This is a genomic window from Bacteroidales bacterium (genome assembly GCA_014860575.1).
Lineage (GTDB): Bacteria > Bacteroidota > Bacteroidia > Bacteroidales > JAAYJT01 > JAAYJT01.
In genome coordinates, this window is the sequence record JACZJK010000005.1 from 1 (window position 1) to 57,671 (window position 57,671).

The 57,671-nt window shown below is 43.4% G+C and carries 49 protein-coding genes and 5 tRNA genes (1 of these 54 running past the window's edge); 24 read left to right on the plus strand and 30 right to left on the minus strand.

Annotated features, from left to right (window positions below; all coding sequences use genetic code 11):
* Positions 1 to 525 precede the first annotated feature (525 nt).
* The 4 genes from IH597_00405 to IH597_00420 all read left to right on the plus strand — a co-directional run bounded on the left by IH597_00405 (position 526) and on the right by IH597_00420 (position 5,145).
* On the plus strand, positions 526 to 1,698 hold the full coding sequence (locus IH597_00405) for a hypothetical protein (protein ID MBE0660904.1): 1,173 nt from the start codon (positions 526 to 528) through the stop codon (positions 1,696 to 1,698).
* Positions 1,699 to 2,220: 522 nt separating this feature from the next.
* A complete protein-coding gene (locus IH597_00410) occupies positions 2,221 to 2,421 on the plus strand; it encodes a hypothetical protein (GenBank protein MBE0660905.1) in 201 nt (66 codons plus the stop codon).
* Between the two features lie 184 nt (positions 2,422 to 2,605).
* Positions 2,606 to 2,827, plus strand: coding sequence for a hypothetical protein (locus IH597_00415; protein ID MBE0660906.1), 222 nt, complete (start codon positions 2,606 to 2,608; stop codon positions 2,825 to 2,827).
* 305 nt (positions 2,828 to 3,132) lie between these two features.
* Positions 3,133 to 5,145: a gliding motility-associated C-terminal domain-containing protein gene (locus tag IH597_00420; GenBank protein ID MBE0660907.1), complete on the plus strand. Its 2,013-nt coding sequence runs from the start codon at positions 3,133 to 3,135 to the stop codon at positions 5,143 to 5,145.
* Positions 5,146 to 5,473: 328 nt separating this feature from the next.
* On the opposite strand, the gene IH597_00425 is transcribed toward IH597_00420, so the two are convergent.
* Together IH597_00425 and IH597_00430 are read right to left on the minus strand one after the other, a co-directional pair.
* Positions 5,474 to 7,105: an AbgT family transporter gene (locus IH597_00425; protein MBE0660908.1), complete on the minus strand. Its 1,632-nt coding sequence runs from the start codon at positions 7,103 to 7,105 to the stop codon at positions 5,474 to 5,476.
* 46 nt (positions 7,106 to 7,151) lie between these two features.
* Entirely contained in the window at positions 7,152 to 7,880 is a 729-nt protein-coding gene (locus IH597_00430; protein ID MBE0660909.1) for a geranylgeranylglyceryl/heptaprenylglyceryl phosphate synthase, read from the minus strand.
* A 239-nt stretch (positions 7,881 to 8,119) separates the two neighbouring features.
* On the opposite strand from IH597_00430, the gene IH597_00435 reads away from it, so the two are divergent.
* From IH597_00435 to IH597_00455, 5 genes are all read left to right on the plus strand, one after another.
* A tRNA-Lys gene (locus tag IH597_00435) sits at positions 8,120 to 8,192 on the plus strand.
* A 238-nt stretch (positions 8,193 to 8,430) separates the two neighbouring features.
* Positions 8,431 to 8,504 (plus strand) — tRNA-Pro (locus IH597_00440).
* 93 nt (positions 8,505 to 8,597) lie between these two features.
* Positions 8,598 to 8,670 (plus strand) — tRNA-Thr (locus IH597_00445).
* Between the two features lie 261 nt (positions 8,671 to 8,931).
* Positions 8,932 to 9,120: a hypothetical protein gene (locus IH597_00450; protein ID MBE0660910.1), complete on the plus strand. Its 189-nt coding sequence runs from the start codon at positions 8,932 to 8,934 to the stop codon at positions 9,118 to 9,120.
* A 204-nt stretch (positions 9,121 to 9,324) separates the two neighbouring features.
* A complete protein-coding gene (locus IH597_00455) occupies positions 9,325 to 9,912 on the plus strand; it encodes a class I SAM-dependent methyltransferase (protein ID MBE0660911.1) in 588 nt (195 codons plus the stop codon).
* 37 nt (positions 9,913 to 9,949) lie between these two features.
* Here IH597_00455 and IH597_00460 read toward each other — a convergent pair whose 3' ends face one another.
* The 5 genes from IH597_00460 to IH597_00480 form a co-directional block, all read right to left on the minus strand.
* Entirely contained in the window at positions 9,950 to 10,654 is a 705-nt protein-coding gene (locus IH597_00460) for a hypothetical protein (protein MBE0660912.1), read from the minus strand.
* A 49-nt stretch (positions 10,655 to 10,703) separates the two neighbouring features.
* A complete protein-coding gene (locus IH597_00465) occupies positions 10,704 to 12,002 on the minus strand; it encodes a hypothetical protein (protein ID MBE0660913.1) in 1,299 nt (432 codons plus the stop codon).
* A gap of 71 nt (positions 12,003 to 12,073) precedes the next feature.
* Positions 12,074 to 13,357 carry a hypothetical protein gene (locus IH597_00470; protein MBE0660914.1) on the minus strand — a complete coding sequence of 428 codons (1,284 nt, stop codon included), beginning with the start codon at positions 13,355 to 13,357 and terminating at the stop codon, positions 12,074 to 12,076.
* Positions 13,358 to 13,359: 2 nt separating this feature from the next.
* Positions 13,360 to 13,887 carry an RNA polymerase sigma factor gene (locus tag IH597_00475; protein MBE0660915.1) on the minus strand — a complete coding sequence of 176 codons (528 nt, stop codon included), beginning with the start codon at positions 13,885 to 13,887 and terminating at the stop codon, positions 13,360 to 13,362.
* 152 nt (positions 13,888 to 14,039) lie between these two features.
* Positions 14,040 to 14,600, minus strand: a complete 561-nt coding sequence (locus tag IH597_00480) for a PepSY domain-containing protein (protein ID MBE0660916.1) — start codon at positions 14,598 to 14,600, stop codon at positions 14,040 to 14,042.
* Positions 14,601 to 14,722: 122 nt separating this feature from the next.
* Between IH597_00480 and ggt the strand changes: the two genes are divergently transcribed.
* A complete protein-coding gene (gene ggt / locus IH597_00485; GenBank protein ID MBE0660917.1) occupies positions 14,723 to 16,414 on the plus strand; it encodes a gamma-glutamyltransferase in 1,692 nt (563 codons plus the stop codon).
* Positions 16,415 to 16,606: 192 nt separating this feature from the next.
* Here the strand turns inward: ggt and IH597_00490 are convergent, their stop codons facing one another.
* The 12 genes from IH597_00490 to mtnA all read right to left on the minus strand — a co-directional run bounded on the left by IH597_00490 (position 16,607) and on the right by mtnA (position 31,532).
* Entirely contained in the window at positions 16,607 to 19,957 is a 3,351-nt protein-coding gene (locus IH597_00490) for an efflux RND transporter permease subunit (GenBank protein ID MBE0660918.1), read from the minus strand.
* A gap of 134 nt (positions 19,958 to 20,091) precedes the next feature.
* Positions 20,092 to 21,216, minus strand: a complete 1,125-nt coding sequence (locus IH597_00495) for an efflux RND transporter periplasmic adaptor subunit (protein MBE0660919.1) — start codon at positions 21,214 to 21,216, stop codon at positions 20,092 to 20,094.
* Positions 21,217 to 21,387: 171 nt separating this feature from the next.
* On the minus strand, positions 21,388 to 22,782 hold the full coding sequence (locus IH597_00500) for a TolC family protein (GenBank protein MBE0660920.1): 1,395 nt from the start codon (positions 22,780 to 22,782) through the stop codon (positions 21,388 to 21,390).
* Between the two features lie 291 nt (positions 22,783 to 23,073).
* Complete coding sequence (locus IH597_00505) at positions 23,074 to 23,619, minus strand: GyrI-like domain-containing protein (protein MBE0660921.1); 546 nt, start codon at positions 23,617 to 23,619, stop codon at positions 23,074 to 23,076.
* A 48-nt stretch (positions 23,620 to 23,667) separates the two neighbouring features.
* Positions 23,668 to 24,642 (minus strand): alpha/beta hydrolase, encoded by a 975-nt coding sequence (locus IH597_00510; GenBank protein ID MBE0660922.1) that lies wholly within the window; start codon positions 24,640 to 24,642, stop codon positions 23,668 to 23,670.
* Between the two features lie 491 nt (positions 24,643 to 25,133).
* Positions 25,134 to 25,448, minus strand: coding sequence for a YbjQ family protein (locus IH597_00515; protein MBE0660923.1), 315 nt, complete (start codon positions 25,446 to 25,448; stop codon positions 25,134 to 25,136).
* A gap of 358 nt (positions 25,449 to 25,806) precedes the next feature.
* Positions 25,807 to 26,160 carry a VOC family protein gene (locus IH597_00520; protein MBE0660924.1) on the minus strand — a complete coding sequence of 118 codons (354 nt, stop codon included), beginning with the start codon at positions 26,158 to 26,160 and terminating at the stop codon, positions 25,807 to 25,809.
* Between the two features lie 105 nt (positions 26,161 to 26,265).
* Complete coding sequence (locus IH597_00525) at positions 26,266 to 27,084, minus strand: AraC family transcriptional regulator (protein ID MBE0660925.1); 819 nt, start codon at positions 27,082 to 27,084, stop codon at positions 26,266 to 26,268.
* A 34-nt stretch (positions 27,085 to 27,118) separates the two neighbouring features.
* Positions 27,119 to 27,703 carry an acyloxyacyl hydrolase gene (locus IH597_00530; GenBank protein MBE0660926.1) on the minus strand — a complete coding sequence of 195 codons (585 nt, stop codon included), beginning with the start codon at positions 27,701 to 27,703 and terminating at the stop codon, positions 27,119 to 27,121.
* 48 nt (positions 27,704 to 27,751) lie between these two features.
* Complete coding sequence (locus IH597_00535; protein ID MBE0660927.1) at positions 27,752 to 28,585, minus strand: hypothetical protein; 834 nt, start codon at positions 28,583 to 28,585, stop codon at positions 27,752 to 27,754.
* A gap of 132 nt (positions 28,586 to 28,717) precedes the next feature.
* On the minus strand, positions 28,718 to 30,481 hold the full coding sequence (locus tag IH597_00540; GenBank protein ID MBE0660928.1) for a M14 family metallopeptidase: 1,764 nt from the start codon (positions 30,479 to 30,481) through the stop codon (positions 28,718 to 28,720).
* 13 nt (positions 30,482 to 30,494) lie between these two features.
* A complete protein-coding gene (mtnA, locus tag IH597_00545; GenBank protein ID MBE0660929.1) occupies positions 30,495 to 31,532 on the minus strand; it encodes an S-methyl-5-thioribose-1-phosphate isomerase in 1,038 nt (345 codons plus the stop codon).
* A 172-nt stretch (positions 31,533 to 31,704) separates the two neighbouring features.
* Between mtnA and IH597_00550 the strand changes: the two genes are divergently transcribed.
* From IH597_00550 to IH597_00560, 3 genes are all read left to right on the plus strand, one after another.
* Positions 31,705 to 34,128 carry a thiol-activated cytolysin family protein gene (locus IH597_00550; protein ID MBE0660930.1) on the plus strand — a complete coding sequence of 808 codons (2,424 nt, stop codon included), beginning with the start codon at positions 31,705 to 31,707 and terminating at the stop codon, positions 34,126 to 34,128.
* 232 nt (positions 34,129 to 34,360) lie between these two features.
* A complete protein-coding gene (locus IH597_00555) occupies positions 34,361 to 36,166 on the plus strand; it encodes a thiol-activated cytolysin family protein (protein ID MBE0660931.1) in 1,806 nt (601 codons plus the stop codon).
* 130 nt (positions 36,167 to 36,296) lie between these two features.
* Positions 36,297 to 39,311: a CHAT domain-containing protein gene (locus tag IH597_00560; protein ID MBE0660932.1), complete on the plus strand. Its 3,015-nt coding sequence runs from the start codon at positions 36,297 to 36,299 to the stop codon at positions 39,309 to 39,311.
* A gap of 76 nt (positions 39,312 to 39,387) precedes the next feature.
* Here the strand turns inward: IH597_00560 and IH597_00565 are convergent, their stop codons facing one another.
* Complete coding sequence (locus IH597_00565) at positions 39,388 to 40,152, minus strand: hypothetical protein (GenBank protein MBE0660933.1); 765 nt, start codon at positions 40,150 to 40,152, stop codon at positions 39,388 to 39,390.
* Between the two features lie 55 nt (positions 40,153 to 40,207).
* Positions 40,208 to 40,795: a sigma-70 family RNA polymerase sigma factor gene (locus IH597_00570; protein ID MBE0660934.1), complete on the minus strand. Its 588-nt coding sequence runs from the start codon at positions 40,793 to 40,795 to the stop codon at positions 40,208 to 40,210.
* 176 nt (positions 40,796 to 40,971) lie between these two features.
* Between IH597_00570 and IH597_00575 the strand changes: the two genes are divergently transcribed.
* Positions 40,972 to 41,301 carry a hypothetical protein gene (locus IH597_00575; protein ID MBE0660935.1) on the plus strand — a complete coding sequence of 110 codons (330 nt, stop codon included), beginning with the start codon at positions 40,972 to 40,974 and terminating at the stop codon, positions 41,299 to 41,301.
* A gap of 21 nt (positions 41,302 to 41,322) precedes the next feature.
* Here the strand turns inward: IH597_00575 and thpR are convergent, their stop codons facing one another.
* A complete protein-coding gene (thpR, locus tag IH597_00580; GenBank protein MBE0660936.1) occupies positions 41,323 to 41,889 on the minus strand; it encodes an RNA 2',3'-cyclic phosphodiesterase in 567 nt (188 codons plus the stop codon).
* A gap of 164 nt (positions 41,890 to 42,053) precedes the next feature.
* Between thpR and IH597_00585 the strand changes: the two genes are divergently transcribed.
* Positions 42,054 to 42,127: transfer RNA gene (locus IH597_00585), tRNA-Ala, on the plus strand.
* Between the two features lie 84 nt (positions 42,128 to 42,211).
* Here the strand turns inward: IH597_00585 and IH597_00590 are convergent.
* Positions 42,212 to 44,101 carry an aldehyde ferredoxin oxidoreductase gene (locus tag IH597_00590; GenBank protein MBE0660937.1) on the minus strand — a complete coding sequence of 630 codons (1,890 nt, stop codon included), beginning with the start codon at positions 44,099 to 44,101 and terminating at the stop codon, positions 42,212 to 42,214.
* A gap of 106 nt (positions 44,102 to 44,207) precedes the next feature.
* Complete coding sequence (locus tag IH597_00595) at positions 44,208 to 45,308, minus strand: S9 family peptidase (GenBank protein ID MBE0660938.1); 1,101 nt, start codon at positions 45,306 to 45,308, stop codon at positions 44,208 to 44,210.
* Between the two features lie 207 nt (positions 45,309 to 45,515).
* Between IH597_00595 and mce the strand changes: the two genes are divergently transcribed.
* The 8 genes from mce to IH597_00635 all read left to right on the plus strand — a co-directional run bounded on the left by mce (position 45,516) and on the right by IH597_00635 (position 52,851).
* The gene (gene mce / locus IH597_00600) at positions 45,516 to 45,932 is read left to right on the plus strand and encodes a methylmalonyl-CoA epimerase (GenBank protein MBE0660939.1); all 417 of its coding nucleotides are present in this window, start codon (positions 45,516 to 45,518) and stop codon (positions 45,930 to 45,932) included.
* 99 nt (positions 45,933 to 46,031) lie between these two features.
* Positions 46,032 to 47,591 (plus strand): acyl-CoA carboxylase subunit beta, encoded by a 1,560-nt coding sequence (locus IH597_00605; GenBank protein ID MBE0660940.1) that lies wholly within the window; start codon positions 46,032 to 46,034, stop codon positions 47,589 to 47,591.
* Positions 47,592 to 47,719: 128 nt separating this feature from the next.
* A complete protein-coding gene (locus tag IH597_00610; GenBank protein ID MBE0660941.1) occupies positions 47,720 to 48,088 on the plus strand; it encodes an OadG family protein in 369 nt (122 codons plus the stop codon).
* A 79-nt stretch (positions 48,089 to 48,167) separates the two neighbouring features.
* The gene (locus tag IH597_00615) at positions 48,168 to 48,602 is read left to right on the plus strand and encodes a biotin/lipoyl-binding protein (GenBank protein MBE0660942.1); all 435 of its coding nucleotides are present in this window, start codon (positions 48,168 to 48,170) and stop codon (positions 48,600 to 48,602) included.
* Positions 48,603 to 48,651: 49 nt separating this feature from the next.
* Positions 48,652 to 49,995, plus strand: a complete 1,344-nt coding sequence (locus IH597_00620) for a sodium ion-translocating decarboxylase subunit beta (GenBank protein MBE0660943.1) — start codon at positions 48,652 to 48,654, stop codon at positions 49,993 to 49,995.
* A gap of 4 nt (positions 49,996 to 49,999) precedes the next feature.
* Positions 50,000 to 50,626: a uridine kinase gene (gene udk, locus IH597_00625; GenBank protein MBE0660944.1), complete on the plus strand. Its 627-nt coding sequence runs from the start codon at positions 50,000 to 50,002 to the stop codon at positions 50,624 to 50,626.
* A gap of 295 nt (positions 50,627 to 50,921) precedes the next feature.
* Positions 50,922 to 51,353 (plus strand): Hsp20/alpha crystallin family protein, encoded by a 432-nt coding sequence (locus tag IH597_00630; protein ID MBE0660945.1) that lies wholly within the window; start codon positions 50,922 to 50,924, stop codon positions 51,351 to 51,353.
* Positions 51,354 to 51,504: 151 nt separating this feature from the next.
* Entirely contained in the window at positions 51,505 to 52,851 is a 1,347-nt protein-coding gene (locus tag IH597_00635) for a GIY-YIG nuclease family protein (GenBank protein ID MBE0660946.1), read from the plus strand.
* Positions 52,852 to 52,978: 127 nt separating this feature from the next.
* Here IH597_00635 and IH597_00640 read toward each other — a convergent pair.
* Positions 52,979 to 53,050: transfer RNA gene (locus IH597_00640), tRNA-Arg, on the minus strand.
* A gap of 146 nt (positions 53,051 to 53,196) precedes the next feature.
* Between IH597_00640 and IH597_00645 the strand changes: the two genes are divergently transcribed.
* On the plus strand, positions 53,197 to 53,748 hold the full coding sequence (locus tag IH597_00645) for a hypothetical protein (protein MBE0660947.1): 552 nt from the start codon (positions 53,197 to 53,199) through the stop codon (positions 53,746 to 53,748).
* Between the two features lie 10 nt (positions 53,749 to 53,758).
* Here IH597_00645 and hflX read toward each other — a convergent pair whose 3' ends face one another.
* The 5 genes from hflX to IH597_00670 all read right to left on the minus strand — a co-directional run.
* Entirely contained in the window at positions 53,759 to 54,946 is a 1,188-nt protein-coding gene (hflX, locus tag IH597_00650) for a GTPase HflX (protein MBE0660948.1), read from the minus strand.
* A gap of 10 nt (positions 54,947 to 54,956) precedes the next feature.
* Positions 54,957 to 55,928 (minus strand): isoaspartyl peptidase/L-asparaginase, encoded by a 972-nt coding sequence (locus IH597_00655; protein MBE0660949.1) that lies wholly within the window; start codon positions 55,926 to 55,928, stop codon positions 54,957 to 54,959.
* An 88-nt stretch (positions 55,929 to 56,016) separates the two neighbouring features.
* A complete protein-coding gene (locus IH597_00660; GenBank protein MBE0660950.1) occupies positions 56,017 to 56,724 on the minus strand; it encodes a DUF3307 domain-containing protein in 708 nt (235 codons plus the stop codon).
* Positions 56,721 to 57,365, minus strand: a complete 645-nt coding sequence (locus IH597_00665) for a hypothetical protein (GenBank protein ID MBE0660951.1) — start codon at positions 57,363 to 57,365, stop codon at positions 56,721 to 56,723. Before IH597_00665 ends, IH597_00660 begins: the two co-directional genes overlap by 4 nt.
* A 146-nt stretch (positions 57,366 to 57,511) precedes the next feature.
* On the minus strand, positions 57,512 to 57,671 hold the end of the coding sequence (locus IH597_00670) for a sulfite exporter TauE/SafE family protein (GenBank protein MBE0660952.1). 617 nt of this gene lie beyond the right edge of the window; only the last 160 of its 777 coding nucleotides appear in the window; its start codon lies beyond the right edge, outside the window — the gene reads right to left on this strand; its stop codon occupies positions 57,512 to 57,514.

Here is a 57,671-nt window from a genome sequence, read left to right on the forward strand (position 1 = left end):
GGAGAAAGGGCGAAGGGGAGAAAGGGAGAAAGAGAAAAGGACGAAGGCACGAAGAGAAGAAGAAATCAGTAACCAGCAATAAGAGACAAGAAACAAGAGACAAGAAACAAGAGACAAGAAACAAGAAACAAGAGACAAGAAACAAGAAACAAGAGACAAGACAAAAAACACTAGCAACCAGCAACAAAGTATGACAACCGAATGACAATTGTATGACCTAAATCAAGCAACCAGTAACCAGCAACACAAAACATTGAACCTTGAACTATGAACCTTGAACAAAATATTTAACCGAGTAGTAACAAAAACAAACGCCTATGGAAAAACAGCAAGCAAGCCTTTAAAATTGAAAATGCCTTTGAAACATCAGATGGGTTTTTACGGACCCAGATGAAAAAACGAAAGCCGGGTTTTTACGGACTCAGGCAATCAACAAAAAGACGGGTTTTTACGGATCCGGCTTATTAAGCAAAAAAGGGTTTTTACGGACCCAAAAACATGTTAAACTTTAAAAAACAATTAGTCATGGAATCTTTATTAAACACTACATCAGATTATCAGCCATTGCAAAGCAACAGGCAAAATCACAATTTCAACAACAATTCATTAACACTAAATTTTACAATTATGAAAAAACAAATGGTTTTAATCATCGTGGCATTATTTGCAAGTATTTCTGTAGTATTCGGTCAGGGAGCAACCCAGGGTTCAGGACCCAGACCATTAACCGACTGCGAAACAGGACCGCTAAATCCTATTGCAGGTGTTCCTTATGAGTATTCAGCCGAGATAATTCCCGCTGGAGGTACCGCATACTGGTTTGCCACTTTTAATAACACATCTTTCATCTCAGGAGGCACGCTCACAGCCAACCAGGAAGCTGCTGGTGGCGACTTTATTGCAACAGGAGCCACCAACTATAGGAATAGCACACCAGGTGCGACTTCACCAACAACTACCACCATCACATGGAAATCTTCGGGCCTTGCACAGGTTGATGCTACCAATCCACTTTTCCTGGCTATCCATTACGAAGCCCCTGACATGATTGGCTGCGCTGATAACCTCAAGGTTTACCGTATCAATCCAATCAATGCTTTTCTCGTAAATATCTTAAACATTGGAACCGCTGGCTACGATATTGATGCTGAATCATGTGTAAGTGATATTGAGAGTGCAGTGTATGACATGGTCAACAGTGAAATGATGTACGACTTTGGTCAGAATATACTGGCCTACGAAGTTGTAGCAGCAAACTTTACGGAATCCTATGATCTTTCATTGAGGATATTCGGTTTGGAAGATGACCAGACTGCCAATATTTACTGGAACTACGAAAACAATTTTACTACTGCGACTATGCTGGCCGGCGGTCCTTTTTTCAATACAACTGTTGCAGGCCCTACGGTTGAAACATTTGTGCCAAATACTCAAAATGGTGTTTCCGTATTCGTGTGGCTCGAAATCAACAACAATAATTATGAAGGTTTGAATGACACACCGATAACACTTGCTGTTGCAGGTATAAATTCAGCAAACCAGCCAAATGTACGTTGGGATGCCTGCGAAATTCCTGTTGATCTGATGGCTGATCTTGATGATGATAATGCACCGGATCATGCGCTTCATACATTAAAAGCCAGACCTACAGTACTGCCAGGCGGTGGCTTGAACTTCGAACCACAGGTTCAACCGTAACAGTTGAACATGGTATGGAGGCAACAGCAATTTGTGTTTAGCGTGGTGGAAGCAAGCTATGACATTTTCATAGTCCGTGGCTTGCAAAGGAGCTCAGATTGAGAACGCAAACTGTTGCTTACAGCAGATAATGAACGAGCCCGGAATGGGCGATGATATAAGACAACGGGCCTCCAGGAATTGAAGACGAGGCTGTTGGATACCAACGGATCAAAAGGCGCATATTGTGCCCGTTGTCAGACCAGGTTTTAACACCGCGATGCGGTAATTATATGTAAGGTTATGGATCACTGGACGAATGGGTTAAGTGTATTCCCGGGTGCCAATTACAAGCAGTCTGGCATTGGCAAGATGGGTAGTGTTTGGCTAAAGCTATGTGAACTCCAAACCCTTAACACAGTATAATTGAAACACTAAAGACATGATAATATGAGGTTTAAATTAATTCAGTTGCATCATAAAAGCAGGGGCCGCCCTCCCACCAGGATCAAAAGCAGGGAAGGTCTAATAGATTCAATATTTATGATTCAACATTCAAGATTGGAGAACCCGGATGCCCGCAGTAGGATTGGGAATTGGAAATGCGGGACATCGGGTTCGCGGGTTGGTTATTGTTTTGATGAATTACAATCTGCCAATACTTTAGGCAGGATGCGCTTGCCTTATGTCCCTCCTGCCAGGGACTGGGTGATCCATACCTGTCGCGGTAAAACCAAAGCATAACCAGACAGGCATAACCACATAGCTGATTTTATTGAAATGAACTATTGAAGATGAGTTATGGGAAATAGAATTCTGACATGAATAAAATAGCAACATTGAAATTGAAGATTTTCGTGATCGCCGGTAAATCGGCAATCTATCAAGAATTGATTGAGGTATAAATGACCACAATGAACAACGTAACATGAAAAAGAATATAACAAGGTCTGCTGCCAGCCAAAATTCTGGTATGCAGGATCAAAGCAAGAAAGATCAAAAAGAACGAATATGCATTGTTGAGAAAATTCAAGAGTTTCTTGAAATGGTAAGAAACCAGGTGCAAGCTCCCACCAGGGTGTGGGAAGCTTGCCCGTGGTTAACTAAAGTGGTGGGTGCTGATAGGCAAAACCCACAAGTAAAAAATTGATAACAAAGAATTTATATAAAATATATGTAGTTGTAAAATTTGAATTAGTGAATGTGAATTAGTGATTGTGTTGCCTACTGCTGAAGGTTTATCCGTAAGATTCCGGCAGCAACAGAGGCAGAAATTGGAGAAGGAAACCAGGGGTAGTGTCCTGGTGGAATTCATGACTAAGTGAGAAGGGTAGCAGGTGTTGGAAGTGATTAAAATAAGGTAAAGCTTGCCCGCCTGGCGTAAAACGGGCGGGTAAGCAAAAAACCTTAAAAAATGAAAAAATTGGTTCAAGCAATAATCTTTTAAACTTTATTATGAGACGGTTATTTATAAACTTAACGAGGTTGCTGTTCTTCCTGCTGCCTGCCCTGATGGCCATGGAACAATCCATGGCGCAGTCAGGCGTGGTGCATGCAGGCCATACCAGCGAGCTAAGCGTGGTCGTATTCGAAAACGACACCTACTATTGGGATATTTATTCTGATGTAGTTGGAGTAAATTTTGCGACCACTAATGGCAATTGCCCAATCACCGATGCATATTTTGTTGGTGGAAGCGTAGGTCCTACAGTTACAGTAATGTGGGAAACGCCGGGTATTTATTTCTATAAAGTTACCGCTCATACTGATGCAGGTTGTATGAACCTCAAGGTTGGCAAAATGGTAGTGCTTGAACCGCTGCCAACTGCAAGCTTTGTTGATGCGCCTCCGGTTTGTTACGGAGAAATGGCTGCACTAACCGTATTGTTCACAGGAACGCCGCCATTCAGTTTCACTTATACCGATGGTATTGACACATTAACTGTTGATAATATCACCGATTTCTCAACTGAGCTGTTGCTTACACCAACAGCTACAACCAGTTATTGGATTCTTAACGTGGAAGATGCCAACGGTTATCCGAACACAGCATTAGTAGGGCCTGCTGTTATAACTGTGAACCCATTGCCGCAGATCATCACAATCATCACAACCGATGCAGTAGATGCCCAGCCCAATGGAATGGCTGAGATTGTTGCCAGCAGCATGGCTGTACCACTTGAATATTCCATCAATGGGTTCGATTACCAGGATTCAAGGTTCATCACTGGCCTCGTACCGGGCAATTATGTTGTTTGGGTTCGCGATGCAAATGGATGTATTGCAAAAATGCCGTTCATCATCCAGAACATTGTTACCGGCGAAGTTGAACTGATAGCTGGAACAATTTCAAGATGTTTGAACTCCATCGTTGAAATACCGATTATTGCATTCGGATTTGAGGAAATTACCGGATTTACACTGGAGCTGGAATTTGATGATGAAATTCTCAATTTTATCAATATCACAAATATCCATCCTTCACTGCAAATAGGAATGATGAGCAGCTATAGTCCTAAAACAGGATCATTGGTTATTGCGTTCGAAACATCTGTTCCCATCACAATACCACCCGATGAAAGATTGCTCTATATGGAATTTGCCGGTATTGGAGCAGGAATGAGCCTACTCGATTGGCAATTGCCTACATGCGTCTTCCTAGCTGCCGGTGGTTACCCCATCCCAACCATTTATACACATGGAGCTGTTGAAATTCTGCCTTCGCCGCAACTATCAATTACCGGCGATGGAAGCTTCTGCGAAGGCACATGGCATTCGCTTAAAGCTGAATCAAAGGACAGCCAGAATGTTACTTATCAGTGGCAAGGTCCAAACGGTTTGACCCACAATGGTTCAGAATGGTCGCTCGGATATCTTGGCTTATTCCACACAGGTACATACACACTTGTTGCAATGAACAATTTTGGATGCGATACCATTGCTGAGCTCAATGTTGTTGTGAACCCGATTCCTGAAGTCAGTCTGGGTGGCGATGATATTTTGTGTATTGACGAACCGGTATGGCTCGAACCAGGAATTGGCTACATGGCTTACAAATGGCAGGATGGCAGCGTTGAAGCACAATATTATGCTATCAGCGACGGAGATTATTGGGTTGAAGTAACTGATGGCAACGGATGCGTCAACATTGCTGCTGTAACGCTGGTTCCATGTGATATTGAATTGCTGATCCCGAACGCCTTTACGCCCAACGGCGATGGTTTGAATGATGCATTCGGACCGGTAGTACCTAAGGTTCTGCTCGAAAACTTCAACATGCTCATTTATAACAAGTGGGGTCAACTGCTTTACGAAACCGATGATATTACAAAAGGCTGGGATGGTACTTTCAATGGTGAGCCAAGCCAGATGGATGTTTACTCATACGTGATTACGTACGAACTGCCGTCTTACTTCCACGACCGCACCCTGCGCCGCGTAATGGGAAGCGCAATGTTGTTGAGGTAAAAACAAAAATCCGTCCGACCGCTCCAGGCGGTCTGACGGATATGATGTGATCAGAATTTTGCAACCAGCGTGCTTATTTGTCTGGCGGAATTACAAATTCCGCGTAGCCTGAAACCTCTACGAGGTATTTGTATTAATTGGGTTACTTTTTACTACAATACTTTATCGCCTGCAGCGAATCTGCTTCGTAGTGATACGAGTTCCGCGTAGTAGTGGATAAACAAGTGTTATCCGGACACTACTGATTTTAAATCAAATCTTTGCGCCTCCCGATAGCTATCGGGAGCGTCCTGGCGGTAGGAATTATTCAGGCTATATTCAGGATGGTTTAAAACCCGTTTAACTGCATCGTAACCGTTGGGATCAGCAAAAGAAACCCAAGAATAATGAGTGTTACCAGCATCGGGATCACCCATTTCACCCATTTTTCGTAAGGCACGCGCGCAACACCAAGTGCCCCGATCAACACTCCGGAAGTGGGGGTAATCATGTTTGTGAACCCATCGCCAAACTGAAAAGCCATCACAGTAGCCTGACGTGAAATACCTATCAAATCAGAGAATGGAGCCATGATAGGCATCGTAATGGCAGCTTTTGCCGAACCGGAAGGGATCACAACATTTATGACCGTTTGAATGGCATACATCACCCCGATGGACGCAATATCGCCAAAGTCTGACATTGATTTAGAGAGCCCGTACAAAATGGTGTCAATGATACCACCATCTTCAAGGATCACAATAATGCCGCCCGCTAAGCCCACAATAACCGCTGCCCCAAGAATGTCTTTCACACCTTCAAGGAATAACCTTGCAATTTTATCGGCAGAATGCGACATTGACAGGCCGGCGCTAATACCCATGGCCATAAACAAGGTGGCTATTTCCATTACATACCAGCCATAACCCATCACACCGATAATCAGGTAGAGGATCGTAAATGCCAGAAGATGGAGAATAAAAAAGTGAACTGATTTTCTTAGAGTTATCAACCCGCCGATTGCAAAAAGAACTGCTGAAATCGGAATGACACTGATTGTAATACTTGAATTACCAACCGTAAGTGTGGAAACCGGGTAAATAAATGAAAAGATAATCAATGCAGTTTGAACCAACCCAAAAACAATCCATGCAGATAAGGGTGTGTGATATTCTATTTTCTCCAGATCTCCTTCGGCTTTTTCGCGCCAATAGGCATCTTCTTCATAAACAGGTGAAAGCCGTGGATTTTTCTTAACCCTGTGAGCATAATAAAGTATGAACGATATACCGGCGAGGTTCAGCACTACCCAACAAAAAATCCTGTATTCTATTCCGGAAAAAAGTGGAATATCGGCTAGTCCCTGTGCGATGCCAATGGTGAAAGGATTTAGGATCGCACCTGCAAAACCAATATGTGCTGCCACATAAACCATGCAAACACCTATAATGGAATCATAACCCATTCTGATTGCAAGTGGAACAAGGATGATGACAAAAGCAATGGTTTCTTCGCTCATTCCAAAAACCGCCCCGAAAACACTGAACATAAGCATGATCAAAACCAGGACGATGTTGTTCATGCCTAGTTTTCGGATCAGTTTATAACGCTCAAGCCCACGGGTGAAACGAAGGAATGCAAAAATCCCAACATCAATTGCCCGGCTTTGGTTCATGATCCAGAATGCACCTCCTATCATTAAAATAAAAATGATAATGCCCGATTGTTTTACAAAACCTTTAAACAATGCAGCAAAAACCTGCCATGTCTGAATTTTGCCACCACTTCCGGCAGTTTCAATCATTTCGTCTGGCAGGTTGTGATCGTACCGGAAAACCATAACGGTTTGTTCCTTATCGTTTACTACTATTTTCTCACTTGTATATTTTCCTGGTGGTATGATCCAGGTGAGAACCGCGGCAATAAGGATGATAAAAAAAACGATGGCGAATGTGTGAGGTATTTTTTTGAACTTCAGCATAGGCAAGTTTTAATAGTGATTGTATCAGGCAAACAAATCTTTATTTTCAGATCGCTTCAATTACGCGCGGTACCAAGGTCATATCTTTTTCTATGGCATTTCCCATAACAACCATATCAGCACCGGAATTGAAGGCAGCAACAGCTTTTTCAGTTGTATTAATGCCACCACCTATAACCAATGGAATATCTATGGATTTGCTTACTGTGGTTATCATACTTTCTGAAACCGGTGTGTTGGCTCCGCTGCCGGCATCCATAAAAATCAGCTTCATACCCAGCATTTCACCGGCCATGGCGGTGCATGCTGCAATATCATCTTTATCAGCAGGAATAGGCACCGAATTGCTCATGTACGAAACCGTTGTAGGTTTCCCACTTTCGATCAGCATATAGCCTGTTGAAATTACCTCAAGATTACTCAGTTTCAGGTAAGGCGCTGAAATAACATGCCTTCCAATCAACATTTCAGCATTGCGACCCGAGATGAGAGAAAGGAAAAGGATGGCATCTGCCTTTGTACTCATTTGAAGGGTGTTGCCAGGAAACAGGATAACCGGAATGTCAGAATGATCCTTGATTATTTTAATGCACTGATCAAGAGAATTATGGGTGAGCAGGCTGCCACCAACAAAAAACCAGTCAATGCCCGATTGCTGACCGATTTGAGCTAAAGTCTTAACCTGATCCGAACTCAGCTTGTCGGGGTCAACCAATACAGTAAATTGTTTTTGCCCTTGTTTTTTCCGGCTCAACATTGATTTGTAGAAATCCATAGCGGAAGCTTAATTGAGTAGTTGATTTTTTTTGCGAATTTACATAAACTTGTCAGGAACAGACAAAATTTGATAATTCCTGAATATTAGGGCTAAACTTGAACCAATGACAATAAAGTTTTTATAAATTTGCACCCCGTTTTGAATAATCTCTCCGTAGCTCATCCCGATAACTATCTGGAGGTAGAGCATCAGGTAGGCAGGTTTATAAAAAGTTCGTTATTTGAAAATAATAAAATCTCTCCGTAGCTCAGTTGGTAGAGCAGATGACTCTTAATCATCGGGCCGAAGGTTCGAGTCCTTCCGGGGAGACAAAGAAGAAGGGACGAGGGAAAAGGGGCGAGGGGCGATTGATGAGGTAGCGTGATTGTTTAATCTCCCAAAAGGCACTTACAATTTAGGGCTTGCCAATATTGCATATGCGGGATAACTTTTGATTCGTTTAACCAATCCGCCTGGCGGCGAGGCAGGTTCAGATTTTTGCCAACTGTCAACTGCCATTTGTCAACTTAGAACGGTGGAATATATAGTTCTTTAGTAAAATATAGATCGGGGTGTGGCGCAGTTGGCTAGCGCGCTACGTTCGGGACGTAGAGGTCGCGAGTTCGAGTCTCGCCACCCCGACTTTCATCAGCCACTTTTGCTCATCCCGTTCCGATACCTATCGGAAGCTATCAGGAGATAGATCAGCAAAAAAATAGTTCTTAAAATATATCAGCCACTTTAGCTCAGTTGGTAGAGCAGCGCATTCGTAATGCGCGGGTCGGGGGTTCGAGTCCCCTGAGTGGCTCAATTTCAGATTTTTATACATTTTTCCTCATCCTCCCTGCTGCTTAAATCATTGATTTTATCTTTTACCCGCTTGGGCCAAGTCATAATTTTGTAAATCAAGAATAAATTGCTGTTGCTGTTTTTGGTGTTACACCCGGTTGCTGTCAATTGAATGACTCATGATTATGGGGTGAATTTATATAAGCAAAATGTGCCAGCAACTTTTGAAAACCCCATTATCATCAACTTCAACGGGTCGGCCTGGGACGAGGGCAGGAAAATGGCCAGCAATCCAAATTTCGATTTCAACACCATTGATATTCCCGCAAAATGCAAACTCATCACCGCCATCGTCCGCAGCGATCGCTTCTGTGATGGTGCACTGATTGAGGCTTTTGAATCGGGGTTGATGCTGAGGATATTAACCTCGATCAAGGCTCAACTGGAATCGGAATCAATAGATTCTTAGAATACAACAACTTACTTGTAGACGTCTGTCATTTTTTCAATTTTCGCCCGCATTTCCTCCCGCAGCGGAACCGGCTCCAGCACTTCAACCCCTTTGCGGCTGAAAAATAATCAAATCTGGGAAACAATGAAGCTTTTGATAAGATCAAAGAAATGGAGTAAACCCTGATGATTGTTTTGAAGGCGAGAATAATATCTTTGCAAAATGATTTATAGTATTCTAATTGATCCCATGCTAAACTCTTCCCATACAAGGGCAGCTTCGCTTATAAAAGAACACAGCAATGTGCTGGATGTAGCTTGTGGCCCTGGAGCGCTTACATTGATGATAACAATGATTGCGGAAACCAAGGTAACCGGTATTGATCTTGATCCCAATATGATCAAGTATGCTGAAAGGAAGGTGAGAAAGAAAGCCATAAGAAATGCTAGGTTTTTGCTGATGGATGCCACTGACCTCACTCAGTTCAATGATAAGGAATTTGATGTAGCGGTCATTTCTCTGGCCCTTCATCAGTTTAGCCCTGAAGCTGGACTGAAAGTGCTACAGGAAATGAAAAGGGTCGCCAAAAGCATCATCATTGTGGACTATGCCTATCCTATTAAAGCAGGATTCTACAGGTGGTTCACCTGGACGATTGAATGGCTTGCCGGAGGTGATCATTACTGTAACTTCAAACAGTATCAGAAAAATGGCGGAATGGATACTCTTCTTCATCAGGCCGGACTACGTGTCAAAGAGAGATATTTGCAAGGAAAGGGGACCTTGATGGTAAGTCTGTGTGAGTTTTGAGATTAAACCTCATCTGTAAGCTCAACCCCAATCCAAATCATTCAAACAAAAACCCTACAGTTACAGCAATCCGGTTGTAATGATTTTCAACTATTCTGGTGGTGCCTGGTTCCCATTCGCTGGTTGTCTTGTAGGATAATTTCTGAAAGCGATAGGCAATACTGAATGTGAAAGCTGAATTTTTTGAAATTCCTGCCCTAATCCCAGCACCTACACTTAGCAAAGGCCCTCCGAAATTTCTTCTTACCAGGTTGCCCCAGTTGTTATTTGGATTTCGTTCAAGTGTTATAGCATAGCCAGCCTGAGCAAGCAAATAGGGGGAAAAACCTGCATCATGAAAATAATACCTGGCATCAGCAAAGACAGGAACCACGCCCCAGTCAAAATACTCATAGCCAATACCAACTCCTCCTGAAATGCCTGAATTGACCTTCATGCCGTGAACCATGGTCAAAGATGGAATTGGGAAATTTTCATATCCAAACAAGAGCCCAAAGCTGCTTATGTTTACATAACCTCTTTCTTTTGATGAAAAATATTTGTCGCCAAAATATCTTCCGGTGCTGTCAATCTCATGAGGTTCATAAAACCATATACCACAATCATTGGATATTTTGAGACCCCGGATGCTGTCGTTCTGAATAATGTGACCGGTAACAACTGAACCATTTCTTAAATAAACGGCATCGCCACGAAGCTTTTGGGCTGCTACCCATTTGAACGGGAGCAGCCCAATAACCATAACGAGTATTAACCAAAAATTAAAGCGGGGAAAGCGCACAATGCAATATTTATTGTTTTCGTGTTACCGTGATTGAACTGAGCAGAACAAGGTTGTTCAGATCAGTGTAATCATATTGATATAAACCATCAGCGCCAATCAGCATTAAAACACCGCCCAGCGGAATCACGTCGTAAGTTTTAATCCCGGGAAAATGAGCCAATTGGTGAAGATGGATATTCATCGGATCGGTAGCATCGTAAACTTTCAGACCGGCATCACCATCGCAGATAAACAGTACATTGTCATCAATGCCAAGTCCGTGGGGATTATACAAAGGGTATGTTTTTACTAAGAAGGGATTGGTAATGGATGAAATATCCACAACATCCAACTGATTGGTAAACCCGAAGCAATTATTACCTGAACGCAGGGTTACATAAGCGTAATTTCCTTGCACAGCTACCGGATCGCAGGAATTGATGTGGTCAAATGCTGAAATATAAACCGGATTGGCCGGATTGCTGAGTCCGTAAACCAGCATGCCTGTAGTGGTTCCAAGGAAAAGTTTGTTATCGTATGGGAAAATGGTTTCCACAACCCTATCAAGTGAGATTGAAGTTGAAGCTGCTATTCCGGGAATATTGGAAATATTGAAAAGCTTGAGCGCATTATTATGAACCGTATACATATAATCGTCAAAAATGGTGAAGCGGGCCATTGAGCCGCTAATCCCTGTGCCACCAGATGAGTTGAAGCTTAATTCCTGTGAGGCAAAGCGGGGTATGCCCATGCCATCAAACTGTACAAAATCCTTGTTATGACTTGAACCCCTTTCAATGGTTTCGGTATGTTCCTTTACTTCCCAGCCAACAACCACGCCTTTTGTGAAATCAAGTTCAGAAATTGGCAGGGCAATATCCATCGGCGGTAAAACATTTGGGAAAGCATTTTGCAAACGGTCCACTTCTACCGGATTATTAGGATCGGTAATATCTATTGCCACCAGGTCAATATGGCTGTCGGCAAAGAGAATATTTCCGCGTATGGCCATGTCGTAATTTCCGGGAACCTGGATGAAAGCGATAACATTTGGTGAAGATGGATTGGTGTTGTCAATCACATGGATGCCTGCCCCGGTTTCATTGATATATAGCAGGTTGTCTTTGAAATATATTTTGCCGGGACTGTTGAGTTGCCTGGCAGGTTCCTTTTTCACTGAGCCTCTGAACTCTTCAAAGCTCATATAAACAGGAACATTGGCGGTGTAGGTAACTTTTTCGTAAACCTTATCCTGGCAGCCGCTCAGAAACACTATAAAGAGCAGCACTGATGAAAGAAGCGCAGGAACTAATTTTTTCGTTTTCATGGATATTGATTTTAAAATTGGTTCTTCGATTTATAGTAAATAAATGAATCGTTATGAAGTATCAAAAAACGTTAAAGTTGAAATTTCAAACCTGTTTGCAGCGAAGGCCAGATTGCGCTGGAACTCCTGATGTTGTAAGGTTGTGTCTGGTTCAAGAAAAAGACCTGAAGGCCAGGCTGGGCATACAAACTTAACAATTTGCTTAAGCGGTATTCAAAGCCAATGGCAGTGAGCGATGAAACCTGAACTCCTTCAGCCATATAAATACCTTGTTCAGTGCTTTTCAACACCTCCGAAACAAACATGTTGGTAGTATAACGAACCCTTATTGCTTTTTCAATTACCGCACCCTGAGATATATACATTCCAAACCGCTGTCCCTGAATCATGTTGAGTCTGATGGATACCGGTAGCCCAATATAATTCACTTCACTGCTGTAAAGGGTATATTCATCATTCTGCAGATTGGTTCTACTCGATGATTTCAGCTTGGTGTACAACAAACCGGATTCCATGCCCCAATTTTCGGAGAAGCTTCTGTGAATCAATAACCCAAAGGTAATGGGTTGTGAGTGCACAGTGTTTTCAACACTCGAAAAGTCTCTCGTTTCAGTTGAAAGTTTGGCCGAAAAAGGATCACCGCCAAAATTCGCATCCAAATTATCATAAGCCTCTGATGCGTCGGTAACTGCCTGACCCTGTATGGTTCCATAGCCTAAAGCCAGTTGCCATTTCTTCTCTTCAGGTTTTTCGGGAAGAAATTCTTCCGTAGCCAGCAGGCGTTCGACTTCTTCCAGTGCCGGAAGTTTTTGTTCAGCAACTACGGGTTCAGATTGAACCGCAATTTCAATGGGATCTGTTATTGTCAGATCTCCTGTGTAATCATCAACAGGTGGCTCCGGTTTTGGAGTAGGTTCGTTAATTTCAGCTAGCGAAGGATCAGATGATTTTTCTCTGGAAACTTCTGGTTTAAGTTTGGACGGTTCTTTGGTCCGATCCGATCCGCTTACCTTTTCTTTAGTTTCCTTTATTATTGAAGGTGTTTTTTCGGCTATTGTGGTTTCAGGAACCAATTGAGTTGAGGTCTCGGGAGTTGCATTTTCTGATTGATGCGAAACCCCAGAGGGATGTAACAATGCTGGGTCAGATGTACGGAACACCAGCCAACCGGTAACGCTGAAAAGCAAAAGTAATGAAGCAGCGGCGGCAAACCTGGCAAAAAGGATAATCCTCTTTTTGCGTTGCAAACCAGCTTCAATCCTGGACCAAACGGCTGGATCAGGCGATTGCATAAAATCCCCGAAAGATTCCCTGAATCCCTTTTCAAAACTGGTATGTCCGTTCTTTTCTGTCATTATTAGTTGCGTTCACCTATTCTTTTCTGAAGCCAGACTTTTGCCCTGGCGTATTGCGATTTGGATGTGCCTTCACTGATTTTGAGCATTTCAGCAATTTCCTGGTGCGAGTATCCTTCAATGGCAAACAGGTTAAAAACCGCTCTGAAACCTGCCGGCAGTGATTGGATATGTTTCAACAACTCTGCAGTTGTAAGTTGTTTGAATGCATCCGGGAAATCATCGCTAACGGAATAAGCCGTCTCAATGTTCGCGCTGTGTTTCAGCACATCACTCTTTCTCAATATTTCAAGTGCGGCATTTACCATTATTCTCCGAACCCAGCCATCAATTGAACCTTCTGATCTGTAGCTCTTAAGGTTCGTAAAAACCTTTATAAAGCCTTCCTGGAGAAAATCTTCCGCCATTTCAACATCCTCAGCATACCTCAGGCAAACACCCAGCATTTTGGGTGCGAAATACTCATAAAATTGCTTTTGAGCACTTCGCTTGCCATCAAGGCATCCTCTGATAAGTTGATCCATTTCCATCAGAGGATTGTATTGCTTAATGTTTTAACGTATGATACATGATGCAGCGGGGCATCAAAAGGTTGCATCGTATGGCTGCTAAGGTAAATTATCTTCATGTTGTTGCATCCGGGGTTCGCACAGGATTATAACGAAGAAGACAGGAAATTATCTTATGGCTTCGACCTTTTAATTCCGTTTCGCCGCCATAGAAAGAAACCTGTGATGGAAAGTGTGAGCAAAGATAATCCCATAAGGGTTATATAGGTAAGCTTAAAGTATTCATTATTTATCCCCAGCCAGCGGTCAATGAATGAACCATCGTGCAGGTGCTCAATCAGATCCGACCAGCGCTTGCCAACATAAAGCACGCTACCCGTACTGGCATCAAGCTGTATTTCTGTCAAATGGTTTTCGAACACAAATTTCACCATCCCTTTGTCTGGACGGGCATCAATCCGGGCAATGGTAGCTGAAATATTTTCTGAAACCGAATCATGCCAAACGCTTAAAGCAATTGTGCTCAGACTATCAAAGCTTAGCCATTCATTAATATTGGTTGAACTTCCTGACTTACTTTCCGGCAAGATCACTCCGGCGCTATGTTTTTTCCAGCCCAATAAAATTCCAGTGCCAGAAAGAATCAGAAAAAAAAATAGAAATATAATAGCAAAGATGCGATGGGTTTTACGGTGTAATTTCAGATTATTGTTGCCTTGCTTCTTACTTTTCATCAATTAGCGGATCTGGGAATAGATGTGATTCGTTTGCAAAAGTAAGACTTCTCCTGCGGTATTATTGGAATTTACTACTTTTAGGGTTTCAACCTGCTACTTGTCTTACAAAACTGAAACCCATGAAAATATTCTCATTATTAGTCATAGCCATGCTTATGATACAATTTTCAAATGCGCAGGATCGCGTTACCGGTAAAAGTTTCGCCACCCGGTCCGAAGTAATTGCCGCCAACGGAATGGCGGCAACCAGTCATCCATTGGCAACACAAATTGCGCTTGATATCCTCAAGCAAGGCGGCAGCGCTGTGGATGCAGCCATTGCAGCCAATGCTGCTTTAGGTTTGATGGAGCCCACCGGCTGTGGGATTGGTGGTGATCTGTATGCTATCGTTTGGGACGCCAACACACAAAAATTATACGGCTTGAATGCTTCCGGAAGATCACCGCAATCATTATCACTTGAATATTTCCGTGAAAAAGAAATCAAGCGAATTCCCGCTTATGGCCCGCTGCCTGTTTCGGTTCCCGGTTGCGTGGATGGCTGGTTCGAACTCCATCAAAAATTTGGGAAGAAGCACATGAAAGAAATTCTTTCGCCTGCGATCAGATATGCCGAACAGGGGTTTCCTGTTACGGAACTGATTGCTCATTATCTACAGCGTGGTGTAAGCCTTCATGGTGAGAGGTTCCCCAATGTGTATGAAACCTATACGCAGGATGGGAAAAACATTCCGCAAAAAGGTGATATTTTTAAAAATCCCTGGCTTGCTGAAACCTACCGACGAATTGGTGCTTACGGAAGGGATGAGTTTTATAAAGGAGAAACGGCAAAGGTGATGGTTGATTTTATTCTGGAGCAAGGTGGTTTTCTGAGTTTTGAAGATCTTGCAAACCACCATTCCGATTGGGTTGAACCAGTTTCAATCAATTATCGTGGCTACGATGTATGGGAATTGCCTCCAAACGGACAAGGAATCGCCGCATTACAAATGCTGAATATTTTGGAAGCTTATGATTTTACAAGCATTCCATTTGGCAGTGCCCGCCATATTCATTTGTTTGTTGAAGCCAAAAAACTGGCTTTTGAGGATCGCGCAAAATACTATGCCGATATGGATTTTGCAGATGTACCGGTTGAGTGGTTGATCTCAAAAGAATATGCTTCCCAACGCCGCTACCTTATTAATGAGGACCGTGCAGGAGTTTATGCTGCCGGTGAAAAGATGGATGGCGGAACAATTTACCTTACAGTAGCAGATATAGATGGCAATATGGTTTCGTTGATCCAGAGTAATTACCGCGGTCTCGGCTCTGGCATGGTTCCTCCGAAGCTTGGTTTTATGTTACAAAACCGGGGCGAACTTTTCAGTCTGGATGAAAACCACGCAAATGTTTTTGCCCCAGGCAAGCGGCCGTTTCATACGATCATCCCGGCCTTTGTTACAAAAGATGGTGATCCTTTCATGGCTTTTGGTGTGATGGGTGGAGATTTTCAGCCGCTGGGCCATGTTCAGATATTGATGAACATCATTGATTTCGGCATGAACCTTCAGGAGGCCGGCGATGCTCCACGCATCAGCCACAACGGCTTATCCGATCCCATTGGTTTGCCAAATCCCGGCAGGGGAGAGGTGGAACTTGAAACCGGATTTGACTATGAATCCATTCGTGAACTGATGCGGATGGGGCACAAGGTTGTTTTTATGGACGGAGGCTTTGGCGGTTACCAGGCCATCAAATATGATAAGGAAAGAAAAATCTATTTCGGCGCAAGCGAATCAAGGAAGGACGGGCAGGCAGCAGGATTCTAATATTTGCGATCACAGAACTTATCTCTCGTGGCTGATTTATGGTCATTGCTTTAAAGTAGCAATGAATACACGAATAGAATCTATAATTCGTGGCATTATGGGAAAACCCCGCCGGCACCTGAGCACCAGCGGGGTTAATCATCAATCATCGTATAGCAAAATGGAGTTAGTTTTAGATTTTCTGCGGTTGTGTTACGAAAACCTTAACCTTGTGCGGTTTACCCATGATTTTGCTTGTATTGCCATCACGTACATTGCCGGAACGACAATAAGTGTAAGGAAAGTTGCAAAAGTGAGCCCGAAAATAATTGTCCATGCCAGGGGTTTCCAGAAAGAAGCGCTATCGCCTCCTATGTAGAAATCCGGTTGGAAAGAAGTAAATAAACCCTGGAAGTCAATATTAATACCTAAGGCCAGCGGCAATAAACCAAGAATGGTAGAGGCGGCAGTGAGTAAAACCGGAGTGAGTCGGGTTGCACCAACTTCAATCAGTACTTCGCGCAGGTTACGATCAGGTTCTTCTTTCACTTTCAAATCAGCAAAGTCAATAAGAATGATGGCGTTTTTCACGACAATGCCAGCTACAGCTATAATCCCCATACCCGTCATGATTACTGATACGTCAAGCTGGAAAATTACAAGTCCAAGCAGCACACCAATTATGCTGAATAATACCTGTACCAACACTATGAAGGGTTTGCTAAGTGAGTTAAACTGGGTAACCAGAATTATAAAAATCAACCCGATGGCTACAAACATGGCCCAGCCGAGGAAACCTGCTGCTTCATTTTGATCGTCCTGTTCGCCTCCAAAAGCAACTTCATAACCTTCAGGCATTTCAAAACTGTTCATTTCCCGTTTCAGGCGGTTAACAATATCATTGGCATTGTAACCGGCAAGCACATTGCTGCCAAGGGTTATCATCAGTTTGTGGTCTTTACGGATGATACCGCCATAAGAGGTGCCAAATTCTACATCGGCAATGGCAGAGATAGGAATTTCCTTGTTTACTCCATTAGGGCCGCCACCCGGAAGTAAAATAGTCATATTCAGCAACCTTTGAAGATCATCACGGTAAGGTTCCTGCAGACGCAGCCGCACATCGTATTCATCTTCACCATCCCTGAATTTTGAGATTTCTTTCCCATAAAGCGCTGTGCGCATGGTCATACCAACATAAGCCGTGCTTACGCCAAGTTTATTGGCTTTTTCGCGATCAATGTTGATTATCAGCTCAGGGTTGCTTACTTCCATATCTGATTTAAGTTCCTCAATGCCCGGAATATTCAGCGATTCAATGTATTGTTTGACCCTTTCTGAAAGCGCAATCAGTTCAACGATATCTTCGCCGCTTATTTCAACAGCAACAGGCAATCCGGTGGGTGGCCCCATCTTATCAAAATCCACTACGATTTCAGCACCAGGTATGCCATGCAGATCTTTGCGGAACATTTCGACATACTGGCTGGTTGGCAACCCCTTACGATATTTGTATTCCACAAAGGATATTGTTACTTTGCCCAGTTTGGGTTGCGTGCTACGTTCAAAGAAATTCTGTCCAGCGCCTACGGCAACATTTGAAACAACAGATTCCACATCCGGGTTATCCCTGCCGAGTATTTCAAATACCTTGTCTTCCAGGATACGCGTTACTGAATCGGTAACCTCAATATCGGTTCCGGAAGGCATGCGCAGGTAAACATGAATATTGCCCGGGTCACCTTCAGGGAAAACCACAACTTTTGGTGTCTTAACGCCCAGTAAAAAAACAGAAGCAACCAGCAGTACCAGCGTTCCTACAATTACCATATAGGCATTGCTTCCGCGAAGCAGGAAAGCCAGGGTGCTACGGTATCCATCCATCATGCGTGGCAATACATGAGATTGGAAGCTTTTAATGAGGGGTTGCATCAAAAATTTTGTGACCAGAAATAGCAGAATGCCAAAAGTGATAAGATTGGCAAATAGCAAATTACCGCTGGCATACAATAATGAAGCAAGCGCAACAAGCACAAGTAATATGATAAGCAAGCGCCCATAGTTTGTTTTGCTGGCCGATCCACCACGGTATTTCATGAATGTGACCGCAAACACGGGGTTCATTACAAATGCCACAAACATAGAAGCCAGCAAGGTGAGAATAATAACTGCCGGAATATATTTCATAAATTCACCCATAATGCCCGGCCAGAAAAGCAATGGAAAAAATGGCGCCATGGTAGTAAGCGTTCCGGTAATGACCGGTATAGCTACTTCAGCAACCGCACGTTTGCTGGCTGGAACAATGGGCAGATCAGGCGTGGTCATATAGTGACGGTAAATATTTTCGACCACAACGATGGAGTTATCCACCACAATACCAAGTACAAGAATAAAAGCCATCAGAACCACCATGTTCATTGAGAAACCAACCAATGGAATGATTATAAAAGCACTGAGCATGGAAAGCGGAATGGCTGCGGCAACAAAGAGGGCATTATCAACACCCATGAAAAACATCAGCACTACAACTACTATAATGAAACCGAGGATGATCGTATTGAAAAGATCTTTCACGCTGTTGCGCGTCCACGTAGAGTTGTCGCCGGTGATTTGTATGGTTACATTGTCAGGCAGGCCTTCCTGGTATGTTGCCACAATCTCTTTGGCTTTGTCTACAGCATTGATGAGGTTGGCGCCGCCTTTCTTTATAACGTTCAGTGTAACCACGTCCGATCCCATCAGTCGGGCATAGCTTTCGCGGTCGGCATAACCGTCAGCAACTTCGGCTATGTCTTTCAAATAAAGCCCATCCTTGAGCAGGATGTTACCGATTTGATCCACTTCCTGAAATTCACCTACAATACGCATGGTCCTGCGCATTCCGCCCATACGGACAAAACCACTTGAAATGGTCATGTTTTCCATGGCAACAGCGTTTTCAACCTGCATGAAGGTGACTCCAGCCGCCTGCATCTTGTAAAGATCAATGTTAATCTGGATTTCGCGATCCAGTGCGCCAACAATATCTACACGGGTTACTTCTTCCAGTCCTTCAATAAGCTCCTGCAGGTCATCGGCATATTCTTTAAGTTTTACCAAACCCACATCTCCCGAAAGGTTAATATTTACAACCGGGAACTCCGAAACTTCTATCTTGCTGACTTCCGGATCATCCAGCAGGGTGGCAGGCAAATCACGTTTTGATTTATCAACAGCTTCGCGAACATCCTGGTAGGCCTGCATTTGGTTCGCAGAGGTTTCGAATTCAACAAATATTATTGAGAAATCCTGGATGGAATTGCTTGATACGTGTTTGATCCCATTAACCCCTTTGAGTTGTTTTTCAATAGGGCGGGTAACCAGGTTTTCCATATCCACCGGGGATGTGCCCGGGTAAATGGTTGAAACGGAAAAAAAAGGAAAAACCACTTCCGGCGAAAGCTCTTTCGGCGTGGACCGGTAAGCCATGATGCCCGCCACGATGACAAGCACGGTGAAGAAGTAAACTGTTTTTATGTTGTCGGCGGCGAATTCAGTGAGACGGAATCTACGATCTTTCATCAGTTGCTTTCTTTAATTGTGAGGTAATGATGTTTGAAAAATTTGGAGTTCTGGAGTGTTGGAGTAATGGATTAATGGAGTGATGTGTTTTTGCAGCCCCACTACTCCAACACTCCATTTTTCCATTCTTCCCTTTAATTAACTTTTTCGATCAGTTGACCGTCGGCGAGGTTTTGATGGCCGAACACAATGATGTTTTCCCCGGCTTTCACACCTTCGAGCACTTCCACACGGTTCGCATAAGTAAGGCCGGTTTTTACATCGCGGCGCTGTGCTACCATCTGGTTGTCTTTGTAATCAGCTACGAAAAGGAATTTGCCATGGCCGTTTTGCTGAACCGAATTCAGAGGCACACTGATGGCTTTGTAGTTCACATAATTATTGACAACCAGCACGGCTATCATATTTGGTTTTATGCCGGTCTCAGATTTCGGAATGCGCACTTCAACACTGAAGGTGCGGCTGTTGGGATCAATCACCTGGGTTACGGCATCAACCTTCAGTTGCAGCTCGCGGTTAAGCAGTGGAAAACGCACGATAACGGCGTCGCCGGGTTTTACGCTGTTAATGTAACTTTCAGATAGATTGGCTTTTACTTTCAGGTTTGACAACTCCACCACCCTGAATGCCGGGAAACCAGCGGCAGCCATTTCGCCTTCTTTGATGATTACTTCATCCACAGTGCCATTGATGGGTGAAGTGATACGAAACAGATTCAACTGCTCATTGAGGGTTGCAAGTTGTTTCTCCAGCGATTCTTTGTTAGCCTTTGCCTGCAGAAATTGCATTTCGCTGCCAATTTTCTGATCCCAGAGTCTTTGCTGGCGCTCAAACATGGTGGTGGCCAGTTCAAGCCCGGTTTCCACCTGCGAAATGCTTTTCTGAATTATTGTAGCATCCAGTTCGGCAAGCAGCTGCCCGCGTTTTACTGCACTGCCACGCGTTACATAGATACGTTGCACAATCCCAGGGCTTTCTGCCGGAACATTTATATTGCTTTCTGATTCCACATTTCCCTGCACTTCAACGAAATGCTTAAACTCATTGTTCCTTGCAGGTTCCAGTTTTACAGGGGTAAGCCTGACAGGGTTGGCATTATTTCCATTTTGAACTGACTGAGTTTCAAACTGGGCAATTTGCTGGTTGATTTTTTCTTTCTGGGCTTTCAGTTTTTCCAGTTGGGCTTCCGGGTTCGAACCGCAAGAAGCAAGCAGTAAACCTGCGATAAGAATAATTGCTGATGTTTGTAAGGTTTTCATTTCTTCTTTTTTGTGATACAGTGATGCCGTAATGCAGTGATACTGTAGTTTGGTTAATGATTGTGCTATTTAATTTATTTGGAATTTGTCTGTTGTAATTGGAATTTCTAAGTTTCCTAATCGCTAAATCAAGGCTGATTGCCAACTGCCAACTGCAACTGCCACCTTGTTTTACCTTCCCGAATGAAGCTTCTCTAACTCCGCTTTTGCATTCAACATATCAACCATGGCACGGAAATAATTGGTTTGGGTGCTCAGTAATTGGTTCTGAACCTGAGTCAAATCAAGGCTAGAAGCAATTCCCTCGCGGTACTTGATAGTAGTTTTGTTGAAGATTCTTTCTGATAGTTCAAGGTTTTTCTTCTCTGTCTGATAAGTATCATGAGCGGTTCGCAGGTTAAGCAACGACTGCTGAAAATTTAGCTGCAAACCTTCTGAAACCTGTGTTTTTATTGTACGTGTTTTTTCAAGTTCAAGGCGGGCTTTGCTCACCTGTGCCATACGCATGCCACTGCTGAAGATGGGAATGTTAATGCTCAGTCCTACTATTGTGGTTGGGAACCAATCCTGGCTGCTATCGAAAAGCTCGAACTTATTATTCATCCCGCTTTCCGAATAGGTAGCAAAAGCAGCCACTGATGGTAAATAGGTGCTGTTCTGCCGCCTCAGGCTCAGCTCGGCGAGACCTTCCTGGGTTTCCATCAACTGGAATTCAATATTGCTGGCAAGTTGAAAGTCTTTAATCATCACCTGAACAATACCATCCATATCAAGCATATCGCTAAGCTTATCAGTCAGCACGATTGTTTCATTCAGGTTGATGCCCATCTGGAATTTCAACAGCCGGTTTGCGATCTCAACCTGTGTAGCCAGGTTGTTGAGCGTGTTCTGAAGGTTGGCTTCAAGCAGCAGCATCTGATCCACATCTGTGTCTTCAATGAATCCAACTTTGAGCATGGCTTCCATTTCTTTGCGTATTAAAACCGTATTGGCCACCATTTCCTGCAGTATCTTATAACTTTCTTCGGCAACGAGCACCAGGTAATACGATTTGGCCACTGATTCCCGGATGTCGTTCTGGGACTTCAGCAAGGCTTTTTCTGACAGATCATAAAAAATGCGTGAAGCCTGTAAACCAACGATATATTCACCGCTGAAAAGCAATTGCGTTGCAGTTACACCCCAATCGGCGTTATGTGTGGCTCCGAACTGAACCGGAAAAAAACCAGCTTCAGGAACAGGTCCAATAGGATCAAGGCCAAACAAACCCTGGTTTACGCCCACCACTGCCGAAGTGAGGAAATCAGGCATCAACATCGTAGGAATATCTACCATGTTCTGATAATTCACCGTTCCACTGATTTGTGGCAGGCCAATGGCAGTGGTTTCCCAGATAGTCTTGCGGGCAATCTCGCGATCTGCCAGGGCATTCTTCACAGAATAGCTGTTTTTTACTGCATATTCACCGGCCTGCTGCAGGTTGAACGATCTGCTTTCCTGGTTCTGGGCAAAAGCGGAGAATTGAATGATACATGCTGTGCCAAGCAAAATGAGTTTGAAATTCATGGTTTTATGTAATAATGGTTCTGAAAAATAATTGCGGCAAAAGTAGAGAGCGTGCAAAAAGCCAAAAAGTAATTCCCGGTGAATGACGTTTTTTGAGGTGTGAATGGGCAAATTATGTCACTGATGATGTTTGGCGTATTCAACCAAACATCGTAATTAACTCTTAGCTTTAGGCAGGGGAGATTTTAGTGAAATGGGCGTTTTGAAGGAATTACATTAAATTGCTTTACTATCGAAAGAATTTGTTATTTATCGTTAACCGGATTTCTGATGGGAACAACCAGTGAACAATCAGTTTCTTATTTCTTTACGATAAAGAATTTTTTTATTCGGAATATCATAGATTTCCATTACAAAACCCTCTGGATCGTAGTTATGCGTTTTCGCATATTTATCTAATGCAGGATAAACTTTTGCCAGGCTCATAAATACCGACAGCTTATTTCTGAAAGGATATTCAGCAACAATATAATCGCCTTCGGGGAAGACTTTTACCTGGTACTTTTCTGAAAGTGTTTCAGATTTAATCCCATCTGCCGGTTCAAGAATACATCCTGCCTCCGATCGCAATTGGTCTTTGCTTACTTTTTTTGGATCATCGTAATAGATACCAAAGCCTTTGAAGGTTTCAATTTTGTCTTCATGCAGCAAGCGGTAGTAGATTTGATCCATTGCCGCCGCCGATTGCCGGTATTCGCCCTTGATGGTTTCATAAACAAGAATTTCTCCACCCTGTCTTGCTGCATACACATGCACTTTCTTAAAAGCGCCCAGCCAGGCAAGAATAACCAGGATGATAATGATCAATAAAATGAGAATAATCAGTAATGTTTTCATAATGATTGGTATTAGAGGATTCTTAAACCGAACAAAGCTAATTTCGCTCTATGGTTTGATAAATTTTTCTGAGTGGTTTATTTGCGACTTAAAAAATTCCAGGATATCTTCTTTTACTACAACTGTTTGTTCATGCCCCAAACCTTCATAAGTTCTGAATTGTGCTTTAACACCTTCGGTAGAATAAATTTGCTGGCAGTTTTTCCATCTCACGGTTTGCATTTCTCTGCCCAGGGTTCGGTAGATGAGTTCTTGCTCATCTGGGTCGAATGCATCAGCATAAGGTACTGCGTCATTATCATCCAGGGCTCCCATGAAAAGAAATTGCGGAGTTTCTGTAAATGCAGCCGGATTGAAAGACTTGCCAAACAGTTCATAAAAATCATTGGTCCCAATAGGATATGCAAGCGTTATTCCATTCACTTCTTCGAGGGGTATCAACAGCAGTCCATTCATTCCACCTGCAGCCATTGCTTTAACCTTTTCGGGATGTATTGCTGTAAAACGATTGGCAAATGTTCCGGAAGCAGAAAAACCGGCCATCAAAAATTGTTCACTGATATCGTAGCCAATTTCATCGAGTCTCTCTTTTGCATCCTCAACCATGGCAAGCAATTGAAGGTCTAAACGCTCGAGAGATGTGTTTTTCTGTAACATGACATCCCTGTCAAGTGCATGGGTATATATTTTCCAATCGCTTTTAGGTCTGGGGAAAACAGGTACCAGCAAGGGTAATTTCATTTCACGGGCCAGATAGTTGCCGATATAAAAGTCTCTTGTAGCAATTCGGCGAGCACTTTCCTTATGATCTTCCAGATTATCACTGGCGAAACCTGAGTTGTTGGGCTCTGTGATCATATAAACAGGGTTGTTGGATATTATATTATCAGGAAGAAACAAAAAGTAGGAGTAATGAAAACCCCTGGATGGGTCAGCATCAGTAAGAATAAGTTTGCCACCTTTAAAATCTTTGCCGTTGCAAGCCTGGAGAATGATCGCTGCCAATAAAATGATTTTCTTCATAACTAGTGGAGTGTTTGATAGGCAATTATAATCCTGAACTTTATCAAAAATTTCAGAGATTTATCATCCTTGAATTCTATCATATTGGGTTTTTTGTATGACATCCAAAATATGCGACCTCATAGCACTTACATTCAATGCACCTGTTGCATGTCCTTTTTAATCATGTTCACAGGCAAAAAACTTTTTTTTCCCGGTTGCTAATGCTGTAACGGCAGTAGTAAGATTATCAAGAAAAATATGTTTATTCATCTGAATAGTAGCTAATATTCGTTAATGCTTAATGCCAACCAATTTTAAAGGTGCAACTGACAACGCCTGTTCCGGCAAGGTTTATGGAGAGCGCAAATGGGACTTTCTAATTTTTTCTTCTCTCAAAATTTTCACCTTTTCTTATCCTTCTTCTGCGGATAATAAGGTAGATAATGCCCACCAAAGCTCCCAGGGCTGCCAGGGCATATAGGCCAAGAATCAATTTTGCGATTGCCATCTTATTTAAGTTTTATTGCAGTTCCATAAAATAGAATTTCTGCGGCCCCGCGTGCTACCATAGCGGTTGATATTTGTATTCCTACAACTGCATCGGCGTTTAGACTGCGGGCGTCATCTATCATACGCTGGAGGGCCTGCTCGCGGGCATCGGCCTGCAATTGGGTGTATTCTTCTATTTCGCCGCCTACAATGTTTTTCAGTCCGGCCACTATATCACGGCCTACGTTACGGGCTCTTACAGTGCTTCCTCGCACCAGACCAAGTATTTCAGCGATTTCCCTTCCGGGAACAGTGTGTGTTGTTGAAAGAATCATAACTTTAAAGATTTAATGGATGTTATACATTGATACTTTTGTCAGATCACAATCTGTACATTTGTTTTATCAGGCAAAGCTAATTCCATTCCGTAGTTTGATAAAACTCTTTTCTATGAATGACTAGTTTCCAAGTATGGATGAGGGGAAAATACTTTCGGATGAGATCAAAAAAAAAGAGGCTGTCTCAAAAGTTGTGAGGTTACTTTTTTTATTGTCATCCTGAGTGTAACGAAGGAACTGGTTTTGAAGCTTAGAAGAGATCCTTCACTTCGTTCAGGATGACAAGATTTGACCTTTTGAGACATCCTCTTCTTCATATATTTTCGCTAATCAAATGCTGGATACGTCATCAATTTTACTTCTCATGCAATCCCACCTTATTCCCCTCGCAGTCAAGAAACACTGCAAAATAACCCCGGCCTTCAGCTTCAATAGCGGTTTTTGGGATGATGGTTTTTCCACCAAGATTTTCAACTTTTGCAAGCGTTTGTTCAATATTTTTCACTTTTAATGAAATGAGAACTCCGTCAGCCGATGGCTTAATATGTGGCGAAAAAGAGATGGCGCCTTCAAAATTGGGAAAAAATCCCATTTTTTCGGTATCGCATGTTTCTGCCTGGATTTGGGTGTCAAGCACCGTTTCGTAAAACTCAACAGCGCGGTCAAAATCCGCCGCCGGAATCTCGAAGAATGAAATCAGTTTTTCCATTTTTTTGTTTTTTAATGTGTTTAAAATGACGGTGCAAAGAAAGGTCGGATTAAGGGGAAGGAATTGTAAAAAATAGACATTCTCTTAGGAAGGGCTGAGGTTAAGTTATACTTCAAGAAAGTAATCCGATTCGCTGTTGCATTCGGCGAAGCATTGTTTGGGTGTAAGGCCGGTGAGGGATTTGAAATCGTTTACAAAATGAGACTGGTCATAATAGCCACAAGCGTAGGCAAGTTCGGTTAGGGACTCATTCTGGTTGTGTTTGTGGTGGCGGAAAACATATTGCAGCCGGACAATTTTTAGAAACTCTTTCGGGTGCAAGCCAACAAAATCAAAGAAAATACGGTTGTATTGTTTTTGACTCAAGCAGGCAACTGTAGCCAGTTCACCAACACTCACAAGCCCTTTATGCTGGTTTATGATCTCAATGGTTCGGGCCAGCCTACGCGAATTGTAAAGATGCTGGTCCGTCAGTTTGCTGATCAGATAATCTTCAATGATGCTGATCCTGGTTTTATGATCACCGGCAAGCGCGATTTTTTCAGTTAATTCAGGAGCAATCTGATGACCAAGCAAGGTGAGATCAACATTCTGGTTGGTGATCTCACTAATTGGCAGATCAAAAAACATCCTGGCTCCATGGGGTTTGAAGAGAATGGACAGCATTCCTGTTTTTCCACATTGCTCCACATCATAAAACCTGGTTGACTGCCCCGAAATCAGTGACTGCGGTTGCAGCTCAGGCTTTTGGTTCGGAAAAAGGGTATTGAGCCTGTCGCCAAAATGGAAGATCAGTTCTACACAGCCATTTGGAATAATGCGTTGCTTTGTTGAAAGAGCCAGGCTGCTGTCCAATTCCAGTATCCAATAAAAACTGATAAATGGACGGAGCGCCTCCGCAGGTTTATAAAGGGAATAAAACATCAATGCATCAGGTTGTGGTGGATTGCATTTGCAATCAGAATAATTTTGCGAATCCCAGGCCAATTATAATGTTATCAATACCTCCGTTAGGTTGTTTGAGGCTGGCGTTTGAAATATGCCTGAAACCACTGTAAACAGAGATTTCATATGGTTCACGGCTGAGCAATAGTTTTCTGCGGTAGGCGAGCAGAAAATTGTCGGAAAAGATAAATCCTTTTGCCTGTCGTTCAGTTTCCACACTGATGTAATACGGGCCGGCGCCAGCCAGCAAGCTGATCATATCCCAGTCAGTTAAGGCAATCCCGAGGTTGAGGTAAACGAATAAACCAAGCTCAAAATTAAACTTGTCAGTATAAGCCATTCCAATCTGCGGCCCGATGTCAATAGCCAGGCCTACTTTTTTTGCCGTTTTGATTAGCGGGAAACGCTGATAGTGCGCAAGCAACAGCGGCCTATAGGCGTAGCCCTCGGGTAAATCGTAATAATTGAATCCGTATTGAACCATCGCCCCCGATGCCCGCTGGTTGATATGGCGGTCGGCAAAGCGGCTCACCAGTTTTTGTGAGAACGCGTTCATACTGAAAAAAAAGCACAGAAGTAAAACCAGATATCTCGTCATCAATATTGTGGTTTGCTGAGTTTGCCTGCGAAGGTAGAAAAATACATTTTACAGGCGAATATTATATTTCACTTCACTAATGGTGCCTTTCCAGTATTCGTACCGGCCACTTTCAAGGCGCCAGATCGCCATCAGTGAACCGGGAAATCTCAATTCTCCCTGTTGTTTGTAATCCCCCACTTCTGCTGAGAATGGGGTCAGCACATTGCCTTTTTCTGGATGCTTGTAATACCTGTCGCTGGTTTCGAACCGGATCATTTCGCCAATGTTGTTGAAATAGAAAATGCCGCTCACATCAATTCCTTCGTGAACCAAGCGGGCATTGGCGCTATTCTCATCAATGGCCTCCCACTCAATATAATTAGCCAATGCATAACCCGGAACCAGCAAGGCTTCCGCAAGAATGATTAGTAAGGCGGATTGTGCAATCTCCCTTTCTTTTTCATCAAAAACAGTGAACAGGTTTGCTACCTTGCCATACATATGGCCTTGCCCGCCAAAGTATATATCGCGGCCGTCAAAAGGGATCACTCCAAACATCCTGGCTTTCATGTAGGCAATCCTGAACGGATCTTCAACACTGTTAAACTGGTAGGTTTTTAACTTCATCCATTTTTTGTCAGGCGCCATTTTTATGTGACTGTTGGCCCAAACCACCTCAGCGTTCATAGGAACCGGCTTGCCAATGAAACCACAATATTCAAAATAGCGTTGCACCGGTTCAGGTAAATGGCTTATATCTTCTTTTGTGAGAACCTTTTCCGATCCGTCAGAAGATTGAAAATGAGCTTGCAGGTCATTTTCATAAGTTCGTTTTATGGAAGTGCAGGAAGTTAAAAGCATAAAAATTGCTATTAAGCCGGAAATTTCAATTCGGGTCATTTTTTTTGGTTTTCAGACTTCAAAACTAAGATTTGAAATCAACGGACAGGATGTGAATTATTTTGAATGACGGTGTTTGTAATTTAAACAAGGAATATTAAGGTATGAATTACCAAAGTCAGCACCTTGTACTTACTGTTTTGTGATTCTCCCCACAGGGTATACATTCTTCTTCTGATCCCACCAGGGTGTCTTCGTGTAGAACCAATTAAGCATAGCCCATTGGCTGCTGAATAGTTCAGGGTTGTTTGCTTTCATTTCTTCGAACTCAATGCGCAGGCTTTCATCTTCCAGCAGCATTTGCTGTGCCAACGGTTCCATCACATAAGTTTCTCCATATTCTTTCTGTTCAAAAATGGCATTGAAGAATCCCCATTGCAGAAATGAATCGCTACTGCCGGGTTCAAGCATGCGGGCAATCAGCCGGGCTTTGGGTTGGTTCATAGAAACGATAACGGAACCGGGATGGAAGGTTCTTTCTTCGCTGAATAGGATTCCCTCAGCATTTACCATATGCCTTCCTTCATTGGGTGCATTGCGAAAATTTGGGTTTTCAAAACGATAAGTTTCAACTACCATTTTTACCGGTTTATCAATGCGTTGCATCTCAATTCCGTGAACCTGCACCCGTTCAATTACCTCCTGCCATTCGGCCGGGATGATGAAGGCTTCGGGAAGCATAGCGGTGGCTGATGGAACATTATTATCAAAAAGCGGCAGGGTAAAAGTTACAGCTTGATCGGGGTAATACTGGAACCAGGGCCCACCAGTCAGCGGACTGGTTTCGATGTTGTATTCCACACCTAAGAAATCTACCATCACGCTATCGATCTGGCTTATGGTAAACCCAAGCGGAAAAGGTTCTTGCCTGAACTCAGCTGAGGCGGCAAATAAATCGGCTTTGTCAATGAGGTCAATTAGTGTTTGCCCTTCATACTTAAGGATTTGCATGGTATGAATGATCATTTCGTAAGTAGCATTCACCCGTGTTTTGTAATCTTTGAGCATGTGGGTTTCAACCAATAATCCCGGTCGGTTCAACAGGGCAGTGTAACCTTGTGAGAGCATTCCGGGTGCAGCTCCACTTCTTAGTCCGCTGCGCGGATCGTGCCACTGCCTGAACTGCACATAACGGAAAATTGGAAAGCCCGAAGCCTCCATTTTTTTACTCACTTCCGGTTCGTAAACATTGGTTTGCCAAAGGGTTAAGCCTTTATCCATGTTACCATGGGTTTCAAGCATATACGTAAGGGCATACTGGTAGTCAGCGCCATTGGTGGTGTGGCAGTCAATAAAAAAATGAGGTAGCCATTCGCTGAAAAGTTTCAACCAGGCTTTCATTTCCAGCGCATCTGCCTTAATAAAATCACGATTAAGATTGAGGTTTTGTGCATTGGTACGCCAGCCCATTTCCTTAGGACCGTTCTGGTTGATACGATTGTATGGTCCGAACCGGTCATACCCGTCAACATTAAAAATGGGGATGAACAGTATGGTGATATTGTCGAGTAATTCCAGGTGTTTTCCATGGATGATCATGTCGCGTATCAACAGAAACCCGGCGTCTTTGCCGTCAGGTTCTCCGGGATGAATGCCTGCCTCGATAAGCAGGATTAGCTTTTCATCCTTATCCTGGGGTTCGAACCGTTGATCCTTATCAATAATCAGCAATGGCAAATCCCTTCCTTGTGGACTAACCCCAAAACTTGTAAAATGAACTAAAGGCGAATGCGAAGCGAGGCGCATGCAAAATTCAATGGTTTGCTCATAATTGGGTGTTTCAAGAAAGTTTGATTGCTCATAAAGCGTTTGCCAATCGCTTTGTTGCGCCTGGTTTTGCAGAGGCAACCCAATGATAATTGTTACAACTAAGGCAAAGATTATTTTAGTGTTCATAAAGTGAGTGGTTTTATTTAAAAAGTCTGGAAATAGATTCAGCATTTGGTTTGATAGTCCCTTTGCTGGTGATAAATCCTGTAATATATGCTGCAGGAGTTACATCAAAGGCAGGGTTCAAAGCTGATGATCCCGGAGCAGCAACCCTGATTTCTTCAAGCCGTCCTTCAAGGTTCATACCCGACATGTATAGCAGTTCATCGGGATCGCGCATTTCAATGGGAATGTCTTTTCCGGTTTGACAATTCATATCGAATGTGGAAAGAGGGGCAGCCACATAAAACGGGATGCCGAAAGTTTTAGCCAGGATTGCTTTCTCAAGTGTTCCGATTTTATTGGCAACATCGCCGTTGGCAGCAACGCGGTCGGTTCCCACAATAACCAGTTGGATGTTGCCCTGCTGTATAAAATGCCCTGATGCATTATCGGCTATTATATAATGAGTAATGTTTTCATTGCCCAGTTCCCAGGCAGTGAGCCGGGCGCCCTGGTTGCGGGGGCGGGTTTCATCCACGAAAACGCTGAAATTTATTCCTTTTCGCTTTGCTTCGTATATTGGCGCCAATGCGCTGCCGTAATCAACAAAGGCCAGCCAACCGGCATTGCAGTGAGTAAGAATTCCCATGCCATCTTTGATCAGTTCTTTCCCAACTTCGCCAATTCGCTTCCCTTCATGCAGATTTTCTCCGGCAAGTTGTAAAGCAGTTTCAATGGCTGATTCTATAGAATCTGCATTGTAAACCTTTTGGGTCGCATAAAAAAGATCGCGGGCGGTGGGGCGAGTTGCCTCAATGCTTTTTTTGGCTTCAGGCAGATAATCTTCTCTCTCAGAACCACTAGCTTGAATAAATGCCTGTGCCATGGCAAATCCTGCAGCAGCGCCAATCGCACCGGCTCCGCGCACATTCATGTTGCGGATTGCCTCGGCAGTTTCCTGCCAGGTACTACAAACCATGATTTCAAAGGCAAACGGAAGCTTGTTCTGGTCAATCATGTGAACCAGTCCATTTTCGAACCAGATGGTTAAAAAGTGTTTTCCGTTGACTTCCATTTGTTAGAATAATTGCTCTGCAGGCATGAAATGCAAAAATACAGAAAGGATTCAAGCCTGTCAGTTTTGATTATGACTTCCGGATCAATAAAAAACCTCAAGGCGGGTAACCTTTTTCTTGCAATGGCTATATGGAGGCATTAAACCATAAAACCTGAAAATTTAATTTGTTATGAGAAACCGAATTTTATTTCTTTTCATCCCCATCATTTATGTAATGATTTTTATAAGCGCCTGTAAAAAGGAAGAAGTAGATTCCCCGATCAGCACGAAAGATGTAAGCAAATATTTGCAGGAGTTGCCTGCCTGGAGTCAGTTTTCCCCACCTGGACAAGCCCAGGCGCCCACTCCGAAGGGTGAGCCGGTACCTTTGGAGGATGTTGTTTTGGATGTGGAGGAGATCAACGAAGATGGCAGTATTACACTACTCGAAGACGTAACCTATTCCTGCCAGTCGCAACCCTTTACCCTTGCCGACAACCCGCAGCAGATAGCCATGTACAGTCCTGACCGTGAGATTCTTTACGCCGGTGCACTCATCCAGGGTAAAAGCCATCGCGACGGGCTGGGAAGCCTGCTGGGGTTGCCCATAGCCGAGCGGGCCGCTATCAGGGTATCCATTCCGGGTCTGGCCAACGACGATAACTTCCGTACTGTTGAAAATCCCAGCCAGGCCACCGTTGATCAGGCCATTGGTTCGATGATTGGTAATGCAACGGCAAGTGGCCTCGCCACACCCAGTTCTATCAACTTCAAAATGGAAACTTACTACAGTGAAAAGCAATCGGCACTGCAGATGGGCATCTCTGGAAACTACCTGGGTTTTGAAGCCTCTGCCAGCGGCAGCATTGATCAGCAGCGATCCGAAACAACAATAACGGCACAGTTTTACCAGAAGATGTACGAAGTGGTGGTGGAAGCCCCGCAGAGCCCTGGTGATTTTTTCAGTGCCGGTTTCACCCAGGCCAAACTGGAGCAACAGATCAGCCAGGGGCGCATCGGGCCCGACAACTTACCGGTTTATGTGTCCAATATCGTGTATGGAAGAATGATGATGTTTTCGATCACATCCACCGCAAGCGAATCCGACATCAGGGCAACCATGCAGGCAGGGTATAGCGGAATCGGCGGAAGCGTGGGTGCCAATCTGAGTGCCAAACAGGAATCTATCCTTCAGGAGTCGAAGATCAAGATCACATCCATTGGTGGAGATGCCGAAGCTACACTGGCTATGATCCGGTCAGGTGATTGGTCGCAGTATTTTACAAATACTGCCCCGCTGTCGAGCGCGGCTCCGATGAGCTACACCTTCCGCAACCTGGGAGATGGAAGCATTGCCAGCGTTACAGAAGCAACCGAGTACAACATCCGTTCCTGCAGCGCCACACAGGCTACTCCGGGCACATTCAATTTTCTGAATGCACAGAACCTTAGCCTGCCTGTTCCAGCTCCCGTAACAGTGATGATGGGAGATGTGAACGGCAACGGACTACAGGATCTGATCTACAATCATGTAAGTGCAAATTCAAACCAGACCGTGATAGCGTTTTCGAACGGAAATGGCACTTTTACCATGGGCACACCAACTTCCCATAGTGCCTCACCCACGCATGGCTGGAGCCAATATGTGGTAAAAGTGGGCGACTTCAACAATGATGGCCGCGATGATCTGGCCTGGGGCCGGGTGCTGACAACCAATCACACTTACATCGGTGTATCGAATGGTGACGGCAGCTTTGAGGAGATGCCCGTGTTCACGAAAGGCCCTGCCTCTGTCGGTTGGGGTACAAACTACAAGTTCGAAGTAGGAAATATTGACGGCAAGGATGGTGATGATCTGATCTGGAATGTGTTGATTGGCACCAACAGAACCTATATATCTTTTTCGAATGGTGACGGTACGTTTGGAATCAATAATTATGAACCAACAGCCGGGATGTTTCAGGATCATCCCTTAAGTGCGTGGACCGGGAATGAAGCGTTTGCCGTAGCCGACATCAATGGGAATGGTCGCGATGATTTGATCTGGTACACACAAGGTATAAATGTTCACCATGTCTATGTTGCTGAATCGGTCGGCGATGTGGCGGGGTCTGTTTTGAGTTTCAAAAGTCGGTTTGATCGTGGATCAGGCGGCTGGACAAACTATAAAGTTGTTGTCGGAAATATAGACGGCAACGCCGGGGCCGACATGGTGTGGGTAAATCCACTTGTTGCGGAAAGCATTCCTGTTCACAGAGATCTGAGCACCGGAGTAACTCCGGCGCTGGAAGCAGGTTCTTTGCAGTGGATTGCCCGTGCCGGAGGTCCATGTGATTGGCAGATAAGACTTCTGGATGTTAACGGAGATGGGCGAAAAGACTTACTCGCCAATTCCCTGGAAACCGTAAATCACGTGGTGATTGGTCTTGGAAAAGCCAATGGTGATTTTGATTTCTCACGCATCAGCCAGGACCATCCGGCCGGCGACCAATGGTCGCAGTTCCAAATCCTGACTGGCGACATCAACGGCGACTCACGCGAGGATGTAATTTACGTGAACGCTGATGCCACAAATACCGTATATGTGGGAATAGCCCGGGGCAGTGCGCAATAAGTTGCGGTTCAAATGAGCTTTCTCCTTAAATGCTTTAGTCATCCGGTGGACTTGAAGCAAAAGACAGTGTAGAACTTGGAAGTGGTCGGACGATTTTATAATCATCCGACCACTCAATATTCATAAAAAAAATGCTTTGCTCCGCCTGAAACAAACCTCCAAGCAGGTAACCTTTTATATTCAATTGCTATATGGAGGCATTAAACCATAAAAACTGAAAATTCAATTTGTTATGAAAAACCGAATCTTTTTCCTGTTTATCCCCATCATCTCTGTAATGCTTTTTATAAGCGCCTGTAAAAAAGAAGACTCCGAAATGACTTTTGATGCCATTGTAAAAGATGGAGGCGATATGACTCCTGCAAAAAACTCCGAGGAGATAACCGAAGAGGAAGATTTTACCGATATCATCAACGGTGAAGTTTGGAATTGTACAGTTACCACTTACAATGCACTGGCTCCCGGTGGTGGTGATAATGGATTCCCCTTGTTCAACCCCAATGCCTCGGTAATTTATCCGGGCAGTTTGTTACAAGGTAATTCACTTAAAAAGGCAACCCCTGATGTTATAGCTGTGAATCGTGCCGGAGGAACCATTTCTTATGACCTTGTCAATGGCAATATCTCATCTTATTTTAATGTTGAGAAGGTCTCAAAAAGCTCAATACAAAATGCCATGAACCAGATCATTGCCAGTTCACCTCCCGATTTGCCGGCAAATTTCGTTTTCAATTATAGCCAGGTACAAAGCGAACGTGCACTCGCCCTAAAACTGGGCATTGATTACGAGTCGGCATTTACGAGTATCAGCGGAAGTTTTGGGTTCAGTTCGGGTTCAAGTCTGAACCGCATAGTGGTCGAACTGAACCAAAGTTTTTTCACCATGAGTTTTGATATTCCAACCAGTCTGGAAGGATTGTTTGCACCCGATGTTACACCTGCTGACCTGGCCCGCTATGTTCAAGCCGGCAATCCGGCAACTTACATTTCGGATGTTACTTACGGAAGGATCTACTACATGCTCATTGAATCCACCTCGTCGTATACAGAAATGGAATCTGCGGTAAGCGCTTCTTTCAGCGGTATTGTGGCTTCAGCAAATGCGGATATATCGGGACACTCGCTAAACACATTAAGTAATCTCAAAATTAAAGTGATGGCTTTTGGTGGGGAGGCAACCACTACCATGCTCACTGTGGGTGAAACAAATTTAAACAACCTGGTGCAGTTATTGGCCGAGTCCACCACTATATCAACCGGGGTTCCCATCAGCTATGTGGTTCGAAGCGTTTACAATAACCAAATCGTTAGTGTGCAACTTGCTACTGAATATGATGTTACAGAGTGTTCCCCGGCAGCCCCTGGAGGAGAACCGCCATATACTGCCCATTGGCGGGGAAATGTGCTTTCAAAAATGGGTCCGGTCGGTGCAGCGTTTTCAGGTGAAGGCACCGAATTTTACCTCATCAACATGGCAGGCGACCAATACATGGTGAGCAATGTTGGTTCTTTGGAAGGGCCGTTTCCTATAAGCAATTTGGGTACTGGCACACCACCTTTCAACATTGGTGCAGCTTGCCGGATTGATGGGAATCAGTCTACAGATGGCTGGGTCATGATTATTGATGTGACTGGTTCGCAGTATTCTTACCTGACCGGTTCAGGAGCCTGGAGTACACAAGTCACACCGATTTCGAACCTGGCCGTTGGAAATAATCCTTTTGCGATCAATGGAATTGGAGCATTGCTATTCAGATATGTGGATCCTAATGGACCTTCTCAACGATGGGTGTTTAACAAGGATGGCACCCATTATTCCCTCTATAGCAATAACCCGAATAGCTTTGGTAATGTGACTCAAACAGCAGGTTCAACATGGTATCTGCCTTTTACACCTGAGAGAGTCGGCGCCGGAATAGGGTTTTTCCTGGGTGTTAATCGCTTTTTTATCTTGTTTGATCATACCGGAACTCAATACGCAGTGCATGGACCTTTATATGGAGCAGGACAAGAAAGCATAGGGCCGTTTGATCTTTGAGCATTCTTGTAATTGCTGATTTGATTGAGGCTGTCTCAAAAGGTGGAATTTTGTTATCCTTAAGTTTTGAGACAGCCTCAATTATTTGTTGCAACAAACAATAACTTACAATTGCATGTTCTATTCAATCATGAGCCGAAGTTTTCTGATATTCATTATAGTACTTGCTTTTTGTTCAGCTATGAACCCCGCGCAAGCACAATCAGCCTCAGAATTATATGACCAGGCCAATGAACTCTATGACGAAGGGCGTTACAAAGAAGCCGAAAAGCTATTTCTGAAAGTTTTAGAGTTATTCGAAAACCAGTATGGCCGCGAACACAAAGAAACGCTCAGGCCAATCAACCGGCTGGGAAGAACGTATAGCCAGCTCAGGGAAAACGAAAAAGCTTTGCATTATTTACAGGAAGCATTTGGTATCGCACAAAAGCTTTATGGTTCAGAAAGTGCTGAAGCAGCTTATCGTTTGATTGATATCGGCCATGTTTACTCCCAGTTGTATGAACCGGATAAAGCCAATAAAACCTACAACCAGGCATTGAAACTCTTCAAGAAATTGTTTGGCAAAGTAAGTTCAAAAACGGCCAATGTATTGATGAATATTGGTTCGGCATATCAAAAAAAAGGTGATTATCTTGATGCTGAACGATATTACCTCAGGGCGTTTGAGATTTTTAGCAAGGTTTCAGAACCCGGCAGCGAGGATTTCAACCGCATTTACAGCAATATGGGCTATATATACCGCAAAAAGGGCGACCTCGAAAAAGCCCTTGATTTTGGCCAGAAAGCGCTGGAGATTAAACTTAAAAATTACGAACCTACACATCCTAGTGTTGGGAAATACTACCGCAATATTGGGCGGGTGTATGAGGAAATGAACCGTATGGAGGAAGCGCTGCCTTATATGCAAAAGGCTTTGGAAATTTCTGAATCATCACTAGGTAATGACCACCCGCATACTGCCGGCGCCTATGGCGAAGTGGCGCATATTCATGCCGCAATGAGGCAATATGATACTGCGCTCCGGATTTATCAGCGGAGCATCCAATTGCTTGAGAACACTCTGCCTGCCGATCATCCCTATGTGGTTGCCGGTTATTTTAACATTGCTACGGTTTACAATGAATTGGGTTTACTGAAAAAAGCGCTTGAGTATTACCATGTTGCCCTTCAAAAGCTTCTATCGCGAACCTTTCGCCCCGGAAATCTGGTTGCGCAGGCATACAGGGATTTGGCGTCGGTTCATTTCCGGATAAATGAGTTCGATTCTGCATTAATCTATTGTCAGCGGGGGTTGGAAGCAATTGCAACCAATTTCGTTTTTCAGGATGGCGAGTATTTTGCGAACCCATCCATTGCCGAAGTGCAGGCGCAGATTGAATTTCTTGGAATACTCGGTCTGAAAGCAGAGCTGCTTGAAGAACTCTATAATTTAAAAAGCAGCGAAATCACGAATCTTGAGGAAGCTTTAAATACAACATTGCTGGCCGTTCAACTGATTGAAGACATGAGGCTTGGCTATCAGTCGGAATCTTCACGTCAATATCTTAGCAGTGGTACTTCAGGAATTTTTAAAACAGGAGTGAGGGTTGCGATGCAGCTTTACCAGGAAACCGGCAACAAAAAATACCTGTGGCAGGCGTTTGGATTGTCAGAAAAGAGCAAGGCAATTATTTTATGGCGAAGTATGAACGAAAGTTCAGCAATCGGCGCTGCCGGTCTCCCGGAATCTGAAAGAGAAGCCATTGCGAACCTTGAGCAACGGTTCGCAATACTTGAAGAAGAAGTGGCACAATTTGATGAGGGAGTGGAAAATGACATTAACTCAGCCGTAAGAAGTGAACTTTTTAATGTAAAACTGGAATATGACAAACTCATCAAATCCCTTGAAAAAACTTACCCCGACTTTTATGAATTACGCTATGCACCGCCTGTTGTAACCCAGGAAAACTTGATAAGAAAAATAAACGGTTCACAATTGGCTGTACTGAGCTATTTTTATGATGATACAGCAATGTATATTTTCCTTTTCGATAAGGACGGATTGAAAGGATATGCACAACCACTGATTAGTAATTTCACCAATACAATCACTTCCATCAGGGAGTTTGACCTCAGCGATCTGCTGGGCATGAATTCTGGAGCTGACAGGCTCGCATATCTTCAGCAATTAAATGATCTTTATATGCTATTGGTTGAACCGGTTCGCAACAGGCTAGCTGAACAGTCAAATCTACTAATAATACCCCATGGTATTTTAAATTATCTGCCCTTCGAAATGCTTATTGAAAGGGTTGATGGCAGCGATTTCAGACAACAGCCTTACCTGATCCATGATTTTACTATCCAATATGCATGGTCTGCGGCACTCTGGGCAAAAGAAATACAACCTGCTACTGCATCACGGCTTTCTTTTGCAGGTTTTGCACCTTCATTTGCCTTTAGCGAATCTGAACCGGGGTCGGAAAATACTTATCGCTCTACCCTGGCAAATCTCACCTTTTCATCACAAGAAATTAAGGATGCTCAAAAGATGTTGGGCGGCAAGGTGTTCATTGATGAAGTCGCCACAAAAAGCTCTTTCCGCCTCTACGCTCCTGCAAGTCGGGTTCTTCACCTTGCTACACATGCCATAGTCAATAATGAAAAGTATCTTAAATCGGGCCTGTCATTCGCGGTTGAAAATGGTTCAGAAAAAGATGATTTTCTTTATGCTTACGAGATTTATAACCTGAAGCTTTCAGCCGAGATGGCTGTGATGAGCGCCTGTAATACAGGATTCGGGAAAATTGCCGAAGGCGAAGGTGTGATGAGCCTGGGAAGGGCATTTTTTTATGCAGGCTGCAAAAGTATAATTATGAGCCAGTGGCTGGCTAACGACCGCACAACCTACGAGTTGATGGATAATTTTTACCAGAAAATTGTTGAGGGTCAAACCAAAGATCAGGCGCTTCGCAATGCGAAAATCGAACACCTTACAAACGCTGATGCGCTTACTGCCCACCCATATTTTTGGGCCGGAATGATTGCTGTTGGAGATATGCGTCCTTTAACACAAGAACAAACTATATATAAATGGATTTGGATTTTTGCAGCACTTGTGCTTGGCGGGTTGATGATACTGGTTTTTAAACGCCGGTTTTAGTTTTTATTGAATTTTTTCAGAACCCTGCTGACCCCAGATTTGTGGCTTTCTACAATTCAATATATTTGAAATCTTTTCAGTTCAATTCAGATATTAATTCACGGCTTTCCGAGTATTGAAATTCTCCGGGCTTTATTTCTTTCAGTATTTCAAGCGCTTTGTTTTCATCCTTTGCAGCTATGTATGCCAGCGCCAAATACCAACGACTTTGTTCCACAAATAAATGGCCCGGGGTTTCCAGTAACTCTTCAAATATAATAATGGCATTTGAAGAATCGTTTGCGCCTAATAAGGATAATGCATAGTAAAATCTGTAAGAAAATTGTCCTGGCTCATGGTTCATTAACTGAATGAATGCATCAGAAGCAAGCGTATAATTGCCATCAGAGTATTGCTGAACAGCAAGGTTTATTAACGATGCATGGCCGGAAGTATCAGCTTCAGAACGCTGGTTCAACACCATAGGGTAAGGCTTAAAATGCTGTGTAAACAATTGTTTGCCGGTAATTTCTTCGCTGGTGACAAAGAACAGCTGCCATGTAAAAAAGATAATAGCCAGGGATGCCGCAATCGCAAGAACAATCCGGGCATTCATGCTGATTAAGGCGCTCCTTTTCTCTTTTGATGAGAGCTGCCAGTTAGCATCGGTTTCATGCAAGGCATCCAGGAACTTTTGAAGTTTTTCACTTTTAAGCGCATCAGCTAAATCTTTGTGAAGTTTGAGTTCATCAACAAATGCCTTGTCTTTGCTAAGCTGCTGTTCAAATGCACGACGTTGATCCTCAGGCATTTCGTTTGCGAGATATTTCTCAATGAGTGCGTATTTTTCACTTTTATCCATAATTATGGATTTGTATTTTTAATGATATTGATTTTTTTGGATCGGGTTGAAATGCTCATTCAGCGTTATTTAACTCCTCAAACAATGGATCGTCCTGTATTGCCGAAATCAATCGTTCCTTGCATTTGAATTTAGCTTTTTTTATGTAGCCTTCACTCGTGTTTAGTCTCAGTGCAATTTCAGCAAAAGGTATTTTATTGAAAAACATACCCAGCAGTTTCCGACAATTCTCGCTCAGCTTGTTAAAGTGCGTTATAAACAAGCGGTTGCGATCCGTTTGAGCGATTTGTTCAGGCAGATCATTTTCTTCGGCTTCCACTTCTATTCCGTCCAGCGCTGATGTCTGGTGGTTTTTGCTATCTCTCAGTCGCGTGAGCCAAAGGTTCCGGCAAACAATCCTCAAAAAACTCTTTAGCGTACATGTTAATATAAAATCTCCGTTTTCAAGTTTTAGAAAAAGTGCAATCAAAGCTTCCTGAAACAAATCTCTAGCGTCATCCTCTGAACCATTATTCTCCTGCACCCATGCAATCACCGATGGCAATACCAAGTCATACACCTTTCGCACAGCATTGCTTTCAGATCTTGACAAACCTTCGAGCATTTCATGATCGGGATTGTTGGCGGCGATTATCTTAAACATATAGCATTCGGTTCAGAAAGGTTACCTTGTTGGTAAAGAACAATTTTACCTGCCCGGGGTTCATGTGTTTCATAAAGTTAAATCAATTGAGAACAATATAATTGCAGCAGTATTGTAACCTGTGAAACCAAAGCAGCGTCAAAACGGGCAGAAACATAACTTAAAACACATTGATCATGGAAGGAGTATTTGTTCCCCTCGGATTTTTTGCAATGGTAGTTGCAATTGTTTATTTGCGCCAAAGAAAGCTTGAACGCTTTTTAATTATTGAAAAAGGCTTGGATCCCGCTATGTTTGATACGCATAGACCTTTCAACACCCGATCGTTGAAATGGGGAATAATGCTTGTGGGATTGGGATTAGGGATGCTTATCGCCAATATTCTGGCCCGCACAGTATATTTTCGTGTGGAAGAGGCTTATTTTTCAATGCTTTTCCTTTTTGGGGGTACCAGTTTGCTGATCTATTATTTTATTGATCGCAAACGGAAGAATGGGCTCACATAGAATAAGTGTATTGGCCCCGGTTCAGATTAACTGATAGGTGTGAACCGGGATGTAAACAGGTCCTTCGCGGTGGAGGATGCTTTCGAAAAGAATGAGTTCATGAATAGTCTGGCGGCCTGATTTGTGCTCACGATATTTGTCCAGCACTTCTTGGTAATTTTTTTTGTTTTTAATTTCCTTGATCCGCCCGATTGTAAGATGAGGTACAAAGTTCTGCCGGTCAGGAAAAATACCAATCGTTTTCAATTGCCTGCCCGCTTCATGAAATAATGTTTGCATTGCATTTCCATCTTCTATTCCGAACCAGATGACGCGAGGTTCGTACCGGCTGCCAAACATGCCGGTATTTTTTATTTCCAGGCCAAAGGTTTTAATTGTAGAGCACGCTTGTTTCAGACATTTATCAATGTCAGGAATTTGTGAAGTTAAGGTTTCACCAAAAAACTTTATGGTAAGATGCATAGTAGCAGGGTTCACCCAGGTAATGCGTTCATTTCGTAAAGCGGATTTTATCTGGTTGTAGATTTTGAGAAATTCATCTGAAGGATGAATCTTAATTGCAGCAAACAGGCGTTTGGTATTTTGCATGGTTAGCGTTGAAAGTGTTAATCAGCGAAATTAGCAAATGATTCCGCATCCGGATAATAGATCTCATGATCTTGAGAAACAATAAAGCCATCCCGGTATTTTATCTATTTAAAAACTTCATCCGAAAAACAATTTTTCTATCTTTGCGCCCTCAAACCCTGAAAGGGGCGTTAGCTCAGTTGGCTAGAGCGTTAGACTGGCAGTCTAAAGGTAAGGGGTTCGACTCCCCTACGCTCCACGAATTAGCAATAAAGGCCTGTATTTCGTTAAAATACAGGCCTTTATTAATGTGCTCTCATCTGATTATTGATCTAGTAGAAAATTAATCTGGAAACTCCCTCAGCACTTCGTGCACGCCTTTATGCATTTCATACCAGAATTCGAAGGCGGCGGCAGGTTTGTCGCGGTCGAAAAATGCGAGCCAATGATCCAGGTCATTGTTTTTGGTGCTATCTACTTCTTTCTTCTTTTTCAGGAAGGTGTGAACCATATCAACGCAGCGTTCCGGCTCCCAGAAAACCGATGCATTACGGCTGGTAATGCGGCTGGCTGTGAGTTTTACTGAGCGCAGGAATTCCTCTTTTACACCAAAAATCTTGTCAATGATATCGGGCATGATGTCTTCGGCCCAGGCGCGGTGGAAGCGGCAAATGCCAAGATTGTCAATCATCAGTTCCATGATCATGCGTTTGGCGTTCGTACGGCCCAGCTCACGCGGAGGAATGAAATCACGGCCATAATACATATAGTATTTTCCCATGATGGCCATGGGCGAAAAAGCGCCGGGCGTCCAGTACTGATTGGGAACCATCCATCCCTGGCGGGCAAAAGCAATGTAAACAAAACGATCCAGCACTTCCTTGCCTTTGATGCGTGAAAGCCTGCGAGCGAATTTTCTTGCACCGAATTGCATTGAGAGTTTCCCTTCAGGTTCAACCATCTGATCCAACAGGGCAATTCCAAGTTTTGCATTGTGCATTGAATCCTTTACAACATCAAAGCCATCCAGGTTCCAACGGGGAGTTTCTTTTACACCAAGTTCTTCGGGTGTCAGCAAGCCGTCGTTCAGGCAATCCATAAGCCAGCTTAATACACCGCCAACTGAAATTGCATCAAAGCCCAGGCTGTCGGCATGGTGGTTGAGTTGCTCGGCGGCACGCTGATCGAAAATTCCGCAAAGTGGTCCCATGGTCTGGTAAGGTTCGTAATCCTTTTTATATGGACCGTGCATTTTCTTGCAAACGGCAGCACAAGGCTCCCCACAATTTTTCTGTTGTTTGGTTTTGATGGTTTCCTCGTTGAACTGCTTCAGGTAGTGATCCAGCACAAAGCGCTGATGCAGATCTTTGCGCTGTTCTTCCGTCCAGTAAATCGTTTTATAATTGAAGGCCAGGATATTGCCCTCCATGCCGGCGTAGTTCACGCCAAAAGTGCCGCCGGTATTGAATTTTGGGTCGTAACGATATTTTGTGGTAACTTCGATGTCTTTCGCCGCCATCTTTTGGTTGTACTTATCTGTGAACCACTCATCGGCCACCGAGCGGTCGCGGAAGTCTTCGTCAATGTGGGTACCCCCGTATATAATGCCAAGGATGCCATGACTCCGCAGCATCTTAGTTCCGAACCCACCCCGGCCGGCCCAGGTGTCAACATAAGTGAGTTGCCCTTTCTTTACAGGTGCCGAGCCAATGGCGCCAAAATCAGAGTATAACGAAGCCGGGCCTGTTGCCAATACCCGTGGGTCGTTTTCGTATCGCGAACCAAACATTTCGATGGCATGTTCCATCACGGCATACACACCCTTACGGCCTTGTTCCCAGATTATTTCGGGAACCGCCTCCACCAGTTCCACTTCAATTTCCTCGCCGTGGATACGATTAAGGTAAAGCAATGATGGGCGCGCAGCTTGCCCGATGATGGAAAGCATGTTGATGCCCAGGTCATCGAAAACCAGTGCAGCACCACCCATGGATGATATGAAGAAACCATGCCAGCAGGGCGAAATACCGGAAACAAACAATCGGTTCGAGCCGGGAAATACTGAACCGGCAAGCAGGCCTGCTCCAATGTTCAAGCTGTTGTACTTATGAGCAAGATGGATGCCCAAATCAACGGGACCGAAAAAATCCCCTACACGGAAACGTTTCAATTTGTAAAAACCCGATGTGGCATCGAGCATGAGGACTTTGAGAAGGTGGTTGGCAGGTGGCATTATGTGATTTTTTGAAAAGTAAGACCAATTAATTTTTAAACACCGTCAGGTGCGGCGCACCCCTAAGGGTTCAAACCCGACTGAGTCTTTCAGACACTTCAATGTTTTAAAATCCCAACGGTCTGTAAGCAGCCATATCAATATCCCTGATGTTTTTAATCGGGCGGGGAGGGTTTAGTTCTTTGGCCAGGAAGTTATATATTTTGATCCTGGTTTCTTTGGCAAACTTCGTATCCAGCCTGTCGAAGGAGTGTCCGCCAGGAATATCCTGAAAAACTTCGTATTCAAACTGCTTGCCTTCGGCTTTCAGGGCACGGATAAGGTGCTCCACTTCCAACACATAAACATCGTCGTCGTTGGTGTTGGTGTGGATAAGCAAAGGGGTTTGAAGCTTATGCGTATGGTTTACAGGCGAGCGGCGGCGGTATTCTTCAATGTTTTCGCGGGCGCTTGCACCAATATGGTGGTCGCCTGAAAAAAGTTTGCGGTATGAATCAGTGGCGTATCCCATCCTGGCCACCAGATCACTTACAGGAACCCCGGCAAAAGCCACCTGATATTCTTTCGGGTATTCGAATATGTTCATAAGGGCAATCATGCCACCATGGCTCCATCCAATAATGCCAATCCTTTTGGGATCAACAAATTCATAATTTTCAACCATGTAATCACGACTTGCTTTCACATCCTGGTTCTCAAGGCCGCCATAATCAATAGATTCATACATTTTACGGCCATAACCTGTGCTGCCACGGTATTCAGGCGCTACCACGATATATTGCTGGGATATCATTTCGCGGACAATATGGGCGTAATATGTTGTAAAATCGCCATGCACTCCCCCATGGGGCAATACCAGCAGTGGATATTTTTTTGACGGGTCAATATCGCGGGGGATAAAAATATAGGTGTAAAACCTGATTGGGTTGAGTGCGCCCATTGCATCAGGATTTTGAACCTGAGCAGGAGGCGGGCCGGTAATAAACACCTTGTCAATGAAAGCCACATCGCCAACACGGTTCAGCCAGGCCAGGTCGTCAACTGCTTTGTTAATTGCATCAATTCTGTGACCCAGATCATCAAATTTCTGATTTATAAGCTGTATGATCTGATCTTCTTTGCTTTCCTGTGCATGAGCCAGAAAATTCGTAGTTAATAAAACTGCCAATAATGTCAAGACTTTAAACCGGTAATTCTTGTTTGTCATAGTGTGTGGTGTTAGGTGTATTTTTGTTTTCAGGCATTAAAATTAGAAATTCTTTGCGACTTGGATAGCTGGCTTTAAACATGCAATTAAAAACTATTTATTATCGGCTACCAATTCTCTTTAGATCAATTCTAAACTGTATAGATTCTTCGGTATTTCCTTTCCCGAACCAAAATAAGCTGGTAATTTTGCAAAAATTTTCAGATTATGAAACCTACTCATATTGAACACATTGGTATTGCAGTCAGCAATCTCGACGAGAGTATTAAATTTTACGAAGATGTACTTGGTTTCAAATGTTATGCGATCGAAGAAGTGAAGGATCAGAAAGTAAGAACCGCATTTTTTATGGTGGGTCAAACCAAAATAGAATTACTGGAGTCAACCGATCCGGAAGGTCCAATTGGTAAATTTATTGAAAAACGTGGCGAGGGAGTTCATCATATCGCTTATGCTGTTGAAGGCCTCGAGGATGCATTGGCCCATATGGAAAACAAAGGTATAAGGCTGATTGACCAGCAACCTCGTAAAGGCGCTGAAGGTTTGCATATTGCATTTCTCCATCCAAAGTCAACCGGTGGTGTACTTACCGAACTTTGCGAAAATAAAGAGAAAAGCCGGTAGTATTCAGGAAGTCAGATAATTACACTGACTACTACCAACATTGATTATCGGACTTCGAAACTATACTAACAGAAATATAACTCTCTAACATAAAACAACATGGAGCGTCAGGAAAAAATTAACCAGCTCATCAAGTTACGTGAAAAAGCTAAATTAGGTGGCGGCGAAAAAAGGATAGAATCTCAACATGCAAAAGGTAAGTTTACAGCCCGGGAACGTATAGATATGCTGCTCGATGAAGGCAGCTTCGAAGAATTTGATATGTTTGTAACCCACCGCTGTACGGAGTTTGGTCTTTCGGATCAGTTATTCCTTGGTGATGGAGTTGTAACCGGGCATGGTACCATTGATGGCCGGGTAGTGTATGTATTTTCGCAGGATTTTACCGTAATGGGTGGTTCTTTATCCGAAACCCATGCAAAGAAAATTTGTAAAGTATTGGATCAGGCCATGAAGGTGGGTGCTCCTGTAATCGGGATTAACGACAGCGGTGGAGCACGCATCCAGGAAGGTGTACTTAGCCTTGCCGGATACGCTGATATTTTTCAGAGAAATATCATGGCTTCGGGTGTGATCCCACAAATATCTGCAATTTTTGGCCCCTGCGCCGGTGGCGCAGTTTATTCTCCCGCCCTCACTGATGTAATTATCATGAGCGAGAAAAATAGTTACATGTTTGTTACCGGCCCTAAGGTTACAAAAGCCGTTACTGGCGAAGACATCTCAGTTGAAGATCTGGGTGGTGCTGATGTACACACCGGTAAATCCGGTATCGCACATTTCAAAGCCGAAAGCGAAGAAGAAGGAATATTGCTGATAAGGAAACTTCTGGAATATTTGCCTTCCAATAACCTTGAAGATCCGCCTGCAACCGAATGCAATGATCCTATTAACCGCCTCGAGGATGACTTGAACCAGATCATACCGGCAAACCCAAGCCAACCTTATGATGTTAAAGACATTATCTACACTATTGTTGATAATAATGAGTTTTTGGAGATGCATCGCCATTATGCCAAAAATATTGTGGTAGGTTTCGCAAAGTTCAATGGCATGCCTGTTGGTATTGTTGCCAACCAACCAAAATTTCTTGCAGGGGTTCTCGATATTGATGCCTCAAGAAAAGCAGCCCGTTTTGTACGTTTCTGTGATGCATTTAACGTTCCGATTGTAACCTTGGTGGATGTTCCTGGATTTCTCCCTGGCAGCCGGCAGGAGCATGGCGGCATCATCATTCATGGCGCCAAGCTGTTGTTTGCGTATGGTGAAGCAACGGTTCCGAAAGTAACTGTAACTTTAAGAAAATCCTATGGCGGAGCCCACGATGTCATGAGTTCAAAGCAATTGCGTGGCGATATCAATTACGCCTGGCCTTCAGCCGAAATTGCAGTGATGGGTGCAAAAGGTGCAATTGAAGTGCTTGAAGGAAGCACGCTTGCAAAAATGGAAGATCCTGCATTGAAAATGGAATATCTTTTACAAAAAGAAGCGGAATATATTAACAAGTTTGCAAATCCGTATGAAGCCGCCAAGCACGGTTATATTGATGATATAATTGAACCCCGGAACACCCGTTTCCGCGTGATCCGGGCTTTACAGGCCTTAGCAACAAAGAAAGATACCAACCCACCAAAAAAACATTGCAACCTGCCACTCTAAAAACCTAAGTATAACAGGAAGCAACGTGACAAAGGGTAGCAAAAAGTGAAGAAACATAGAAGAGCGGCAATAACAATGATTAACATTGAAATTTGAATCTGGAATTTTGAATATTAAATAAAAACAGAATGGAGTTCGCTAAAATCAATTTCGACTTTTCCGCCATTGATGGTTTTGCCCTCACAGTAACGGTGGTAGGCTACGGAATCGTGTTTATTGCATTGGTCTTCATGTACTTTGTTTATACATTAATGCCAAAGGTTATCAATATGAATATCAGGCAGAAGCTGCGCAGACAGGGACGGCATAAAGAAGCTGAAAAAACTACGCTTGATATTACAGGTGAGGTTAATGCTGCAATTAGTTTGGCTCTTCACCTTTACTTTGACGAAATGCATGATGAGGAAAGCAATATTGTTACAATTAAAAAAGTAAATAAGCGCTACTCGCCCTGGAGTTCAAAGATTTATGGATTGAATACATATCATCGGAATTGAAATTTTTAGAGCCAGAACTTCATTCTCATAATAGTAGCTTTATAAACCAATAAATAATCGTCAGCTAAAAATATCCAAAATGAAGAAGTTTCAATTTACCATTAGTGGAAATAAATACGATGTTGAACTCAAGAGATTCGAGGAAAACATTGCTGAAGTTGAAGTCAACGGTACACAATACACTGTGGAGGTTCACAGGGAGATTAAAACCAGCAAAACCCCTAAACTGGTAAGGTCTGAAGTTGCGCCACCTACCCGTTCTGAATCAAAGATTAAAAAATCTATAACCGTTTCAACACATGCCATTATTGCTCCTTTACCTGGTACCGTTCTGGCAATCATGGTCAAAGAAGGCGATGCTGTGAAAAAAGGCACCGCACTGCTTACCTACGATGCAATGAAAATGGAAAACAGCATCGTGGCCGAAAAGGACGGAACTGTGAAATCCATCAGGGTAATTGTCGGACAAAACTTTTTACAAGGCGATACTTTGGTTGATATTACTACTTCCTAATTGTCAAAAAAAAATACTACGGCCTTAACCAAACACTAAGTCTCATCAGATGAAAAGATTTTATACGATACTGGGTATATTTGGCATTATCACCCTGGCTAGCTTTGTAGCTGCAAATATTGACAGCGTCAGAACTGAAACAATTTCCGAGCTTATTTCCGTGAACGAGGATAGTGTTAGAGAAGCAAATAGTGAGAAAGATGAAGATGAATTAATGACGATGTTGCATGAAACCGAAGAAGCTACTGAATCGGGGTTAAAAAAGTTCTGGAGCTATACTGGGTTCAGAAATGTTCAGCACGGTAACCTGATCATGATCATTGTCGGGTTAATCTTTATTTATCTGGCCATCAGATATGACTATGAACCATTGTTGCTAATTCCCATTGGTACAGGCATACTCTTAGGCAACATACCTTTTTTTCAGGATGGAGGAACCAACCTTCAGCTAGGAATTTATCAGGAAGGAAGCGTGTTAAATTATCTTTATTTTGGTGTCACAAAAGGCATTTATCCACCTTTGATCTTTCTTGGAATTGGTGCAATGACTGATTTTTCATCACTTATATCCAATCCTAGGCTAATGTTGCTGGGAGCTGCTGCCCAGATTGGAATATTTTTGACATTTATTAGCGCCCTTGCATTTGGATTTGATATCCGGGAAGCCGGGTCAATCGGAATAATTGGGGGCGCCGATGGCCCTACTGCTATATTTCTTTCCTCTCAGCTTGCACCTGCACTCATTGGCCCCATTGCTATTGCGGCTTATTCTTACATGGCGCTTGTTCCTGTGATCCAGCCTCCAATCATGCGGCTGCTTACCAATAAGAAAGAACGAGTGATTAAAATGAAGCCTCCACGTACTGTTTCAAAACTTGAGAAAATCCTGTTCCCAATCATCGGTTTATTGTTTACAACTTTTATCTCGCCCAGCGCCCTTCCTTTGCTCGGTATGCTGTTTTTTGGTAATATTCTTAAGGAAAGTGGAGTAACCAAACGCCTTGCTGATACGGCACGAACCTCTATGATTGATATAGTAACTATCATCCTGGGTCTTACCGTTGGTGCCTCTACACAAGCCGATGTATTCCTCACCAAACAATCAGTGTTTATTTTTATTCTTGGGGCCATTTCATTCATGGTGGCAACAGCCGGAGGAGTTATCTTCGCGAAGATCATGAACCTATTCCTGAAAGATGACCAAAAAATAAATCCTCTTGTTGGAGCCGCCGGTGTTTCGGCAGTTCCTGATAGTGCACGCGTTGTTCAGCTCGAAGGGCTAAAGTACGATCCTTCAAACCATCTGCTCATGCACGCTATGGCGCCGAATGTGGCTGGTGTGATTGGTTCAGCGGTTGCAGCCGGTATTTTAATGAGTTTTCTTCTAAACTAAAAATATGTTAATAATCGGAATTGCCGGCGGCTCGGGGTCGGGCAAATCAACGGTGGTAAAAAAAATCACCAAACTGCTTCCCAAAGATTCTGTGCTGGTTATTCCGCAGGATGCATACTATCGTGATAATGGCCACCTCTCTCCTGAAGAAAGAGCCCGAATCAACTTCGATCATCCGTCATCTATTGAGTTCAACCTGCTTATCAAACATCTGGATCTTCTTCGTGAGGGAAGTTCTGTGCAAATGCCGATCTATTCTTACCTTACCTGTGCCAGGGCAAAAGAGACCATCACCATAAATCCCAAAGCTGTTCTGATTGTGGAAGGGATTCTTATCCTCACCAATCCCCGGATGCGGGATCGAATGGATGTGAAAGTATATGTTGATGCAGATGCAGACGACAGGCTGATGCGGGTTATACGCCGCGATATTGAAGAACGTGGCCGCTCGTTTATCCAGGTGCTCGACCACTATGAAAAGTTTGTAAAACCCATGCATCTTCTTTTTATTGAGCCATCAAAGCGGTACGCCGATATTATCGTCCCTCTTGGCGGAACCAATAAAGTGGCCATTGATATCCTCTCCTCCAGAATTATCCAACAGCTAAAGGAAAGCCACCCACCTCAATAAATGATTGAATTCCGGTGACATAATGTCGGCCTGCTTTCGGTTCTGAACGCCAAAATTTCAGCCATACTGTTTGGGATCCTCAAACAGAAACATAGCTTACAAAATCTGTTTTTCATTTCAAGCGCTGAAAAATCAACATTTTTCAAGCTATTAAACCTCATTTCAATAACCGTACGATAGGTTTTAGCATTCTACGATGGCACAAAACTTGAAAAGCTATATCGCATAACCACATAAAAAGGTTCGAAAAAAACTACAAACTAATGTCTAATTTTAAATAATGGAGGATTGAGTTATGTTACCAATGTTAAGAAGAAGAAATGCTTTTCCAGGTATGGTAGATGAATTTTTCGGCAAGGATTTCCTGTCCAACTTTCTCGACACCCAAACCGGCATAAGCATGCCGTCGGTGAACATCGTCGAAGGCAAAAATGATTTCAGGATCGAAGTTGCTGCTCCTGGTCTGGAGAAAAAAGACTTTAAGATCAACCTGGAAAACAATGTGCTGACAATCTCATCAGAAAAAGAAGTGAAAGATGAGCAAGCTGATGACAAATACATGCGCAGAGAGTTCAGCTACAGTTCATTCCAGCGTTCATTTGCTTTGCCCAATACGGTAGAAGCCGAAAAAATCAACGCCAATTACAAAAACGGGGTGCTCAACCTCGTAATTCCAAAAAAAGAAGAAGCAAAAGAAAAACCTGCCCGCACTATCAGTATCTCATAAAGCAGTTGATTAAAACAAAATTATTTCTGTTAACAGATTAATTGGTAGAGACGCAATGAATTGCGTCTCTTTTTTTTAATCGTTTCAGAAAGACGCAATGCATTGCCTCTCTGCGCATTTTGTCTATTTTTGTGCGTAAATCCCCAGCACATTGTACGCCGTAATTGACATAGAAACCACCGGAGGAAGCGCCCAGCGCGACCGAATCACAGAGGTAGCAATCTTTGTATACGACGGTTCGGAAATCATTGATTCATTTGTGACCCTGGTAAACCCCGAGAGGGGAATTCCGCATTTTATTACCCGCCTTACAGGTATTACCGATCAGATGGTCGCCCACGCGCCACGGTTTTGTGAAATTGCGCGCAAAATAGTTGAGATCACCGAGAACCTGACTTTTGTAGCCCACAATGTAAATTTTGATTACAATTTCATCCGACAGGAATTCATGCGCCTGGGTTATGATTACCGACGTGAAAAACTTTGCACCGTTCAACTCAGCCGGAAAACCTTTCCAGGCTTTCGTTCGTATAGCCTGGGCAATATTTGCAAGGAGCTTGGAATTACTATTGAATACCGTCACCGGGCCGCCGGAGATGCCTTGGCAACAATCAAATTGCTTGATCACCTCTTGCGGATCAGACAAAATGGTGAGGTGAAAATCCAACAGCAAAAACTTGTATCACCCGAGCATGAATTGGTTCAGAACCTGCCAGAAACAACGGGCGTATACTATCTTTTTAATGATAAAAGCGAAGCAATTTATATTGGCAAGAGTTTGAACATCCGCGAGCGGGTTCGAACCCATCTGGTGCATTGCAATACCAGGCGTGCTATTGACATGAAGAATGCCACTGTTCATGTTGGTTTTGAAGAAACCGGGTCAGAGTTACTGGCATTATTGCTCGAATCGCAGGAAATAAAGAGGATCAAACCTTTATATAACCGCCAGCAACGCCGCACACCGGCGCATTTTGGTTTGTTCACCGTTACGGATGATGCAGGTTACACCAACTTTTTTATTGATAAAACCAATCGCGAAGATATTCCCCTGGCTGTTTATCAAAATAAAATGACCGCACGCGATCATCTCTTTCAACTGGCTGAGCGCTTTGGTTTATGCCAGAAATTATGCGGTTTGTATCAGACTCATGGAGCTTGCTTTCAATATTCAATTAGGCAATGCAAAGGCGCATGTATTGGAAAGGAATCGCCAGCAGATTATAACCTTCGTGTTGCAAATACAATCAACAGCCTTGGCAATGGCAATGAAAATGTCTACATCATTGACAAAGGCCGCCATTGCGATGAGCGTTCCGTTGTGAAGATCGAACAGGGGAAATACCTTGGTTATGGTTATTTCGATCCGAATGTTATAAATGGCAGCCCTGAAATTCTCAGTGATTGCATCCGTCATTTTGAGGACAACCGCGATGTACAGCAGATCATTAAATTATACTTGAGGCAGCAGAAAATGGAAAAAGTCATCAGGTTCTGATGGTTTGATATGTATTTCTATCATTGAGTCCACTCTGAAATGTATTATTTAGCCACGAACCTGTCCGCCGGGGCGGATGCACGAATAAAATAAATAATTCAGATAATCAAAGATTCCAAATGAACTGTAGCCCCACCAGGACTCGAACCTGGATTTAAAGTTTAGGAAACTTCCGTTCTATCCCTTGAACTATAGGGCCAAAAATAGATCGCTTTTGAAACTGTTTGCAAAAGTAAGAAAACGGCAGCAAATAGCGAAAGGACAGAACGATTAAAACCAGGCTCGGCTGAATTGATTAAATTTGTCTGCACTAGCACTTCAAAGATATTTTACTAAAATCCAGAAATGAAATTATCAGGCATCTTTTTCGGAATGTTGTTTTTATTTTACGGGTCAATAAATGGGCAAATCACCGGCACCATGACCGATTCCCGTGATGGAAAGATCTATAAGACAGTTAAAATTGGCAAACAGAATTGGACAGCACAGAATATGAATCACGAGAACCCAAATTCATGGTGTTATAATAATGAACCTTCCAATTGCGAAAATTTCGGTCGTTTATATTCTTATGTTGGTGCAGCCCAGGCATGTCCACCAGGCTGGCGATTGCCAACATCCAAAGACTGGAAAAAATTAATAGAAGACCTTGGTGAAGAATCTGCCGCAACCAGGTTAAGAGATGGCGGAGGAACCGGCTTCAATGCACTCATGGCTGGTGTACGTTATGATCATGGAGGATTTAACCATCTGAATGAGAACGGGTATTTCTGGAGTCATGTTGTTTCCGATAACGAAACTGCCATGGTTTTCCTGATTGCCCGAACCATGCACAGCGTAACAAGCATTCACAGTTTCAGTGGCAATGGATTTTCCGTTCGCTGCATCCGGCGATAAACTGCTGTTTTCAGTATAAAAATTTATCGTAAGGAAAGCGCTGTGTGTGAATGGCTTTTACATTATAGTAAAGAATTTCCTTCAATTCATCGAGGTTTGTTTTTTGGGTCGCAGAAATAAAAATAGCTGGTGGGTTATTGCGCGCGATCCAATGCTTTTTCAGGCTCTCCAGACTTTGTTTCTCCTCCGGATCTTCATTTCCCGATTCTTTTTCCGCTGATTGCCATGCATCCACTTTATTGAAAATCATTATTGTAGGTTTATCGTTGGCTTGAATTTCGGCCAGGGTTTGGTTCACCACTTCAATCTGTTCCTCAAAGCCGGAATGTGAGACATCAACCACATGAACAAGGATATCCGATTCACGTACCTCATCAAGCGTTGATTTAAAAGATTCTACAAGGGAGTGGGGCAATTTTCGTATGAACCCAACGGTGTCGGAGAGAAGAAACGGCAGGTTTCCGATTACCACTTTGCGAACCGTTGTATCGAGCGTTGCAAACAGTTTATCCTCAGCAAAAACTTCAGACTTTGCCATCACATTCATCAAAGTAGATTTGCCAACATTGGTGTAGCCAATCAATGCAACTCTTACCATTGAGCCGCGATTTCCACGTTGGGTTGCTTTTTGACGGTCAATGGTTTTCAGTTGCTTTTTCAGCAAGGCAATTTTATCGCGGATAATACGGCGGTCAGTTTCAATTTCCTTTTCACCAGGGCCTCGCATACCAATTCCCCCGCGTTGTTTCTCAAGGTGGGTCCACATACGCGTCAGGCGGGGAAGCAAGTATTCATATTGGGCCAGCTCAACCTGGGTTCGCGCATGCGCTGTCCGGGCGCGGCTAGCAAAAATATCAAGAATCAAATTGTTGCGATCCAGGATCTTACATTTGAGTTCCTTTTCAATGTTCCTGATTTGCGAAGGGCTTAATTCATCATCGAAAATGGCTGCATCAATGCTTTCTTCCTGAACATAATTACTTATCTCCATCAGTTTTCCACTTCCAACAAATGTGCGGCGGTCGGCGCTTTCAAGTCGCTGTACAAAGCGGTTAACTGCTACACCTCCTGCTGTATCTACCAAAAAGGCAAGTTCATCGAGGTATTCGTCAATATGGGTTTCATCTTCCCGGTTTGTGATCAAACCAATAAGAATCACCCTTTCTTGCCTAATTGCAGTATCTATCATTTCAGGCATACACTTTTACTTAATCTTTAAAAATCTTTATTCCGGTTTCGCCACTTGATTTTACGAACCCGCGAAACATCCCCGTCGTATTAAATGGCATGGCAATGTTGCCTTCCTTATCCACAGCAATAACGCCGCCATTGCCTTTTTGTTCCAGCAGTTTTTCCATGACTACCGAATTGGCAGCATCAGTGAGACTCATGTTTTTATAAAGCATTAACGCTGAAATATCGTAGCTTACTACATTACGGATAAAAAATTCGCCATGGCCGGTTGCCGAAACGGCGCAGCTTTCATTATTTGCGTAGGTTCCGGCACCAATGATGGGCACATCGCCAACCCTTCCGAATCGTTTCATCGCCATACCGCCAGTGGATGTAGCTGCAGCAAGATTTCCATTTTTATCCAAAGCCACTGCTCCAACTGTTCCTTTTCTGCCTTCCTTGTCCAATCGTTCTTTGATACGCTGGTGTTCTTCATGACTTTTTACGGTATGAAACCACGATGGATCGGTTAATTCAATTTCCTGTTCAAGCGCAAACTTTTCAGCGCCTTCGCCAATCAGGAGAACATGCGGTGACGCCTCCATTACTTTACGGGCGGCGGTTACCGGGTTTTTTATCGTGCGAACCCCGGCTACTGCCCCGGCCATCAGGTTACTGCCATCCATGATGGATGCGTCAAGTTCTATCTCGCCATCGGCATTTAAAACAGCACCACGCCCTGCATTGAAAGCGGGATGGTCTTCAAGAAAGCGAACGGCAGCTTCAACGGCGTCAAGTGCTGAGCCTCCAGCCTTCAGGATTGCTTCGCCGGCATCAAGAGCTTGCTGCAAAGCGGTTTGTGCTTCTTCAACCTGTTCAGCGCTCATGCGTTCAGGGTTCATACTACCTGCACCACCGTGGATAACCAGCACATAATCTGGTTTTTGGGCAAATAAAGTGCCGAGGCTCAAAAAAATTATTAAATGAGTAATTAATAGTTTTTTCATAGTATTGTTTTTCAGCGAAATGTGCTTATTTGAATTATGGTGTTAAGCCGCGCAGGATTGGATCAAAATTTTGCTCAACATTTAAAGTTCAGGTCATTCTTTCAACTCCCAGTGAAATAATAATAGCAATGCCAAAACTGAGCAAGGTTCCAATCAGTATGTATTCTGTTAACTTCCTGTCTTTCGATTCCTTGAGATCGCCAAAGCGGAATATGGATTTTGCCGCCAGTAAAAAACCAACTCCTTCCCAATGCCCTGTAGCAATAAAAGTAAAAATAAGCAGTCGCTCCAAAATGCCAATATATTTGCCTGCATCTGCCAATGATTCGTCTGAACCTTCAAAAAGAATTTCTGACCATGAAGAAAGCAGTTCTTTGATGATAATTCCGATTGGAAATGACAGGAAAAAGATTGCTGTAACATAAATCCAAAAAGTTGCTGAAAACGCTGTATCAGTAATGATTGCCGGAAAATCAAACCACCAGTACCATAATCCCACCACCAGAACAAGATGAGATAATTGATCGGATACAAACCACCAGGTTTTATTTTTCTCTTTTTGCAGGTAAAGTTTTGCGATGTCAATGAGCAGGTGCCCCACTCCGATCAGCATTGCCAATGGCCAAAGGCTGAGATCCCAGATTAGCAAGAGCATAAGGCCAATATGAACCAGAACATGCAGATATAGAACCCTGGAAAGTGCTTTATGCTTTCGCTTCTCTTCTACCCAGCTTTTAGGCTGGAGCAGGAAGTCGCCGATTAAATGTGCCAGGATGAGTTTCAGCAGAATGATCATGTTAATAGCCTCCCCAATTTTTCTTTGAACATTTGCTCCACTTCAAGAATTTCTTCCAGGTTTGCCCTGCTGTACCGGCCACTTACCGAGTTTTGCTCTATGCCAAGCTGCTGGCCAATTTCAGCCTGGGTTTTATGTGGGTTTTTAAGGAGGGTGTTTGCTATTTCAGCCGAAGAATATGACCATTTGTTCATGTAGCTGACAGCCAGCTTCAGATAAAGATTGATTTCCTTATCAAATTCTTCCCATCCTGATTTTACCGCCAACGTAATCTTTTCCTTTTTTAACATCTCATACTTTTCACCCGAGAAAACAAAGGCAGAACCGTTGCTTTCGGAAATGCGGTTGCTCACATACTCCTTTTCGCCTATGCCAATTGCTATCCGTACATCAATATCTGATTTTCGCTTTTGATGATCGCTGATTTCCAAACTTCTTATCAATGCTTTGATGCGCAGCGCAGCACGCAAGGATTGTAAAGGATCGCTTATCTCCAACTGAAAATAATCACCTTTAAATATTTCCCATTGCTGTGGGTTACTTCCCCATTCACTCAGCAGGTTTTTCAGCGGATTAAGCCAAAGATCCTGGTTGTTGAGGCTTCGGGAATTGACTATATCTCCGGTTATTATGCTAATCATGGTGCAAATATCGCTAATTTTTGTGATAAAACACATTATCGTCATAAAAAACGATAAATGAATATATCGTTAAAAAAGACGATAAAGTAAAATATCATTATAAACAACGATGATATCGAATGGTTCTGAGATAGCATCTCCTCATATTATGGATTCAACCAGCTTCTCACATCAATGATTCCTATCAAATCGGCTGCGGTAATAACTATGAATGCAACAATCACCCAACGAACGAATTTAGCGCCATTCTTCACAGCCATCCGTGCAGCAACCAGTGCGCCAATTACGTTGCCTATGGCGTGAACC

What these genes read in the sequence shown, in the direction of transcription:
- IH597_00505 (MBE0660921.1), bottom strand. Translation starts at nt 23,619, where the DNA reads ATGAAAACATTACTGATTATTCTCATTTTATTGATCATTATCATCCTG.
- IH597_00420 (MBE0660907.1), top strand. Translation starts at nt 3,133, where the DNA reads ATGAGACGGTTATTTATAAACTTAACGAGGTTGCTGTTCTTCCTGCTG.
- IH597_00655 (MBE0660949.1), bottom strand. Translation starts at nt 55,928, where the DNA reads ATGAAAAAACTATTAATTACTCATTTAATAATTTTTTTGAGCCTCGGC.
- IH597_00425 (MBE0660908.1), bottom strand. Translation starts at nt 7,105, where the DNA reads ATGCTGAAGTTCAAAAAAATACCTCACACATTCGCCATCGTTTTTTTT.
- IH597_00470 (MBE0660914.1), bottom strand. Translation starts at nt 13,357, where the DNA reads ATGACAGAAAAGAACGGACATACCAGTTTTGAAAAGGGATTCAGGGAA.
- IH597_00630 (MBE0660945.1), top strand. Translation starts at nt 50,922, where the DNA reads ATGTTACCAATGTTAAGAAGAAGAAATGCTTTTCCAGGTATGGTAGAT.
- IH597_00560 (MBE0660932.1), top strand. Translation starts at nt 36,297, where the DNA reads ATGAGCCGAAGTTTTCTGATATTCATTATAGTACTTGCTTTTTGTTCA.
- IH597_00660 (MBE0660950.1), bottom strand. Translation starts at nt 56,724, where the DNA reads ATGATCATTCTGCTGAAACTCATCCTGGCACATTTAATCGGCGACTTC.
- IH597_00565 (MBE0660933.1), bottom strand. Translation starts at nt 40,152, where the DNA reads ATGGATAAAAGTGAAAAATACGCACTCATTGAGAAATATCTCGCAAAC.
- IH597_00615 (MBE0660942.1), top strand. Translation starts at nt 48,168, where the DNA reads ATGAAGAAGTTTCAATTTACCATTAGTGGAAATAAATACGATGTTGAA.
- IH597_00620 (MBE0660943.1), top strand. Translation starts at nt 48,652, where the DNA reads ATGAAAAGATTTTATACGATACTGGGTATATTTGGCATTATCACCCTG.
- IH597_00410 (MBE0660905.1), top strand. Translation starts at nt 2,221, where the DNA reads ATGATTCAACATTCAAGATTGGAGAACCCGGATGCCCGCAGTAGGATT.
- IH597_00415 (MBE0660906.1), top strand. Translation starts at nt 2,606, where the DNA reads ATGAAAAAGAATATAACAAGGTCTGCTGCCAGCCAAAATTCTGGTATG.
- IH597_00500 (MBE0660920.1), bottom strand. Translation starts at nt 22,782, where the DNA reads ATGAATTTCAAACTCATTTTGCTTGGCACAGCATGTATCATTCAATTC.
- IH597_00510 (MBE0660922.1), bottom strand. Translation starts at nt 24,642, where the DNA reads ATGAAGAAAATCATTTTATTGGCAGCGATCATTCTCCAGGCTTGCAAC.
- IH597_00465 (MBE0660913.1), bottom strand. Translation starts at nt 12,002, where the DNA reads ATGAAAACGAAAAAATTAGTTCCTGCGCTTCTTTCATCAGTGCTGCTC.
- IH597_00460 (MBE0660912.1), bottom strand. Translation starts at nt 10,654, where the DNA reads ATGGTTATTGGGCTGCTCCCGTTCAAATGGGTAGCAGCCCAAAAGCTT.
- IH597_00540 (MBE0660928.1), bottom strand. Translation starts at nt 30,481, where the DNA reads ATGAACACTAAAATAATCTTTGCCTTAGTTGTAACAATTATCATTGGG.
- IH597_00590 (MBE0660937.1), bottom strand. Translation starts at nt 44,101, where the DNA reads ATGCCACCTGCCAACCACCTTCTCAAAGTCCTCATGCTCGATGCCACA.
- IH597_00480 (MBE0660916.1), bottom strand. Translation starts at nt 14,600, where the DNA reads ATGAAAAGTAAGAAGCAAGGCAACAATAATCTGAAATTACACCGTAAA.
- IH597_00570 (MBE0660934.1), bottom strand. Translation starts at nt 40,795, where the DNA reads ATGTTTAAGATAATCGCCGCCAACAATCCCGATCATGAAATGCTCGAA.
- udk (MBE0660944.1), top strand. Translation starts at nt 50,000, where the DNA reads ATGTTAATAATCGGAATTGCCGGCGGCTCGGGGTCGGGCAAATCAACG.
- IH597_00575 (MBE0660935.1), top strand. Translation starts at nt 40,972, where the DNA reads ATGGAAGGAGTATTTGTTCCCCTCGGATTTTTTGCAATGGTAGTTGCA.
- hflX (MBE0660948.1), bottom strand. Translation starts at nt 54,946, where the DNA reads ATGCCTGAAATGATAGATACTGCAATTAGGCAAGAAAGGGTGATTCTT.
- IH597_00605 (MBE0660940.1), top strand. Translation starts at nt 46,032, where the DNA reads ATGGAGCGTCAGGAAAAAATTAACCAGCTCATCAAGTTACGTGAAAAA.
- mce (MBE0660939.1), top strand. Translation starts at nt 45,516, where the DNA reads ATGAAACCTACTCATATTGAACACATTGGTATTGCAGTCAGCAATCTC.
- IH597_00535 (MBE0660927.1), bottom strand. Translation starts at nt 28,585, where the DNA reads ATGACCCGAATTGAAATTTCCGGCTTAATAGCAATTTTTATGCTTTTA.
- IH597_00610 (MBE0660941.1), top strand. Translation starts at nt 47,720, where the DNA reads ATGGAGTTCGCTAAAATCAATTTCGACTTTTCCGCCATTGATGGTTTT.
- IH597_00550 (MBE0660930.1), top strand. Translation starts at nt 31,705, where the DNA reads ATGAGAAACCGAATTTTATTTCTTTTCATCCCCATCATTTATGTAATG.
- IH597_00455 (MBE0660911.1), top strand. Translation starts at nt 9,325, where the DNA reads ATGATTTATAGTATTCTAATTGATCCCATGCTAAACTCTTCCCATACA.
- IH597_00555 (MBE0660931.1), top strand. Translation starts at nt 34,361, where the DNA reads ATGAAAAACCGAATCTTTTTCCTGTTTATCCCCATCATCTCTGTAATG.
- mtnA (MBE0660929.1), bottom strand. Translation starts at nt 31,532, where the DNA reads ATGGAAGTCAACGGAAAACACTTTTTAACCATCTGGTTCGAAAATGGA.
- IH597_00515 (MBE0660923.1), bottom strand. Translation starts at nt 25,448, where the DNA reads ATGATTCTTTCAACAACACACACTGTTCCCGGAAGGGAAATCGCTGAA.
- thpR (MBE0660936.1), bottom strand. Translation starts at nt 41,889, where the DNA reads ATGCAAAATACCAAACGCCTGTTTGCTGCAATTAAGATTCATCCTTCA.
- IH597_00405 (MBE0660904.1), top strand. Translation starts at nt 526, where the DNA reads ATGGAATCTTTATTAAACACTACATCAGATTATCAGCCATTGCAAAGC.
- IH597_00430 (MBE0660909.1), bottom strand. Translation starts at nt 7,880, where the DNA reads ATGGATTTCTACAAATCAATGTTGAGCCGGAAAAAACAAGGGCAAAAA.
- IH597_00645 (MBE0660947.1), top strand. Translation starts at nt 53,197, where the DNA reads ATGAAATTATCAGGCATCTTTTTCGGAATGTTGTTTTTATTTTACGGG.
- IH597_00530 (MBE0660926.1), bottom strand. Translation starts at nt 27,703, where the DNA reads ATGACGAGATATCTGGTTTTACTTCTGTGCTTTTTTTTCAGTATGAAC.
- IH597_00450 (MBE0660910.1), top strand. Translation starts at nt 8,932, where the DNA reads ATGGCCAGCAATCCAAATTTCGATTTCAACACCATTGATATTCCCGCA.
- IH597_00665 (MBE0660951.1), bottom strand. Translation starts at nt 57,365, where the DNA reads ATGATTAGCATAATAACCGGAGATATAGTCAATTCCCGAAGCCTCAAC.
- IH597_00495 (MBE0660919.1), bottom strand. Translation starts at nt 21,216, where the DNA reads ATGAAAACCTTACAAACATCAGCAATTATTCTTATCGCAGGTTTACTG.
- IH597_00475 (MBE0660915.1), bottom strand. Translation starts at nt 13,887, where the DNA reads ATGGAAATGGATCAACTTATCAGAGGATGCCTTGATGGCAAGCGAAGT.
- IH597_00490 (MBE0660918.1), bottom strand. Translation starts at nt 19,957, where the DNA reads ATGAAAGATCGTAGATTCCGTCTCACTGAATTCGCCGCCGACAACATA.
- ggt (MBE0660917.1), top strand. Translation starts at nt 14,723, where the DNA reads ATGAAAATATTCTCATTATTAGTCATAGCCATGCTTATGATACAATTT.
- IH597_00520 (MBE0660924.1), bottom strand. Translation starts at nt 26,160, where the DNA reads ATGGAAAAACTGATTTCATTCTTCGAGATTCCGGCGGCGGATTTTGAC.
- IH597_00525 (MBE0660925.1), bottom strand. Translation starts at nt 27,084, where the DNA reads ATGTTTTATTCCCTTTATAAACCTGCGGAGGCGCTCCGTCCATTTATC.
- IH597_00595 (MBE0660938.1), bottom strand. Translation starts at nt 45,308, where the DNA reads ATGACAAACAAGAATTACCGGTTTAAAGTCTTGACATTATTGGCAGTT.